This window comes from Sphingosinicella sp. CPCC 101087, from assembly GCF_004151485.1.
In the GTDB taxonomy this organism is placed as follows: domain Bacteria; phylum Pseudomonadota; class Alphaproteobacteria; order Sphingomonadales; family Sphingomonadaceae; genus Allosphingosinicella.
Genome location: NZ_SBFF01000006.1, coordinates 222,851 through 276,657 on the forward strand (window position 1 = coordinate 222,851; position 53,807 = coordinate 276,657).

At 67.0% G+C, this 53,807-nt stretch carries 63 protein-coding genes, 2 other RNA genes and 1 pseudogene (2 of these 66 running past the window's edge); 34 read left to right on the plus strand and 32 right to left on the minus strand.

Features of this window, described 5'->3' with window-relative positions:
• The 6 genes from EKM57_RS11370 to EKM57_RS11395 all read right to left on the minus strand — a co-directional run.
• A protein-coding gene (locus EKM57_RS11370) for a TonB-dependent receptor (protein WP_371414138.1) crosses the window boundary here: on the minus strand, nt 1-2,386 show its 5' portion. 476 nt of this gene lie to the left of the window's left edge; 2,386 of the gene's 2,862 nt are visible here — the first part of the coding sequence; it begins with the start codon at nt 2,384-2,386; its stop codon lies off the left edge, out of view.
• Nucleotides 2,387-2,719: 333 nt separating this feature from the next.
• On the minus strand, nt 2,720-4,273 hold the full coding sequence (locus tag EKM57_RS11375) for a carboxylesterase/lipase family protein (RefSeq protein ID WP_129792618.1): 1,554 nt from the start codon (nt 4,271-4,273) through the stop codon (nt 2,720-2,722).
• 1 nt (nt 4,274) lies between these two features.
• A complete protein-coding gene (locus EKM57_RS11380; protein ID WP_129792619.1) occupies nt 4,275-5,318 on the minus strand; it encodes a sugar kinase in 1,044 nt (347 codons plus the stop codon).
• Nucleotides 5,319-5,523: 205 nt separating this feature from the next.
• Nucleotides 5,524-6,288: a 2-dehydro-3-deoxy-D-gluconate 5-dehydrogenase KduD gene (gene kduD, locus EKM57_RS11385; protein WP_129792620.1), complete on the minus strand. Its 765-nt coding sequence runs from the start codon at nt 6,286-6,288 to the stop codon at nt 5,524-5,526.
• On the minus strand, nt 6,285-7,124 hold the full coding sequence (gene kduI / locus EKM57_RS11390; RefSeq protein WP_129792621.1) for a 5-dehydro-4-deoxy-D-glucuronate isomerase: 840 nt from the start codon (nt 7,122-7,124) through the stop codon (nt 6,285-6,287). The genes kduD and kduI overlap by 4 nt, the downstream gene beginning before the upstream one ends.
• 169 nt (nt 7,125-7,293) lie before the next feature.
• Nucleotides 7,294-8,361 (minus strand): LacI family DNA-binding transcriptional regulator, encoded by a 1,068-nt coding sequence (locus EKM57_RS11395; protein WP_129792622.1) that lies wholly within the window; start codon nt 8,359-8,361, stop codon nt 7,294-7,296.
• A 218-nt stretch (nt 8,362-8,579) separates the two neighbouring features.
• Between EKM57_RS11395 and EKM57_RS11400 the strand changes: the two genes are divergently transcribed.
• Entirely contained in the window at nt 8,580-9,422 is an 843-nt protein-coding gene (locus EKM57_RS11400) for a 2-keto-4-pentenoate hydratase (RefSeq protein ID WP_129792623.1), read from the plus strand.
• 42 nt (nt 9,423-9,464) lie between these two features.
• Here the strand turns inward: EKM57_RS11400 and EKM57_RS11405 are convergent, their stop codons facing one another.
• Nucleotides 9,465-10,034, minus strand: a complete 570-nt coding sequence (locus tag EKM57_RS11405; protein ID WP_129792624.1) for a PepSY domain-containing protein — start codon at nt 10,032-10,034, stop codon at nt 9,465-9,467.
• 101 nt (nt 10,035-10,135) lie between these two features.
• On the opposite strand from EKM57_RS11405, the gene EKM57_RS11410 reads away from it, so the two are divergent.
• Together EKM57_RS11410 and EKM57_RS11415 are read left to right on the plus strand one after the other, a co-directional pair.
• Nucleotides 10,136-11,440, plus strand: a complete 1,305-nt coding sequence (locus EKM57_RS11410) for an MFS transporter (protein ID WP_129792625.1) — start codon at nt 10,136-10,138, stop codon at nt 11,438-11,440.
• Nucleotides 11,441-11,568: 128 nt separating this feature from the next.
• Complete coding sequence (locus EKM57_RS11415; RefSeq protein ID WP_129792626.1) at nt 11,569-11,826, plus strand: hypothetical protein; 258 nt, start codon at nt 11,569-11,571, stop codon at nt 11,824-11,826.
• Between the two features lie 36 nt (nt 11,827-11,862).
• On the opposite strand, the gene EKM57_RS11420 is transcribed toward EKM57_RS11415, so the two are convergent.
• Nucleotides 11,863-13,068: a sensor histidine kinase gene (locus EKM57_RS11420; RefSeq protein ID WP_165357368.1), complete on the minus strand. Its 1,206-nt coding sequence runs from the start codon at nt 13,066-13,068 to the stop codon at nt 11,863-11,865.
• Nucleotides 13,069-13,603: 535 nt separating this feature from the next.
• Between EKM57_RS11420 and EKM57_RS21880 the strand changes: the two genes are divergently transcribed.
• The 6 genes from EKM57_RS21880 to EKM57_RS21890 all read left to right on the plus strand — a co-directional run bounded on the left by EKM57_RS21880 (nt 13,604) and on the right by EKM57_RS21890 (nt 15,212).
• Complete coding sequence (locus EKM57_RS21880; protein WP_165357371.1) at nt 13,604-13,765, plus strand: hypothetical protein; 162 nt, start codon at nt 13,604-13,606, stop codon at nt 13,763-13,765.
• Nucleotides 13,766-14,089: 324 nt separating this feature from the next.
• Nucleotides 14,090-14,296: a cold-shock protein gene (locus tag EKM57_RS11425; RefSeq protein WP_129792628.1), complete on the plus strand. Its 207-nt coding sequence runs from the start codon at nt 14,090-14,092 to the stop codon at nt 14,294-14,296.
• Nucleotides 14,297-14,299: 3 nt separating this feature from the next.
• Nucleotides 14,300-14,560 (plus strand): translation initiation factor IF-1, encoded by a 261-nt coding sequence (gene infA, locus EKM57_RS11430; protein WP_129792629.1) that lies wholly within the window; start codon nt 14,300-14,302, stop codon nt 14,558-14,560.
• Between the two features lie 56 nt (nt 14,561-14,616).
• On the plus strand, nt 14,617-14,757 hold the full coding sequence (locus tag EKM57_RS21885; protein ID WP_165357373.1) for a hypothetical protein: 141 nt from the start codon (nt 14,617-14,619) through the stop codon (nt 14,755-14,757).
• Between the two features lie 52 nt (nt 14,758-14,809).
• Complete coding sequence (locus EKM57_RS11435) at nt 14,810-15,019, plus strand: hypothetical protein (protein WP_129792630.1); 210 nt, start codon at nt 14,810-14,812, stop codon at nt 15,017-15,019.
• A gap of 16 nt (nt 15,020-15,035) precedes the next feature.
• The gene (locus EKM57_RS21890) at nt 15,036-15,212 is read left to right on the plus strand and encodes a hypothetical protein (RefSeq protein ID WP_165357375.1); all 177 of its coding nucleotides are present in this window, start codon (nt 15,036-15,038) and stop codon (nt 15,210-15,212) included.
• Between the two features lie 40 nt (nt 15,213-15,252).
• Here EKM57_RS21890 and EKM57_RS11440 read toward each other — a convergent pair whose 3' ends face one another.
• Entirely contained in the window at nt 15,253-16,533 is a 1,281-nt protein-coding gene (locus EKM57_RS11440) for a DUF763 domain-containing protein (RefSeq protein WP_129792631.1), read from the minus strand.
• Between the two features lie 101 nt (nt 16,534-16,634).
• Nucleotides 16,635-17,696: a phage shock protein operon transcriptional activator gene (gene pspF, locus EKM57_RS11445; protein ID WP_129792700.1), complete on the minus strand. Its 1,062-nt coding sequence runs from the start codon at nt 17,694-17,696 to the stop codon at nt 16,635-16,637.
• Nucleotides 17,697-17,888: 192 nt separating this feature from the next.
• Here pspF and EKM57_RS22250 point away from each other — a divergent pair, with 192 nt between their 5' ends.
• The 11 genes from EKM57_RS22250 to EKM57_RS11500 all read left to right on the plus strand — a co-directional run bounded on the left by EKM57_RS22250 (nt 17,889) and on the right by EKM57_RS11500 (nt 22,394).
• Nucleotides 17,889-18,080 (plus strand): hypothetical protein, encoded by a 192-nt coding sequence (locus tag EKM57_RS22250; RefSeq protein WP_129792632.1) that lies wholly within the window; start codon nt 17,889-17,891, stop codon nt 18,078-18,080.
• 118 nt (nt 18,081-18,198) lie between these two features.
• Nucleotides 18,199-18,897 carry a phage shock protein PspA gene (gene pspA / locus EKM57_RS11455; RefSeq protein WP_129792633.1) on the plus strand — a complete coding sequence of 233 codons (699 nt, stop codon included), beginning with the start codon at nt 18,199-18,201 and terminating at the stop codon, nt 18,895-18,897.
• Nucleotides 18,898-18,901: 4 nt separating this feature from the next.
• Nucleotides 18,902-19,246 carry an envelope stress response membrane protein PspB gene (gene pspB / locus EKM57_RS11460; protein ID WP_129792634.1) on the plus strand — a complete coding sequence of 115 codons (345 nt, stop codon included), beginning with the start codon at nt 18,902-18,904 and terminating at the stop codon, nt 19,244-19,246.
• Nucleotides 19,246-19,629: an envelope stress response membrane protein PspC gene (pspC, locus tag EKM57_RS11465; RefSeq protein WP_129792635.1), complete on the plus strand. Its 384-nt coding sequence runs from the start codon at nt 19,246-19,248 to the stop codon at nt 19,627-19,629. The genes pspB and pspC overlap by 1 nt, the downstream gene beginning before the upstream one ends.
• A gap of 28 nt (nt 19,630-19,657) precedes the next feature.
• Nucleotides 19,658-19,951 carry a hypothetical protein gene (locus EKM57_RS11470; RefSeq protein WP_129792636.1) on the plus strand — a complete coding sequence of 98 codons (294 nt, stop codon included), beginning with the start codon at nt 19,658-19,660 and terminating at the stop codon, nt 19,949-19,951.
• 21 nt (nt 19,952-19,972) lie between these two features.
• Entirely contained in the window at nt 19,973-20,326 is a 354-nt protein-coding gene (locus EKM57_RS11475; RefSeq protein WP_243450996.1) for a hypothetical protein, read from the plus strand.
• On the plus strand, nt 20,323-20,640 hold the full coding sequence (locus tag EKM57_RS11480; protein ID WP_129792637.1) for a hypothetical protein: 318 nt from the start codon (nt 20,323-20,325) through the stop codon (nt 20,638-20,640). The genes EKM57_RS11475 and EKM57_RS11480 overlap by 4 nt, the downstream gene beginning before the upstream one ends.
• Before the next feature lie 319 nt (nt 20,641-20,959).
• On the plus strand, nt 20,960-21,178 hold the full coding sequence (locus EKM57_RS11485; protein WP_129792701.1) for a hypothetical protein: 219 nt from the start codon (nt 20,960-20,962) through the stop codon (nt 21,176-21,178).
• A 7-nt stretch (nt 21,179-21,185) separates the two neighbouring features.
• A complete protein-coding gene (locus EKM57_RS11490; protein ID WP_129792638.1) occupies nt 21,186-21,398 on the plus strand; it encodes a hypothetical protein in 213 nt (70 codons plus the stop codon).
• Nucleotides 21,399-21,540: 142 nt separating this feature from the next.
• Nucleotides 21,541-21,954, plus strand: a complete 414-nt coding sequence (locus EKM57_RS11495; protein WP_129792639.1) for a SufE family protein — start codon at nt 21,541-21,543, stop codon at nt 21,952-21,954.
• Nucleotides 21,955-22,001: 47 nt separating this feature from the next.
• Entirely contained in the window at nt 22,002-22,394 is a 393-nt protein-coding gene (locus EKM57_RS11500; protein ID WP_243450997.1) for a PaaI family thioesterase, read from the plus strand.
• Nucleotides 22,395-22,532: 138 nt separating this feature from the next.
• Here EKM57_RS11500 and EKM57_RS11505 read toward each other — a convergent pair whose 3' ends face one another.
• The 8 genes from EKM57_RS11505 to EKM57_RS11540 all read right to left on the minus strand — a co-directional run bounded on the left by EKM57_RS11505 (nt 22,533) and on the right by EKM57_RS11540 (nt 29,512).
• Nucleotides 22,533-23,063, minus strand: a complete 531-nt coding sequence (locus tag EKM57_RS11505; RefSeq protein WP_129792641.1) for a J domain-containing protein — start codon at nt 23,061-23,063, stop codon at nt 22,533-22,535.
• A gap of 78 nt (nt 23,064-23,141) precedes the next feature.
• An RNA gene (gene rnpB, locus EKM57_RS11510) (RNase P RNA component class A) lies at nt 23,142-23,528 on the minus strand.
• A gap of 56 nt (nt 23,529-23,584) precedes the next feature.
• A complete protein-coding gene (locus EKM57_RS11515; protein ID WP_129792642.1) occupies nt 23,585-24,280 on the minus strand; it encodes an N-acetylmuramoyl-L-alanine amidase in 696 nt (231 codons plus the stop codon).
• 78 nt (nt 24,281-24,358) lie between these two features.
• Nucleotides 24,359-25,210 (minus strand): protein-glutamate O-methyltransferase CheR, encoded by an 852-nt coding sequence (locus EKM57_RS11520; RefSeq protein ID WP_243450998.1) that lies wholly within the window; start codon nt 25,208-25,210, stop codon nt 24,359-24,361.
• 5 nt (nt 25,211-25,215) lie between these two features.
• Nucleotides 25,216-26,301: a chemotaxis protein CheB gene (locus EKM57_RS11525; protein ID WP_243450999.1), complete on the minus strand. Its 1,086-nt coding sequence runs from the start codon at nt 26,299-26,301 to the stop codon at nt 25,216-25,218.
• Nucleotides 26,298-26,663: a response regulator gene (locus EKM57_RS11530; RefSeq protein ID WP_129792643.1), complete on the minus strand. Its 366-nt coding sequence runs from the start codon at nt 26,661-26,663 to the stop codon at nt 26,298-26,300. Before EKM57_RS11530 ends, EKM57_RS11525 begins: the two co-directional genes overlap by 4 nt.
• Before the next feature lie 67 nt (nt 26,664-26,730).
• Nucleotides 26,731-27,165, minus strand: coding sequence for a chemotaxis protein CheW (locus EKM57_RS11535; protein ID WP_129792644.1), 435 nt, complete (start codon nt 27,163-27,165; stop codon nt 26,731-26,733).
• The gene (locus tag EKM57_RS11540; RefSeq protein ID WP_129792645.1) at nt 27,158-29,512 is read right to left on the minus strand and encodes a chemotaxis protein CheA; all 2,355 of its coding nucleotides are present in this window, start codon (nt 29,510-29,512) and stop codon (nt 27,158-27,160) included. The genes EKM57_RS11535 and EKM57_RS11540 overlap by 8 nt, the downstream gene beginning before the upstream one ends.
• A 138-nt stretch (nt 29,513-29,650) precedes the next feature.
• Between EKM57_RS11540 and EKM57_RS11545 the strand changes: the two genes are divergently transcribed.
• From EKM57_RS11545 to EKM57_RS11565, 5 genes are read left to right on the plus strand one after another with little or no spacing between them, the layout of a single operon-like run.
• Nucleotides 29,651-30,292, plus strand: coding sequence for a TetR/AcrR family transcriptional regulator (locus EKM57_RS11545; RefSeq protein ID WP_129792646.1), 642 nt, complete (start codon nt 29,651-29,653; stop codon nt 30,290-30,292).
• Nucleotides 30,289-31,767: an efflux transporter outer membrane subunit gene (locus tag EKM57_RS11550; RefSeq protein WP_129792647.1), complete on the plus strand. Its 1,479-nt coding sequence runs from the start codon at nt 30,289-30,291 to the stop codon at nt 31,765-31,767. The genes EKM57_RS11545 and EKM57_RS11550 overlap by 4 nt, the downstream gene beginning before the upstream one ends.
• Complete coding sequence (locus EKM57_RS11555) at nt 31,764-32,723, plus strand: HlyD family secretion protein (protein WP_129792648.1); 960 nt, start codon at nt 31,764-31,766, stop codon at nt 32,721-32,723. The genes EKM57_RS11550 and EKM57_RS11555 overlap by 4 nt, the downstream gene beginning before the upstream one ends.
• Entirely contained in the window at nt 32,720-33,646 is a 927-nt protein-coding gene (locus EKM57_RS11560) for an ABC transporter ATP-binding protein (RefSeq protein ID WP_129792649.1), read from the plus strand. Before EKM57_RS11555 ends, EKM57_RS11560 begins: the two co-directional genes overlap by 4 nt.
• Nucleotides 33,643-34,776 (plus strand): ABC transporter permease, encoded by a 1,134-nt coding sequence (locus EKM57_RS11565; RefSeq protein ID WP_129792650.1) that lies wholly within the window; start codon nt 33,643-33,645, stop codon nt 34,774-34,776. Before EKM57_RS11560 ends, EKM57_RS11565 begins: the two co-directional genes overlap by 4 nt.
• A 77-nt stretch (nt 34,777-34,853) precedes the next feature.
• On the opposite strand, the gene EKM57_RS11570 is transcribed toward EKM57_RS11565, so the two are convergent.
• Nucleotides 34,854-35,489 (minus strand): histidine phosphotransferase family protein, encoded by a 636-nt coding sequence (locus EKM57_RS11570; protein ID WP_129792651.1) that lies wholly within the window; start codon nt 35,487-35,489, stop codon nt 34,854-34,856.
• Between the two features lie 253 nt (nt 35,490-35,742).
• Here EKM57_RS11570 and EKM57_RS11575 point away from each other — a divergent pair, with 253 nt between their 5' ends.
• From EKM57_RS11575 to mtgA, 3 genes and pseudogenes are all read left to right on the plus strand, one after another.
• Entirely contained in the window at nt 35,743-36,699 is a 957-nt protein-coding gene (locus EKM57_RS11575; protein WP_129792652.1) for an RluA family pseudouridine synthase, read from the plus strand.
• 60 nt (nt 36,700-36,759) lie between these two features.
• Nucleotides 36,760-37,665: an RNA polymerase sigma factor RpoH gene (gene rpoH, locus EKM57_RS11580; protein ID WP_129792653.1), complete on the plus strand. Its 906-nt coding sequence runs from the start codon at nt 36,760-36,762 to the stop codon at nt 37,663-37,665.
• Between the two features lie 133 nt (nt 37,666-37,798).
• A pseudogene (gene mtgA, locus EKM57_RS11585) lies at nt 37,799-38,503 on the plus strand (monofunctional biosynthetic peptidoglycan transglycosylase); the annotation flags it as partial.
• A gap of 357 nt (nt 38,504-38,860) precedes the next feature.
• On the opposite strand, the gene EKM57_RS11590 reads toward mtgA, so the two are convergent.
• The 6 genes from EKM57_RS11590 to EKM57_RS11615 form a co-directional block, all read right to left on the minus strand.
• Nucleotides 38,861-39,184 carry a YbaB/EbfC family nucleoid-associated protein gene (locus EKM57_RS11590; protein WP_129792654.1) on the minus strand — a complete coding sequence of 108 codons (324 nt, stop codon included), beginning with the start codon at nt 39,182-39,184 and terminating at the stop codon, nt 38,861-38,863.
• Nucleotides 39,185-40,774, minus strand: a complete 1,590-nt coding sequence (locus tag EKM57_RS11595; RefSeq protein WP_129792655.1) for a DNA polymerase III subunit gamma/tau — start codon at nt 40,772-40,774, stop codon at nt 39,185-39,187.
• A 108-nt stretch (nt 40,775-40,882) separates the two neighbouring features.
• Nucleotides 40,883-40,978: signal recognition particle sRNA small type (gene ffs / locus EKM57_RS11600), an RNA gene on the minus strand.
• A 92-nt stretch (nt 40,979-41,070) separates the two neighbouring features.
• Nucleotides 41,071-41,406 (minus strand): 2Fe-2S iron-sulfur cluster-binding protein, encoded by a 336-nt coding sequence (locus tag EKM57_RS11605; protein WP_129792656.1) that lies wholly within the window; start codon nt 41,404-41,406, stop codon nt 41,071-41,073.
• A complete protein-coding gene (locus EKM57_RS11610) occupies nt 41,403-42,560 on the minus strand; it encodes a cysteine desulfurase family protein (protein ID WP_256386887.1) in 1,158 nt (385 codons plus the stop codon). Before EKM57_RS11610 ends, EKM57_RS11605 begins: the two co-directional genes overlap by 4 nt.
• Nucleotides 42,524-43,588 (minus strand): cysteine desulfurase family protein, encoded by a 1,065-nt coding sequence (locus tag EKM57_RS11615; protein ID WP_129792658.1) that lies wholly within the window; start codon nt 43,586-43,588, stop codon nt 42,524-42,526. Before EKM57_RS11615 ends, EKM57_RS11610 begins: the two co-directional genes overlap by 37 nt.
• 109 nt (nt 43,589-43,697) lie before the next feature.
• Between EKM57_RS11615 and EKM57_RS11620 the strand changes: the two genes are divergently transcribed.
• Nucleotides 43,698-44,354 (plus strand): alpha/beta hydrolase, encoded by a 657-nt coding sequence (locus EKM57_RS11620; RefSeq protein ID WP_129792659.1) that lies wholly within the window; start codon nt 43,698-43,700, stop codon nt 44,352-44,354.
• Nucleotides 44,355-44,480: 126 nt separating this feature from the next.
• Here the strand turns inward: EKM57_RS11620 and EKM57_RS11625 are convergent, their stop codons facing one another.
• Complete coding sequence (locus tag EKM57_RS11625; RefSeq protein WP_165357333.1) at nt 44,481-44,666, minus strand: LPXTG cell wall anchor domain-containing protein; 186 nt, start codon at nt 44,664-44,666, stop codon at nt 44,481-44,483.
• Between the two features lie 50 nt (nt 44,667-44,716).
• On the opposite strand from EKM57_RS11625, the gene EKM57_RS11630 reads away from it, so the two are divergent.
• Entirely contained in the window at nt 44,717-44,965 is a 249-nt protein-coding gene (locus EKM57_RS11630) for a hypothetical protein (protein ID WP_129792661.1), read from the plus strand.
• On the opposite strand, the gene EKM57_RS11635 is transcribed toward EKM57_RS11630, so the two are convergent.
• Nucleotides 44,929-45,891: a threonine/serine dehydratase gene (locus EKM57_RS11635; RefSeq protein ID WP_129792662.1), complete on the minus strand. Its 963-nt coding sequence runs from the start codon at nt 45,889-45,891 to the stop codon at nt 44,929-44,931. The genes EKM57_RS11630 and EKM57_RS11635 overlap by 37 nt on opposite strands.
• Nucleotides 45,892-46,031: 140 nt before the next feature.
• Here EKM57_RS11635 and EKM57_RS11640 point away from each other — a divergent pair, with 140 nt between their 5' ends.
• The 4 genes from EKM57_RS11640 to EKM57_RS11655 all read left to right on the plus strand — a co-directional run bounded on the left by EKM57_RS11640 (nt 46,032) and on the right by EKM57_RS11655 (nt 49,888).
• Nucleotides 46,032-47,255, plus strand: coding sequence for a type III PLP-dependent enzyme (locus EKM57_RS11640; RefSeq protein WP_129792663.1), 1,224 nt, complete (start codon nt 46,032-46,034; stop codon nt 47,253-47,255).
• Nucleotides 47,256-47,354: 99 nt separating this feature from the next.
• Nucleotides 47,355-48,407, plus strand: coding sequence for a deoxyhypusine synthase (locus EKM57_RS11645; protein ID WP_129792664.1), 1,053 nt, complete (start codon nt 47,355-47,357; stop codon nt 48,405-48,407).
• 185 nt (nt 48,408-48,592) lie between these two features.
• A complete protein-coding gene (locus EKM57_RS11650; protein WP_129792665.1) occupies nt 48,593-49,039 on the plus strand; it encodes an MAPEG family protein in 447 nt (148 codons plus the stop codon).
• A 246-nt stretch (nt 49,040-49,285) separates the two neighbouring features.
• Complete coding sequence (locus EKM57_RS11655; protein WP_129792666.1) at nt 49,286-49,888, plus strand: L,D-transpeptidase family protein; 603 nt, start codon at nt 49,286-49,288, stop codon at nt 49,886-49,888.
• Nucleotides 49,889-49,930: 42 nt separating this feature from the next.
• Here the strand turns inward: EKM57_RS11655 and EKM57_RS11660 are convergent, their stop codons facing one another.
• The 5 genes in view from EKM57_RS11660 to EKM57_RS11680 are tightly spaced (at most 29 nt apart) and all read right to left on the minus strand, a layout consistent with a single transcriptional unit that may run on beyond the window.
• Nucleotides 49,931-50,764 (minus strand): trypsin-like peptidase domain-containing protein, encoded by an 834-nt coding sequence (locus EKM57_RS11660; RefSeq protein WP_243451001.1) that lies wholly within the window; start codon nt 50,762-50,764, stop codon nt 49,931-49,933.
• Complete coding sequence (locus tag EKM57_RS11665) at nt 50,761-51,963, minus strand: class I SAM-dependent RNA methyltransferase (RefSeq protein WP_129792667.1); 1,203 nt, start codon at nt 51,961-51,963, stop codon at nt 50,761-50,763. The genes EKM57_RS11660 and EKM57_RS11665 overlap by 4 nt, the downstream gene beginning before the upstream one ends.
• A complete protein-coding gene (locus tag EKM57_RS11670; RefSeq protein ID WP_243451002.1) occupies nt 51,960-53,330 on the minus strand; it encodes an NAD(P)H-hydrate dehydratase in 1,371 nt (456 codons plus the stop codon). The genes EKM57_RS11665 and EKM57_RS11670 overlap by 4 nt, the downstream gene beginning before the upstream one ends.
• Nucleotides 53,327-53,737 carry a hypothetical protein gene (locus EKM57_RS11675; protein ID WP_371414137.1) on the minus strand — a complete coding sequence of 137 codons (411 nt, stop codon included), beginning with the start codon at nt 53,735-53,737 and terminating at the stop codon, nt 53,327-53,329. Before EKM57_RS11675 ends, EKM57_RS11670 begins: the two co-directional genes overlap by 4 nt.
• Before the next feature lie 29 nt (nt 53,738-53,766).
• On the minus strand, nt 53,767-53,807 hold the 3' end of the coding sequence (locus tag EKM57_RS11680; protein ID WP_165357377.1) for an enoyl-CoA hydratase/isomerase family protein. Its footprint extends 688 nt past the window's final position; 41 of the gene's 729 nt are visible here — the last part of the coding sequence; its start codon lies beyond the right edge, outside the window — the gene reads right to left on this strand; it ends in the stop codon at nt 53,767-53,769.

Below are 53,807 nucleotides of genomic sequence, written 5' to 3' on the forward strand. Positions count from 1 at the left end.
GGGACAGTTCGAGGCCGTTGAGCGTCGCGCCCTCGCCATTGCCGATGGTCGAGATCTGCCAGATCGGAGCCGCCCGAAGCGCCGGGTCGAGCGCCGCCGGGGAGGACGGAACCAGAACCGACACCGGAAGTCCGGTCGAATTGAAGCTGTCGGTCCGGGTGACGCTGACCGGGAAGCTGGATATTTCCTTGCGGAACAGAGCGACCGAGAAGATCGATTCCGGCGCAAAATACCATTCGGCGGCAAGGTCGTAGGCGGTTGCCCTGAACGGCTCGAGCTGAGGATTGCCGAAGCTGACTCGCAGGTTGAATCCGTCGGCCGATCCCCCGGGAGTCAGATTGCCGAGCGTCGGCCGGGTCATCACCTCGGAAATCGCCGCACGGATAATGAGATTGCTGGTTGGATAGAGCGCCAGGTTGGCGGCTGGAAGCCAGTCGCTGTAGCTTCGATCGATCGTCACCGGCACACCGGCGTTGAGGCCGGTCGAGGTCTGCTCGGTATGGGCGTAGCGCATGCCCATGTTGAGCGCATATTCGAGCCCGCCAATATCGCCGCGCGCGTCGAACTGCAGATAACCCCCGGTCACCTCCTCCCGCACGCTGCGGGTGTTGCCCGCATCGATGCCGAGTGGCCGCTCGTAGAGGTTGGTGAAATCGGTCGTCGCATCGAGATTGGGAATGATCCAGCTGTTGCTGTTGCCGCTCGGCTGGCCGGCGTCGCCCATCTCGAACCTTTCGGCGAGGTCGGGCGTGACCGGGAAGCCGTAGACCGCACCCGGCCCGAACGTGCCGCTCGGCGAGCAGGTGATCGTGCCGAGCACGCGGTCCGGGCCGCCATTGCCGCACACCGCCGTATCGCGGGTGAAGGCTTCGATGTCGAAATCGAAGCGCCGCCAGACGGCGCCGGTCTTGATCTGAAAGCCTTCGACCACGTCCCATTCGGTCCGCAATTGCGCCGTGCGGAACTTGTTGACGACGCTCGACGGCCGGTCGCGGATCTCGGCGAGCTGGAAGTTGGCTGGATCCGTGGGATCGGTACCGAAGGCGAGCAACGGAAATCCGCGGTCCGTATAATCGTAGCGATAGCCCTGGGCGTCGCGATCATCGAAGATCATCGTCGTCTCCCGCGAGATGGTCGCGTCCGATTCGGACAGGCCGCCCAGCAGGGTGAAGCGGAACTTCTCACCCACATCCTGATCCCAGCTTCCGCCGATCTGCCAGAATTCGGTCTCCGAGGACCGGAGGTAATGCTCCATCCGCACCCACGCATCGTCGACAGTCGCGCTGACCATGTCGTTGGTCTCGGGATCGATCTCATAGTCGACGATGTCGATCGACCGCTCGTTGCTGCGGAACAGCACCTCGCCCCATTTCTCGCTGCGGTCTTCACGGAAGCGCGAATAGAGGCCGTCGATCGAGATGTTGGTCCGGTCGGTCGGCGCAAACTGGATGCTGGCCGTCATGCCCAGCCGCTCGCGATCGTGACCGACTTCGCCGTAGCGCGGAATGCGCGGGTGAAAGGCGAGCGCGGCCTCGTCGCATTGCGGACTCGAGACGTAGACGCCGCCGCTGTTGGGCGACGGCACGTCGGTCGGATTGCCTTCGGCGTCGGCGACGAAGAAGCAGGGCTGGCCGGCCACCGAGTCGAACCGAGCCTGGGCCCAACGCACCGTATTGTTGCCGAGCTCGAGCGTGTCGGTCTTCGAATAAGCCGCCGAGACGGAGGCACCGAACGTGCCGGCATCGTTGCGCCAGCCGATCAGGCCGGCGATTCGCGGCCCGACATTGTCGCTGAGATCGTTGTAGGAACCCTGCACGTTGAGCGCCGCGGTAAGGCCGGCCCGACCGCCCAGCGGATTGCCCGTGTTGAGGTCGACGACCGCACCGAGCGAGCCCTCGTCGAGCGAGGCCTCCGCGGTCTTGTGGACGACGATCGAGGTGAACAGCTCGGAAGCGAAGACGTTGAAGTCGAAGGCTCGGTCGCGGTTCGCCGAGGCGCCGTCGGTCGAGGTCGCCACCGTCTCGAGGCCGTTCAGCCGGACGCGCGTGAACTGGGCGCCGAGACCGCGCACCGTGATCGCCCGCCCCTCGCCGCCGTCGCGCTGGATCGAGATGCCAGGGATGCGCTGCAGCGATTCGGCGAGATTCTGGTCGGGGAACTGGGCAATGTCCTCGGCGACGATCGCATCGACCGAAGACACCGAGTCGCGCTTGACGTTGAGCGCCGCGTTGAGCGAGGCGCGAAATCCGGTGACGACGATCGCCTCCTCGCCGGCATCGGTCTCCACGGCGACGCCAGGCTGAGCCTCGGCAGTCTCCTCGGCGTCGGTCACCTGCGCCTGCAGGCCAGTGGTGGCGAAAGCCAGCGCGGAGGCCGCGCTGAGCATCCGGATCATGAGACGCCTGCCTGGCCTGGTTTCCTGGTTCGAAGCCATTTGCGATCCTTCCCGTCAGCGCGCTCGTGCGGCGCGACCTCTTTTTATGACACCGGTGTCTTGCCCGGATACGGAAAGAACCGACGGCGACGATCGCGCGGCGGATCGAGGATGGCAAAGGCGAGGAATGCCCCCTTTCGTCCCCTCTCCCTCGACGCTGCGTATGCCGCAGTCATTCCGTTCCGGCGTCCGTTGAAGTAACCGGTGTCATTGGACTTTGATCCGCAACTCGGCTCCTGTCAAGCATGCGCATGTCCGGCGGCGCCGAAAGACGCTCGCCGACTCTCAGGTACCCGGCTGCACATAAGGCACGCGCGCGAACAGCTCGCGCTCGGCACGGCGCGGATCGGCCTCGGCGCGCGGCTCTGCGTCAAAGATCATCGTTTTCCGCTCCGGCAGACGATAGGCCGGCCAATCCGGAAGTCCGTCATGGTTCGGGTCGCCCGAGCGGGCAAAGGCGATGAAGGCGTCCATCATCGTTGCGCTTACCGCCCGCGAAGCCGCACCGGTGCCGGCGATCGACCCCGGCGCGTCAAGCGTGCCGAAGACGAGCGGGATGTCGTGCGCGTGCGGCGCCCCTCGCCATGAATCGACCGGCGACGGATAGTCGAGCTGGTAGACGAAGGTAGGGGCCCCGGCCCGAGCGCGAGCATCCGCCTCCTCGACCTGGCCGCGCCAGCTCCTTCCTGCGGTCGTGGCGGCGAAGAAGATCTGCTCGGGCGTGAGGCTGGGGAACAACCGCCGATACTCGCGAACCACATATTCGGGCAGGATGTCGACCCGAAGCTCCGGAGCGATGCGTTCGGCGATATTGTCCCAGGAAAGGCCGGCCACCTTGGGATGATCGGGCGAGAAGAAGCCGCGGGTCTCGTCACGGGTGTTGCCGAGGATCATCGGAATATCGTGCGCCTGCGCTGGCGCGTCGGGCCAGAAGGGATGCCGCTGGAGCCAGTTCATGTCGAGTACCGGCCCGAAATAGACGTTGCCGCCCAGGATCGGGTCTTCCGCGGCGAGCGCCTCGATCAGCGCATCGGGAGGAAGCGCGAGCAAGGCCTCGATCGAAGCGGCGCCCAGCGCCGACATGAAGGCGCGGGCACGCTCGGTGGCATTGAGCGGACCGGAGGCGGTCACCTGCTGGCCGCTCATTGTCGCGACGCGGTGGAACAGGCCGCCGGCCGCCGGCATGCCCATCAAGGTGGTGATTTTGGCGCCGCCGCCCGACTGGCCGAACAGCATCACCTGATCGGGATCGCCGCCGAAGACCGCGATATTGTCCCGGATCCAGCGCAGAGCGAGGATCAGGTCGAGCTGCCCGACATTGCCACTGTCGGCGAAGCCCGGATCGATCCGGGCGAGGTAGAGATATCCGAAGGCGTTCAGTCGGTGGTTGACCGTCACCACCACGACATCGCCCCGCGCCGCAAGGTGCCGACCATCGTTCAGGGGATCGGCGACGCTGCCGGACGAATAGGCGCCGCCATGGAAATAGACCATGACCGGCCTCCGCCGGGCGCTGGAGGCCTCTGGCGTCCAGACGTTGAGGAACAGACAGTCCTCGCTCTGCGGCCTGTAGCGCTCGCCGCGCTGCGGCGCCGACGGGCCGAACCGCTCCGCGGAGACCGGCTCGCGTGAGGGCGAAGGCGGCGAAGGGGCGCGAAAACGTCTGGCGATCCCGTAGCGGATGCCCCGGAATGTGGCGAGCCCGCCCTCGCTCGTCCCGCGGATCCGGCCCAGGCTGGTCGTGACTTCCGGCGGAGCGGGCGCACGCGCGGCGCGGGGCGCCGCGGCGGCGCTCGCCGCCCCCGCAGCCGCGGCGAGGAATCGGCGGCGGGTCAGCATCTCAGCGGCGCACGTCCCGCTCGCCGGTCTGGAACGCCTCGATCGCCCCGGGCCCGAACAGGCTCACATCGCCGGGTAGGCTATGCTTGAGGCAAGCGAGCGCCAGACCCGAGCGTGCTGCCCAATCGAGGTCGCGGCCGAGCCGAAGCCCGTGGAGAACGCCGGCGGCGAAGGCATCGCCGGCGCCGATTCGGTCGACGATTCCGGTGACCTCCACCTCCTTGGTCTGAGCGACGCCGTCGCGCCCGTCGATCCGTGCGGAAATGCGGTGCGTCTCGGCGTCAACGACATGGCGTGCGGTCGAGGCGATCAGCTTCAGGCGTGGAAAGGCATCGAAGGCCGCCTCGGCGGCGGCACGGCGGCGCGCCTCGCCGTCGCCGCCGAACTTGGCGCCGAGCAGCAAGGAGATGTCGCGGTGATTCCCGAACATGATCTCGGCCTTCTCGACGAGAGGCGTGAGCACGATGCGTGGGTCGCCGCCCCGGCGCTGCCAGAGCTGGGGCCGGAAATTGCCGTCGAAGACGACCCGAATCCCGCGTGCGGCGGCGGCTTCGGCCGATGCGAGCGCCGCCGCCGCAGGCCCGTCGCCCAGCGCCGGCGTGATCCCCGACAGATGAAGGAGGTCGGCCCCGGCGAGCAGGACGTCCCAGTCATAATCGACCGGCCCGGAGGCGGCGAAGCTGCTGCCTTCGCGGTCGTAGACGATCTCCGAGGGCCGCAGCCCGGCCCCTAAAGAGACGAAATAGAGGCCCATGCGTCCGGGCGCGCTCGCCACGCCGGAAACGTCGACACCGTGCCGGCGCAGATGGCCGATCGCAGCCTCTCCGAGCAGATTGTCGGGCAGGCGGCTGACCATGGCTGCGCGATGACCGAGCCGGGCAAGCCCGACCGCGACATTCGCCTCCGCGCCGCCGACATGGACGTCGAGACGGCCGCTCTGCAGCAGCAGCTCGCGCCCCGGGGCCGTGAGTCGGAGCATCAACTCGCCGAAGCAGACGGCGCGGCCGCTGTCCTGGACTGGATCGGTGTTCAGCGCTTCCTCCATCGATGGCGTGCTTGCTCGGATTAGATGATCAGGTTGCCATCTCCCCCGGACATGGCGGCGAGCACCGGGGACAGACGCACCTGATCATTTCACCGATCTCGATACCCCTCAGCATGAGCGGAAGGAGAAGAACACCCCTCATCCTGCGTAGCAACCCGAGTTGCCTGGCCCTGCCAGAAGGGTGCGGGTCCCGTGTCGAAAGACGTCACCTTGCCAGCCACCCGCCGTCCACGGCGAGGATATGGCCATGAACATAGTCGGAAGCGGCGGAGGCGAGGAACACGGCCGCCCCCGCCAGGTCGTCCGGCCGACCCCAGCGCCCGGCCGGTATTCGCTCGACGATTTGCCGGTTGCGAACCTCGTCGGCCTGGAGCGCAGCGGTGTTTCGGGTGGCGATGTAGCCGGGCGCGATCGCATTGACGTTCACGCCTCGAGCCCCCCATTCGTTGGCAAGCAGCTTCGTCAGCCCGGCGACTCCGCTCTTGGATGCGGTGTAGCTCGGCACCCTGATGCCGCCCTGGAAGCTCAGCATCGAGGCGATGTTGATGATCTTGCCCTGTCCCTGCGCGATCATTTGCCGGCCGGCCGCCTGGCAGAGGAAGAAAAGCGATTTCAGGTTTGTGTCGATCACGGAATCCCAATCTTCCTCGCTGAAATCGACCGCGTCGGCGCGCCGGATGGTGCCGGCATTGTTCACGAGGATGTCGACCCGGCCGAATTCCGCCACGGTCCGCTCGACGATCTCGCCGACGGGCGCGATCGTGGAAAGGTCGGCGGAGATCGTCAGGGCGCGACGCCCGGCCTCGCGCACCAGCTCCACGGTCTCATCGGCCGGCGAGCGCCCGACCAGGGCCAGGTCGGCACCCGCCTGGGCCAAGGCGCGGGCAATGCCCTGGCCGATCCCGGCATTGGCGCCGGTGACCAACGCTATGCGACCGGTGAGATCGAACATCGTGGCCGGCCCGCTCATTGCAGTTGGCAGATGTCGAGGACGTTCATGTCCGTATAGTCCTGGTTCTCGCCCGCCATCGCCCAGATGAAGGCATAGGATTTGGTCCCTGCACCCATATGGACCGACCAGACCGGACTGATCACCGCTTCCTCATTGGCCATGACGATGTGCCGCATCGCCTCGCCTTCACCCATGAAATGGAACACCCGGTCGTTGTCGCCGTCCAGATCGAAATAGAAATAGATTTCCGACCGGCGCTCATGGATGTGCGGCGGCATCGTGTTCCAGACGCTGCCGGGCTTCAGCACCGTCAGCCCCATGACGAGCTGCGCGCTGTCGCACACGCCGGGGATGACGAGCTGAAAGATGGTCCGCTCGTTCGACTCCTCGAGGCTACCGCGCTCGAGCGCATTGGCTTCGCCGATGGAAATCTTGCGCGTCGTGAAAGCCTTATGGGCTGGGCAGGAGGCCAGATAGAAACGTGCGCCCGGCCCTTCGAACACGACCTCGGCCGCGCCCATCGTGACATACAGGCAGTCCTTCGATTCGAGCCCGAAGCTCTCGCCGTCGACATGCACCGTTCCCGGCGTCGAGCCGACATTGACGATCGCGAGCTCGCGCCGCTCCAGGAGTGGCCGGCCAGCCGCGGAAGCCGGCTCGGTCTGGTCGGGGAGCCGCACCGGCGCAGCGCCGACGACGACGCCGCCGATGACGAAGCGGTCGGCATGGGTGTAGTTCAGCACCACCTCGCCGTCGCGGAACAGATCCTGGATCAGATAGCGGTCGCGTAGCTCTTCGTTCGACACGCACTCCATCATGTCCGGATGGGTGGCGTAATATGTGCGTTCGAACATCGTCTCTCTCCTGCTCACGTCTCGATGGCAGCAATTTGGTAACCGGTGTCAGACCGGTCCGCAACCCTCCCCTCCTCGCGCCCTGTTCACCGCCCACCCGTGAAAGAGATTGACTGCCGAGGTACCAGCGGTGGCAGGAAGGACAAACTCCGGCCGTCGCCGCTGGGTTTCACGTCCGCGGCGGCGGCGCCACCGATCCTCGCCTGATCAGCATCGAGGCCAGCATCGACGGCTGATCGTCGGGCGCTTCGCCGTCAACCACGTCACCGACCAGCTTGCGAGCCGCCGATCTCGCCATCGACACGATCGGCCAACGCACGGTGGTGAGCGGGGGCCAGATATGGGCGGCAATCGGCGTGTCGTCGAATCCGATCACCGATAGGTCGTCGGGCACCGAAACGCCGCGCTCGCGGGCCGCATAGACGATTCCCGCAGCCATTTCGTCATTGCTGGCGAAGATGGCCGTTGGGCGCGGCGATAGGTCGAACAGGCGGTTGGCGGCGCTGACGCCGGTTTCGAATGTGTAATTGCCGGCCGCGATCAGGCTGCGCGGCAAGCCGATCCCCGCCGTGCTCAACGCATCCTCGAAACCGAGGCGGCGTTCGCGCGCCGACCGAAACCCATCGGGTCCCTCGATGAGGCCGATCAGCCGATGGCCCATCTGGATGAGGTAAGTGATCGCCTCGCGCACGGCCTCGCGATCGTTGGAAGCGACCATATGGGCGGCGTCGTCGAGCTGGACCGAGCCCATCCGCACGTAGCGGCAGCCGACCTCGTCGCACAACCGTGCCAGCGAATCGTCCTCCGAGATGGGCGGCAGCAGGACCACGCCGAACAAGCGCTGCCGCTCCAGAAAGGCCCGGACGTCGTCGAGCATCATCGAAGAATTGCGATCGACCGGGCGCACGACCATTTCGAAGTCCGTGCCCTGAAGGGCCTCGAGAATCCCTTGCTGGACGTTGAGCACCATCTGCGCGTTCGGATTGTCGTGAATCAGCCCGACCAGGAAATTGCGCCCGAGTGCCAGCGCCCGCGCCTGGGGATTGGGCACGTAGCCCAGCCGCCGGATCACCGCCTCGACCCGCTCGCGCGTCTCCTCGTTGAGCAGGGGCGAACGATTGATCACCCGGCTCACGGTCTTCTTTGAGACGCCGGCAAGGCGCGCGACATCGTTTATCGTCGGCTTGGCGGAGCGCTTGCTGCCGCCCCGGTCGCTGCTGCTGTCCTTCTCGGCCAACCTCCACCCTCCCGTGATCGCGGATAGAATGTTTTGCCCGCTTCCGCCATGCCGAAGGCGTGGAGTATCGCGCTCCGCTGCCTTGCGCTGATACCGGTTACCAAGAACTTGACCAGCCTGTGCAAGTCCGTTCCCGCCCGTGCCCCATAGGGCCCGGCTGCTAGAGGCTGATTGCGGCCGTCAATCGCGGAGCATTGCTCATGACACCGGTTTCCATTATGACGCGTGCGAAAAGGGCACGTGAGGGGATCAGGGTGAAATCGCTTACCGACGAAGCGGCGGATATCGCCGATCGCTTCCTGTCCGCCCGGCGCAGCGCCGTAGGCCTTGCCGACTATCCCGGCGCGCTCCCGTCGAGCCTGGACGAGGCCTATGCCGTCCAGGATGCCGCGATCGCCGCATGGTACCGGCCGGTGATCGGCTGGAAGGTGGGCCGTATCAATCCTCCCGATTCGGATCGGTTCGGAGTCGATCGCCTCGCGGGGCCGATTTTCCGGAGCGAACGGGCAGCTGCTGACGGCACCAGCCCGGAAATGCCGGTCTTTGGCCGCGGCTTCGCTGCGGGCGAGGCCGAGTTCCTGTTGCGCATCGGCACGGCACCGTCGCCCGATCAGCGCGACTTCTCCCTAGAAGAAGCCGCGGCCCTGATTGATGCCGTGCATGTCGGAATCGAGGTCGCAAGTTCGCCGCTAGCGGCGATCAATGACCTCGGACCCACCGCCGTGATTTCAGATTTCGGCAATAATAACGGCATCCTGGTCGGGCACGCGATACCGAACTGGCGCAGCAGCGACTTCGAGAACTGGATCGTGACCACCCTGATCGACGGGCGCGAGGTCGGCACCGGCCGTGCCGCCGATTTTCCCGACGGCGCGATCGGCGCCGCCCGCTTCCTGTTCGAGACTCTCGCTCGCCGCGGCATTGCACTTCGGCCGGGCCAGTGGATTTCGTCAGGCGCGGTCACCGGTGTGCACGAGGCCCGGCCCGGCCAGCGCGTCGAGGCGGCGTTCGGCGGGGGCTTTCAGGTCAGCTGCACTTTGGTGGCCGCCCGGGCCGAATAGCGATCGAGGCGCTTTCCCGCGCATCCAAGGAGAGGAGCGCGATCAGTGCTCCCATTCCTCCTCGAGCACGGCGGCCTGACGCCCGTCCCAGCGTACCTCGACTTTGCGCCCCTGCGGATCGCCGCCCGCCTCGGCATAAAGCTCATAGATGGTGAGACCGTCGGCCTGGACACTTTCGATCACGCGTGTGGGGGTGAATGTTTGATCTCCCCGCCGGGCCGCCACTCGAACAGGTTCGGGAGCGGACGCGAACGCGATGTCGCGTTGGGCCTCGACCACTCGCCAGGTACGGCCTTCCTCCATGATGTCGAACTCGATCTCCGAGCCATCCGGCATCGTCCCGCCAATGTCGTAATAGTTCCGCCCGTCGCGAGTCTCCCTCTCCGCTTCGGTGGCGGTAAACCCCGGATGGGCCGTGCTGGCAGCGTTCATCACCTGAGCCGGGACGGCCTCGAGCGGCACGGCGCTCTTGCCCGACGTGACCACCTGGTTGCCGGCGGAAGCTTGTGGGGCGGACTGCCCGGCTGCCGCTTCGTCTGCAGGCACGCTCGCCGGTCCGCAGGCGATCAGTCCGAGCACCGCCAATAACGTCACACCCAAGCCTCTGCGCATCCTGCTGCTCCCCTTTACCGACAATCCTCGCATTGTAATTGACACCGGTTTCCCATACAAGTCGTGAACCGCCCGCAGAGGCGATGAGGGAGGAGATGAGGATGGCTTCCAGCACCGGCGAAGGGGCAGGCATCGACGAAGGCGCGGCCCCCGGCAGGTTCAGCGTCGGGCGAGTGCGCTGGGGTATCTGCGCTCTTCTCTTCTTCGCGACGACCATCAATTATATCGACCGGCAGATGATCAGCGTCCTCAAACCGACGCTGCAGGCCGAATATGGCTGGAACGAATCCACCTACGCCAACATCGTTTTCGCCTTCCAGGCCGCTTATGCGATGGGCTATTTCGCCTTCGGTCACCTGATCGACCGCCTGGGCGCACGCTTCGGCTACTCGCTCGCAGCGGCGATCTGGGGCCTCGCCGCCATGGCTCATGCCGGCGCCCGCGGCGCCGTCGACTTCATGATTGTCCGCTTCGCGCTTGGCCTCGGCGAGTCGGGGAACTTTCCGGCCGGCGTCAAGGCGGTGTCGGAATGGTTCCCAGCCCGGGAAAGGGCGCTTGCGATCGGGATCTTCAACGCCGGCGCCAATATCGGGGCCATTCTCACCCCTCTGATCGCACCCATTCTGGTGATGGCGTTCGGCTGGCGCGTCGCCTTCCTGTTCACCGGCGGGATCGTCTTCATCTGGCTCCGCTTCTGGTGGACCCTTTACCGTCGCCCCCGCGAGAAGAAGAGCCTGTCCGCCAGCGAGCTCGCCTGGATCGAAAGCGATCCGCCCGATTCCCCGGGCAAGGTGCCGTGGCTGTCGCTGCTGCGCCACCGCCAGACCTGGGCCTATGCGGTCGGCAAGTTCATGATCGACCCGATTTGGTGGTTCTTCCTGTTCTGGCTCCCCGATTTCTTCGCCCGCGAGCACGGGCTCAACCTGATGACATTCGGCCCTCCCCTGGTGGCCATCTACATCATCTCCGATCTCGGCAGCGTCGGCGGCGGATGGCTGTCCTCGGCCCTGATGAAGCGAGGCTGGAGCGCCAATGGGGCGCGCAAACTCGCAATGCTCGTTTGCGCCTTGTGCGTGCCGCCGGTCATGCTCGCCCCTGGGATTGCCAGCCTGTGGGGCGCCGTGCTGCTGATCGGCCTTGCTACGGCCGCCCACCAGGGCTTCTCGGCCAATCTCTACACCCTCCCGTCGGACCTGTTCCCGCGCAAGGCCGTAGGCGCCATCATCGGCATCGGCGGCACGATCGGAGCGATCGGCGGGATGTTCATGGCGAAGTTCACAGGCTGGGTGCTCGATGCCACCGGGAGCTACATGCCGATGTTCGTCGTGGCCGGATCGACCTATCTGCTGGCCCTGCTGATCATCCATCTGCTCGTGCCGCGGATGGAGCCGGCGAAGGTGGAGTAAAATGCGGGGCGGCACCCACGGGCATCCGCGCCCTTGCGGGAATGAGTTCTTAACTCGACGGGGAATAGACCGCAGGAAGGACGGACCGTCGGCAAGCGACGGTGCCGGGACAAGCGAGTCGAACCGCCGTGGCGAAATCGATCAACGACCTTTCGAAACTGGTTTCGGCCGGCCGTGCCCGCAAGGGTGTGCCGGCCACCCGCTCCGAGGTCCTCGCCGCCCTATTGCGCAAGCGCGCGGCGGCCTGGCGCAGCGGGCTTTCCGATCTCGAGGCGCGGCTCAGGAATCAGATTCTCTGGTCGCTGCCGGTCGAGCGGCCGGAAGACTCGAGGACGGCGAACGAAGCCGATGATGTGAAGGGCTCGGGTGCGACCCCCGGGGACTAGTCTCCAGCTTCCCCACCTTACGCCTTCGATGCGGCTTCAGTCTCGATCGGCACGCGGCCCGAGCCTTGCCGCAAGCGGCAGGACGACTCGAAAGACGGCGCCCCCGTCGCGGCGTATTCCGGCAGTGATCCGGCCGCCATGCGCCTCGACGACCGTCCGGCAGATCGCCAGCCCGACCCCCATCCCATCGGCCTTGGTGGACGTGAAAGTCTCGAACAGGGTTGGAAGCCGCTCGCGCGGAATGCCCGGGCCGTCATCCTCCACTCTTATCTCCGCAAAGCCGTCGATCGCAGCCGTGGCGACCACGATCCGCCCCGGTCCGCCGGCGAAGGCCTCGGCGGAATTCCTGATCAAATTGTGCACGACATGGTGGAACTGGACCGGGTCGACCGACAATATCAGCCGATCGACGAGCCTGAGTTCGAGCGCAACCCCTTCCCTCGCCGCCAACGCCACCGCGGCGGCGTCCTCGATCAGGCGTTTCGAATCGACCGGCTGGCGAACGGCCGGACTGCCTTCGGCGAGCCGGCGCAGGCTCCGAATCACGCCCCCGGCGCGAAGTGCGCTCTCCTCGATCGCGTCGAGGCCACGCGCCAGCACTTCCTTGCGGGCCGGCTCGGCATCCAGAGCATGGCGGGACCCCGCGACATAATTGCTGATCGCCGCCAGAGGCTGATTGAGCTCGTGGGCCAACGTCGCCGCCATCGTGCCCATCGCACTCTTGCGTGCCATCTGGATGAGCTCGGCCTGAAGCGCCTTGACCCGTTCCTGCGCCGCCCGCGCTTCGGTGACGTCCTGCTTGATGCCGAAGATCCTGACTGGACGGCCGCCCTCCTGCTCGACGTCGGCGGTAAGGCGCAGCCAGCGGTCGTTCCCGCGCGCCGTACGAATGCGGATGTCGAGGCTGAAGCTCCCGCCGCCGGCGATCGCCTCGGCGCGCAGGCGCTCCATCTCTTCCCGCGACTCGTCATGGTACATCTGGAGTATGTCGGATCGGCGCACAGGCGAGCCGCGCGGCAGCTCGAACAGGTCGTAGACGCCGTCGGTCCAGGTCAGCTTCCCGGTCACGAGATCGCATTCCCACACGCCCAATCGGGCCAGCATGGAGGATCGTTCGTACATCTTGCGATAGTGGGCGATCGTCGCCGCCTGTTCGCGAACGATGAGCGAGTCGGCGGCGGCCGGAACCTCGTCCGTGCCGGGCCGCAGAGCTTGCTCGTCCTCGTCCAACCGCGCCGACACGGCTCCCCCTTTGGGCGGCTGCAGCATCATGTATTCGGCGCCGCGCGCTGCCGCCGTCGCGCCCCATGAGCTGAAGCGAAAGACCCCGGCGCGGCGGACCGCCCCGGGGCCAGTGGAAGACCTGCGCCGCTTACACTGCGGCGAACGCGTTCTTTTCCTCATCGACTCCGCACCGATCGTCGCGGCAGGATCACCGGACGGAGCTCGAGCCAGGAAGGACGGCGCACGCTCCGATGCGCATTGCCCCGACCTTCCGCAGCTGGCACATGTCGTCTACTCGTCGGCCGCGGAACCGGCATCACCCAAATAGGGTAGAACAAGGCCGATTGCCGGTGCCGCCAAGCGCTTCGGAAATCGCTTCCGCCTCGCTCCGGCGGCGGGCGATGCCCGGCTACCGCGCAGGTTGAAACACGACTGTCGCGCAATCGACACAATTGAAACAACTGAGACCGGATTGGGACCAAGATCCGGATGCATGGGCCGCAAGGGAAGCTTATGGATCGCCACCGTCGGGAGATCTCGACAGGAGGCTGACATGAAGCTCTGGAAGATGCTGAAGAACCCGATCGCCTTGGTGGTCCAGGGATTTGCCGTGGGCGGCTTCCTGTTCATCGTCGCGAATCCGGTCGCGCCGCTTGATCGTCAGCCCACGCCCCAGCAAGCTGGTGAGTCGATCCTTTCGACGCTTGAGGCCTGAGCGCGGTTGATCCGCGGCGACGGACCCGCGACTTGCGTCCGCCCTGTCGGGGCGGCACTTCGACCTGCGCGAGCAAGGATCGGACGGACCATGGCGTGGGCCAATAGGTCATCGAAGAATATTCGGGCACGCGTCGAGCAGCGGGCATGAAAGCCGCCCTTCGTTGCAAATCGACGCCAACTCCCCTATATCGGTTCGGCTGACGTCGCTTGCGTCGGAATTTGGCGCCTCCCCTGGCGGGATGCTCATCCTTTTCCTTCCATGCTTCTTCGCTCCCGCGCACCATTTGCGCGCGGATTCGTTTTTTCGTGGAGGAGGGCTCTTATGCCTGTCGGAACCGTCAAATTCTTCAACACTGATCGCGGCTACGGCTTCATCTCCAACGATGAGGCGGGTGCCGACGCTTTCGTCCATATCAGCGCTGTCCAGGCTTCCGGCCTGGCTTCGCTCGACCAGGACCAGCGCGTCCGCTACGAGCTCGAGACCGACGCGCGGGGCAAGAGTTCGGCCGTCAATCTCGAGGTCCTTTAAGTCTTGGCGAAGGAGGACCTGCTCACCATCGAGGGCCAGATCGACGAGATCTATCCCGATGGCCGCTTCGGCGTCATGCTCGACAACCAGCATAGGATCATCGCTTACACTGCCGGGAAGATGCGGCGTTTTCGCATCCGCTCGGTCGTCGGCGATCGGGTCCATGTCGAGATGACGCCATACGACCTCAGCAAAGGTCGCATCGTCTTTCGCGAGCGCACCCCCGGGCAAGGCCCAGGACCGCGGCGCGGCTTTCGACGTTGAGAACCCAGCTGCAAACCATCGAACCATCATGGCGGCACGAGCCGCCCGAGGACTGAATGACTACCGAAAACCTGGCCGGCAAGCGGCCCAAACTGACCCTGCCCTTCGGCAGGAGCGTGAGTGAGCGGCACATGCCGCGCTCTTCGACCCTTACCGGCAGCGAATTGCGCCGGATCGTCACCGACCTGATCGGTTGAACCAAGCGGGCGGCGCCCATGGCGCCGCCCTTCTCAATGCCGGAGACCTGCCATGTCCAGAACGAACCTGAAGCCCTACCTTATCGCCAAGGACGAGGAAGGCCGGGTACGCCTGACCGTTCGCGAGACCCGCTACAATTCGCAAAACTATCCGCTCATCACCGAGACCCTCGTCGAAGAGGTATTCGCAAACCCCACCGCCGCGCGCGCCTTCGCCCGGACGCAATTCGGGGCCGAGGCGGGTCAGTTCGCTTCGAAATGAGTCCGGAACTCCGGCAATGAAGCCGTTCGAACGCCATAGACAGCCCTGGACCTCTCAGGAGATCCAGAAGCTTCACCTGCTCGCCCGCAAGGGCATGGGGATGAAGGCGATCGCCAAGGCGCTGACTCGCAGCGAGGAATCGGTCAGTGCGAGGGCGAAAATCGACGGCGTCAGGATCGCCAAGCTTCGCTAGAGCCTTCCCTCGCTTGGGCCGAGGGCACGCATGTATCCGCCTAGCCGGCCGAGCCCGCAGCGGCCTCGTCTGCCGGCCCCGGCTCCCACCCGAACACCGACCGCCCGCCATATTCCTGAGACCGCCGTCGCTCCTCGGCGACGAAAGCGGAGAAAGACGGACCCGCGGTGTCGTCGCGCTCGAGCCGCCGCGCCTGCGCGTCCAGGCGCCTGATAGCGCCCAGCTTCTCCTCACTCCCGAGCTTCGCCTTTTCGACCGCGGACTTGAGCACCGCGATGGTTCGATCGAACGCTCGGGTCGGCACCGGGTACGGGTGCCGGTCCTTCCCGCCATGAGCGAGCGAGAATCGTGCCGGATCGGCGAAGCGGCACGGGGCGCCGTGGATGACTTCGGCGACCATGGCGAGCGAACGCACCGTGCGTGCGCCGACGCCCGGCACCATCAGCAGCTCGGGAAAATCCTTCGGGCCGGCTTCGGCGGCAGCCGCGAGCGTGCCGTGGAGGCGCCGGAGAATCACGTCATCGGGCCGCAGCTCGTGACGATCGGGCAGCACCAGGTCGGGCAACATGGGCTCGACAGCCGCTCGATCGTCGATTCCGCGCGGCGAAGCCGGCCAGGCAAGCATGACCGCCTCGCGCGCAAGCTTGTCCGGTCCGAGGTCCTCCAGCAGGTCGAGCTGAGCGCGGCGCGACGCCGCGGCGCGCCGGTCGGCGAGGTTGACGATTTGCCCTTCGTTGCGCCCTTCGATCGCGGCGTGCGGCGCGTCGACGAAACTGGTCAGGCCTTCCGACAGCCAGTGGTAACGTCGCGCGCGTCGGCTCTCTCCATTCATGCCCTGCTGCACGACCGTCCATTTGCCGTCATCGGCGACGATGAAGCCGTGGAGGTAGAGTCCGAACCCGTCCTGCACCGCCGCGCTGTCGACCTTGGCGACCAGCCGGCTCGCATTGGCGAGGCCAGCACCGTCGAAGCCAGCCCGCTCCCCGGCCTGCACCAATTCCTGCGGCGTTCGGCGCGAATGACTTCCCCGCCCGCCGCAGACCTGAAGGCCGAGCTCGCCGGCCAGCGGATTGAGGCCGCGCTTCAGGGCGCCGATGACGCTTGTGGTGATTCCCGACGAATGCCAGTCCATCCCCATCACGGCGCCGAACGACTGGAACCAGAAGGGATGGGCAAGCCGCCGCAGCAGCTCGTCCCGGCCATAATGGTGGACGATTGCCTCGGCCATCACCGTCCCGAGTCGCGTCATCCGCTGCCCCAGCCAGGCTGGAACCCGGCCGCCGTGGAGGGGCAGGTCGGCACTTCCGGAACGCTTGGACATCCGCGACACCTTAAGGAACAATTGCCGAACAGGCTAGCAGAGACGATGGCCTTTGCCCAATCGGAATCCGGGCGTCCGGACGCGCCATCAGCGCGGGAGACTCAGCCTCCCTGCAGCTGGTGCCGCCGCATCGCATGCCGCAGCTGATCGTAGCTGAGGCTCAGCGCCGCTGCCGCCGCGCGCTGATTCCAGCGGCATTTCTCCAGCGCGGCCGAGAGGATCGCTTTCTCATACTCGGCCACCGCCAGACGGAAATCGCAGCAAGCGTGCGGATCGTGGGCCGCTGAAGCCGCCACACCGCCATTCGCCGGGCCGGAAACATTCTCGTTGGCGGCCGCGGCCAGGGCCGTTTCGGGCTCGCTGGCCGAAGACTTGGCATAGGCTGGAGCCCAGGGCGACTCGAACGGATCGAAAGTGATATCCTCGATCGGCCCCTCCTGACCGTCCCAGCGATAGACCGCGCGCTCGATCACATTCTTCAATTCACGCACATTGCCGGGCCAAGCGTATCCGAGCAGCTTCGCCATCGCCTCGTCACTGAACTCCGGCCAGCTCTCCCAACCCAGCTCCAACGCCATCCGCCGGCCAAAAAAATCGGCGAGCACCGGAATGTCGCTGTGTCGATGCCTCAAGGGCGGCAGGGTCACGACCTCGAAGCTCAGCCGGTCAAGCAGGTCGGCGCGGAACCGGCCCTGATCGACCAGGCGCGGTAGGTGCTCGTTCGTCGCCGCTACGATGCGCACGTCCACCCGGACCGGTCGACTCGATCCGATGCGGGTCACGTCACCATATTCGATCGCCCGCAGCAGCCGGTCCTGCGCCGGGCTCGACAAGGTCGCCAGCTCGTCGAGGAACAAGGTTCCGCCATTCGCTTCTTCGAATCGGCCGGGCCGCGCCTTGGTCGCGCCGGTGAAGGCGCCCGCCTCATGGCCGAACAATTCGGCTTCGATCAGAGTCTCGGGCAAGGCTGCGCAATTCATGATAATGAGGGGACCGTCCCAGCGCGAGGAGAGGTGGTGGAGTCGTTCGGCGATCAGTTCCTTGCCGGTGCCGCGCTCGCCGATCACCAGCACCGGCCGGTCGAGCGGCGCCGCCCGGCTCGCTCGTTCGACGGCGTCGAGAAAGGACGACGACTGGCCGACCAGCTGGACGTGATGCTCCATGTTCATGCCTCGCGCGCCGGTAGGTTCGACCGGCGATCCGACCACTTATTGGGATATTTCACCACCTCTTGGCAAGCTCTAAATGGCTTTTCCACCTTCCGAGAGGCTGGTTTTCGGCAGTTTTCCGCGGTTCCTGTGACTTGGCACGCCCCCTGCTTAGTTTCCCACGTCACCGCCGATGGTCGGTGGGACGTGAACGCAAACCAGGTTGAGGAGACCGGATATGTTCAGCACCGAAGTCTTTCTCGCGTCGCCACGGCCGCAGTCGGCGCGCTCGTCCTTTCGACCCTCTCGGTCGCAGCCGCGGTCGGTCCGGCCCAGTCGGCCGGCTCCCCTGCTGCAGCCTACGCCATGATCGACAACGGCACCCGTACGCATGGCTGAGCCGGACCCCTTCCGGGTGGTGGTCGGGCCCGGGGAGCTCATCCGGATGAGCTCCTCGCGCAAGTCTGGCCCTTCCCGTCCGGCACGGCCTTATGTTTCAACCAAGGAGTTCTTTCCCATGGGCATCTTTTCGCGGACGCGCGATATCATTGCCGCCAACGTCACCGACCTGCTCGACAAGGCCGAAGATCCGGCCAAGATGATCCGGATGATCATCCTCGAAATGGAGGAAACCCTGGTGGAGGTTCGCGCCTCCGCCGCCCGTACCATCGCGGATCAGAAGGAGATGCGCCGGCAGATCACCAAGCTGGACCGGCTCCAGGAAAGCTGGGTCGAAAAGGCCGAGCTCGCTCTGTCCAAGGGTCGCGAGGACCTCGCCAAGGCGGCCCTGTTCGAAAAGCAGAAGGCGGCCGACATGGCCGACCAGCTCAAGGCGGAGATCGAGGTCCTCGATGACGCGTTGCGCGCCTCTGAGACCGACATCGCCAAGCTGCAGACCAAGCTGCGCGAAGCCCGCGCGCGCCAGAATGCGATCGTGACGCGGATGGAGAGTGCCCAGAACCGCGCCCGCCTGCGCGAGCTCTATTCAGGTCCCAAGGTGGACGAGGCCTTCTCACGCTTCGACGTGCTCGAGCGCCACGCCGATCTCGCCGAGGGCCATGCCGACGCGATGAGCTTGGGCGGCCCGCCCAAGACGCTCGACGAGGAGATCGCCGAGCTCAGGAACTCGGAGAAGGTCGATGCTGAGCTGGAGGCGCTGAAGGCGTCGCTCGCCAAGCGCACCAACGGCGGCGAGGCCGCGAGCAAGGAAGGCTGATCAGATGGAGGATATCCTCGTCCCGATCTTCGTCGTCGGAATGCTCTTCATCGGGTTACCGTGGATCGTGTTCCACTACATCACGCGATGGAAGACGGCGGCGACCCTCACGACCGAGGATGAGAATCTCCTCGATGAACTGCACGACCTCGCCCGTCGACTCGACGAGCGGATGAACACGATCGAACGCATCATCCAGGCCGAGAATCCGAACTGGCGCTCGGTCGCGTTCGATCCGGTCGACACCGCGCTCGAGGATCGCAGCAACCGCATCCTGGAAGCCGGCCGCCTCGAAGCCGACCGGCTCGGATCCGGCCGCATGTCCAATCGCCCGCACAGGAGGAATTGATGACCGGCGCGCGAACCCGCTTCTATCTCGACAAGCAGAACGCCAAATGGTCGGGCGTCTGCGCCGGAATCGCCGATTATACCGGCATGGACGTCACCCTGGTGCGCATCGGCATGGTCCTGCTCACCATCTTGGGCGGATTTCCCTGGACGTTGATCGCCTACTGGATCGTCGCCGCAATGGCTCCGAGGAAACCGCTCGAGCTTTACGAACAGGATCCGGCCCAGCAGAAGTTCTGGCAGGGCGTTCGCGCCAATCCGCGCCGCACCGCCCGTGACGTCCGCTCGCGCTTCCGCGACATCGACCGCCGCCTCGCCGACGTCGAGGCCTACGTCACCAGCTCCAACGGCCGCCTCGCACGGGAAATCGAGGAGCTGCGCTGATCGCGCTGAAAAAGAGGGGAAGGAACAGATGGGTTTCGGAGGTCCGTTTTTCGTCATCGCGATCGTGCTGATCGCCACCGCGGGCTGGGTGATCACCACCTGGCTCAGGATCAAGCATGGCTATCCGCTGACCGACGATTGGGGGAATACGGTCCATCCGGTTCCCGGACCCGACGCGACCCGTCAGACGGAGCTGCTCGCGAGCGAGAACCAGAAGCTGCGCGGCCAGGTCGGCCGGCTGGAGGAGAGGATCGCCGTTCTCGAGCGCATCGCCACCGATCCGGCGGAGCGCACCGCGCGTGAGATCGACAAGCTGCGCTAGGCAATTGAAGGAGTATTGCCGATGTCTTGGGGAGGTCCCGAATTCGTTCTGGCGATCATCGCGATCAGCACGCTCGGCTGGCTGGGGAGCAGCTGGATACGGGCTCGGCACGGTTACCCGCTCGAGAATGAGTGGAGCGGGATGACGTTCAAGGACGACGTCGCCGCCGGAGCGCGCGAGGTCAAGCGGCTCGCCGTGGAGAATGGCGAGATGAAGGCGCAGATCGGCCGGCTTGAGGAGAGAATACGGGTGCTGGAGCGGATCGCCACCGACAAGGGCTCGGCGCTCGCAGCCGAGATTGACGGCCTTCCCGATCTCTCGTCCCGCCCGCTCGAACGTTTGAATCGCCAGTCGGAAGGGAGCCTGCAGCCATGAACTTTCCATTCGAAACATTCGCCCCGGTCTTCGCCCTCGTCGGGATCGCCGCGGTGGCCGGCTGGGTGTTCGTCACCTGGCTCAGGATCAAGCATGGCTATCCGCTCGACGGCGTCTGGGGCCAGGCGGTCTATCCGAAGAAGATGGACGAGGAGGCGATCGAGCGGATCAAGCTGCTCTCCACCGAAAATGCTCAGCTTCGCGCCGAGCTCGGATCGGTGAAGGACCGACTCGCCAATGTCGAGCGGATCGTCACGGACGACACGCACAGAATCACCCAGGAGATCGAGGCGCTGCGTTCGCCCAGTCACTAAGGAGTCGCGCAATGTCGCCGTTGCCTTCAAGCTGTTCGCGCTATTCATGGCCCTGGGCGTCCCTTGCCTGTTCGTGAAGGCCTGATCGCTCATGAACCTTGGATCGACCGCTGCGAGCCGCGCATGGGGACACGATGATGACGGGGAGAAAGCGGCAATATGCGGCTCCCAGGAGCCGCTCGAGCAGCGGGTACGGTGCTGGAGCGCATCGTCACCGAAAAGGAAATCACCGGCCGATGAGATCGAGAAGCTGCTCGACCGACCCTCGCCCCGCCCCGTTCAGAAAAGGAGCTTCTGAGTGATCGACAATCCGTTCGAAATGGTAGTCCTGATCGTCCTGATCATGGCGATCGCCGGGGTCATGCGCGCCAAATATAAGAGCCATCGCACTGCTGATTCGCAGATCGAGTCGGCCGAGACCGGCCAGCTGCGCGAGGAGGTACGCAAGCTGAAGGACCGGGTCGCCGTGCTCGAGCGGATCGCCACCGACAAGAACCACCTGCTCGAGCAGGAATTCGAGCGGCTGCGGGACAGTTGAGTCAGCAATGTCGAACCCGTTCGTCCTGCTCGTCCTGTTTGGCACCGCAACGATCGCCATCGCGATTGCCACGGCGGCGGCATTTCGGATCTGGCGCGATTGGCTCGATCTCAAGCGGGCCGGGATGCGCCGGGATCCACCGGGCAGCGCGGGTTGCGAGATCACGGACCTGCGTCAGCGCATCCGCCGCCTTGAATCGATTGCCGACGGCGAGGTCTGAGTGGGACCATGCTTGTGCCGCATCCTCGCACTGGCTGAATGAGCACTTCAAATGGCGATGCCCCAACCCGAGAGAACGGCGCGCGTGGCAATTGCTAGTCGGAGGAGGTGACGCGGCGGCCCGGCGACACTAAGTCGCAGCCATGGCCTTCCAATCGCTACGCGACGTCTATTCCGATTACGAGCTGCTCGAAGCGGACGACCGCTACCGGCTGCTGATCGATCTCGGCCGGCAGCTCGAGCCGATGCCCGACCCCCTCAAGACCGACGCCACCCTCGTACGCGGCTGCTCGGCCGCCGTGTGGGTCTATCCGATACCCGCCGAGGACGGGCGGCTCCATTTCCTCGCCGACAGCAATGCGGCGATCACCAAGGGAATCGTTGCCCTGGTGCTGCTCGCGGTGCAGGATCGTACGCCCGAGGAGATTTTGGCGACGGACATCGAGGGCGAGCTCGCCCGATTCGATCTGGGCCATCAATTGAGCTCGAACCGCGCCCAGGGAATTCCCAACATGATCGCCCTGGTTCGCGAGACGGCGCGCCGGCTTGCCGAATGAGCGGGGATGATCCGCGCGACGACCAACGCTTCGATCCGGAACGATTTATGAGCTATGTGCGTCAGGTCGGCCACGGCGGCGCGCTCGGCATCGCTTATCGCGATCATGGCGACGACTGGGCGGAGCTCGCGCTTCCCTACGACGAGCGCCTCGTCGGAATGCCGGCCAGCGGGATCATCGCTTCTGGCCCGATCATCAGTCTGATGGACATGGCCACCAGCCTCGCGATCTGGGTCAGGATCGGCCGTTTCCGGCACCAGGCGACTCTCGACCTTCGCGTCGATTATCTGCGGCCGGCGATCCCCGGTCGCACGCTGGTCGGCCGCGGCGAATGCTACGGTCTTACCCGAAGCGTCGGCTTCGTCCGCGGCACGGCCCATGACGGCGACCCGGCCAGCCCGGTCGCCCATGTCGGCGGCACTTTCATGTTCACGGACTGACGCCCTGGTCCTCCCACCACTTCGCGGCAGGCCCCTCCCCCGAACCGGAGATGGCAGCGGAGATGCCTATCATTGCCTCCCCCTTCGGTGGAGAAGGAGGGACGTGCACGGCGCAGCTGGGCCGGAGGGCAAGGGGCGTTAAGCCGCGCTCCGCCTTTCTTCCGCCTTGCGCAGCACCTCATAGGCAGCCTGGATCGCCTGGAAGCGCGCGAGCGCCTCGGCATCGTCGGGCTTGAGGTCCGGATGGTGCGCCTTGGCGAGCCGCCGATAGGCGACGCGTATATCCTCGAATCCGGCGTCGGCGTCGAGTTCCAGAACGTCCAGGGCACGCATCTCGTCTCGGCTGCGGCTGCCGTCGCCCGGCCCGCCCCAGCCGTAATGGCCGGCCTGGCGATAGCCGTCGGCGCCGCGCCTTTCCTCGGCTTCGCGCGCGGCGGCATCCTCGGCGGTCAACCCTTCGAAATAGTTCCAGCCACGGTTGTACTCGGCGGCGTGCCGCTCGCAGAAATACCAGCGCTCCCGGCTGTTCGGGGATTTGGGCGCAGGCCGGTCCCCCGGCTCGTCGCAGCCGTGGCGGTCGCAGGTCCGCACCGGCTCGGCCTCGCGAGTCGATCCGTAGCCTCGCCAGCGGGGAAAGCCCCAGTCGTTCGATCGCGTCGCTTTAGCCATAGATATGCTCACCCTACTCGGCTCCCGCGGCAAATTCACGGGGCGATCGGAAAATTTTCCGCCTCACGCGCGGGAAAGAAGGCCAGAGGGTCTGTAAGCCGGGTTCTGTCCTCCGCCGCTGCCGAAACAGAGACGAAGGGACGGCCATTCCTCTAGGAAGCGGATCGCTCCGCTCCTCCAGCAACCAACCCGGGCGACGAGGCTGGAACGAAGCCCAAATGCCGCCCCTATTCGGTCTTGCTCCCGGTGGGGTTTACCGTGCCGGCTTCGTTGCCGAAGCCGCGGTGCGCTCTTACCGCACCCTTTCGCCCTTACCGGCCCAAGCCTAAGCGAAGGCAGGCGGTCTGCTTTCTGTGGCACTTTCCCTGGGGTCGCCCCCGCCGGGCGTTACCCGGCACCGTCGTTCCAAGGAGCCCGGACTTTCCTCGCCTCGCTTGCGCGAGCCGCGGCCGTCCGACCCTCTGGCTTGCTTTAGATAGTACCGATTGCGACGGCGGCCAACCCGTTCCAGCACCCATCCTTCAGAGGATGTGCCCGCGCTCGCGGTCGAGAAGGAGTTGGAGCAGTATGGCGCGGCATTCGCCATCTGTCTCGCCGTCGACCAGCTCGGGACGGAAGCGCCGCTGAAAGGCGGTGACCGCCGCCTCGGCCTCCCGAACGTCATAACCATAACGCTCCAGCGCCAGCAGGAAGCCGCCGTCGGTCCAATGCGGATCGACCAGATCGCGGGCCGGCCGCGCCACCGCCAGGCCGTGGCGAGCGAGCAGGCCCCAATCGAACAACTCGCCGGGATCCTGCTTTCGCGCAGGCGCCACATCGGAATGGCCGACCACATTGGCGCGCGGCACCTGGTGGCGGCGCACGATCCCGGCCAGCAACGGCAGCAGCGAATCCATCTGCGGACGTGTGAACGGACGGTATCCGAGTTCGTGGCCGGGATTGACGATCTCGATCCCGACGCTGGCCCCGTTCACATCGTGCATGCCCCTCCAGTAGGAACGGCCGGCATGCCAGGCACGCTTGTCCTCCGGCACCATGCGCAGCACCTGGCCGTCTTCGGCGATGAGGTAGTGGCACGATACCCTCGCCTCCGGATCGCGCAGCCGGTCGATCGCCGAGGCGGCATCCGACATTCCGGTATAATGAAGGACGACGATCGAAACCGGTTGGTCGCGCTCGTCGAAATTGGGCGACGGACAGTCGATGATATCGTCCATGCACCTTTACCGCGCGAAAGCCGAAGAAGGTCAATCCCTCGCAACCGCTCCAGAGCGGGGAGAGATCGTTGCCAGGCGCTAGGCCACGCGCACGGCCTGCGCGCCGCCGGCCGACACGGGGATGTACAGGCCGCGATTCTCCGGGTCGGAGACGAACCGGTCGGTCTGGCCGATCACCGTCTCGCCGGCGCCGAGCATCAGACTGCCGTCCGGCGCGATCGCCTGAGCGAGACGGGTGAAGGCGAGCCGGCGCATCTCCGTGGTGAAATAGAGGAGGACGTTGCGGCACAGCACGATGTCGAACCGGCCGGGACGCGGTGGCGGGTCGCTGATGCTCGCCTGCTCGAACCGGACCGCCTGGCGCAGGGCCGGCGCGACTTTCCATTCACGACCGCCCACTTCCTCGAAATAGCGGATCATCTGCATCACGGGCAGCCCCCGCTGTACCTCGAACTGGGAATAGACGCCGCCGCGGGCCCGTTCGATCGCCCGGCGCGACAGGTCGCTTCCGACGATCTCGATCTTCCAGCCCTGCCAACGCGTCTTCTCGTCGAGGAAGTTCATCGCCAGCGAGTAGACCTCCTGCCCCGTCGAGCAGCCTGCGCACCAGATGGCCAGCCGCCGCTCGCGTGAGCGGGCGAGCTCCAGGCGCCGGATCGGCCCTCCGAACAGCAGGTCGAACGGCAGCTTGTCGCGGAAGAAATAGGTCTCGTTGTTGAGCAACGCTTCAATCACCGCCTCGGTCAGAGCGGGATCGCGACCAGAGACCAGCCGGGCGACGAGCTGGTCGATACTGTCGAATTCGCGCTCTCGCATGATCGACGTGAGCGCGCTGTCGATCCTCCAGCGCCGGCTGAAGGTGATCTGCTGACCGGTCCGCGCCTCGAGCAGGCTGGACAGGATGCGCTGGGAGGATTGGCTGATGTCCACGCGCGTCAGGCCCTCGATCGCTCGGCGATACGGCGCGCGAGATCGCCCGGCGGAAGGACGGCGCAGGCTAGCCCCTCTTCGGCGACCACACGCGGCATCCCCCAGACGGCGGAGCTGAGCTGGTCCTGGGCCAGCATTGCGCCGCCCTTCTCGATGAGCCGGCGGCTTCCGATCAGGCCGTCACGGCCCATCCCGCTCAGCATCACGCCGACCCCTGTGCCGCCATAGGCTTCGGCAACCGAGGCGAGCATGGGGTCGACCGACGGCAGGCAGCCCGACGGCGCGGCCTTGCGATCGAGACGCACCCGCACTTCGTTGCGCTGGCGGACAATGCACAGATGGGCGTCCCCGGGCGCGACATGGACCATGTCGTCGACGAGGGGGCGGCCTTCGATAGCCACGCAAGCGGGCCGGCCCGAGGCGGTCTCGAGCTGGCGCGCGAAGAAGGACATGAAGACGGCCGGAAGGTGCTGGGTGATTAAAATAGGCACGCCGATCCGGGCCGGGAGCGCGCGCAGGAACTCGACCGAGGCATGAAGGCCGCCGGTCGAGGCGCCGAGCGCGACGCAGCCGATCGGAAGGTCAGGCATGGCGCGCAACCGCACCGGGGCGAAACCTGCCGCCGGCGGCGATTGCTGCCGGCTGGCGCGGCCGATTCGGCGCAGTTTGTCGGCAAGAACCTGGGAGAAGCGGCCGGCGAAGAAGCCGGTGCCGGGCTTGGGAAGGGTGTCGGCGGCGCCCTCCGCAAGTGCCCGTACGGCAACCTCCGCTCCATCTTCGGCCATCGTCGACACGATCAGCACCTGCGCGCCGTTGCCGGCTCGAATGATGTCCGGAAGGGCGTCCAGCCCGTTTGCCCCGGGCATCTCTACGTCGAGCAGCACGATGTCGACGCAGACCGTCCGGAGCGCGTCGATCGCCTCGCCGGCATTGCCGGCGAGCGCCACCACCTCGAAGTCGGGATCGGCCTCGACCATACGCGACAGCACGGCCCGCGCGACGGTCGAATCGTCGACGATCATCAGGCGGATCGGCGGCGAGCCGTCCCCTTCCGGGCGTCGCCGCCGAACGGGGACGACGGGGGCGTTCACGCGACGCCGACGATCTGCAGCTTGCTCTGAAGGGTCTCGCGATCGAACGGCTTCATCACATATTCGTCCGCACCGGCGGCGATCGCCGCGCGGATGTGCGCAATATCGTTCTCGGTCGTGCAGAACACCACCTTGGGCTGCTCGCTGCGCTCGGAGCCGCGCAGCGCCCGCAAGAACTCCATCCCGCTCATCACCGGCATGTTCCAGTCGAGCAGGATCACGTCGGGCATGCTGGCATCGCACCGGTCGAGCGCCTCGCGCCCGTCCTCCGCTTCCTCAACCGAGAAATTAAGGGTCTCGAGGATGTGCCGGGCAACCTTGCGGATCACCTTGCTATCATCGACGACAAGACAGCTTCTCATGTTTCAAGCTCCGTTGGCCGCGCCGCGCGCACGATGAGATCCTAATCCGAAAGAGGTAATCACAAGCTTAAGCGGCCTGCGCGGCCGGTCCGGCGATGATGAGATGCGGATCGACCAGCAGGAGCAGGTCGTCCTCGGCCTCGACCATGCCGATCGCGATGCGGTCCCATCCCGGGCCGACCGGAGCCCGGATCGGCACCGGGGGCCGCGCCGTCTCGACCACGTCCTCGACGGAATCGACCAGCAGCGCATAAGTGTGCCCGCCCGACGGCACGACGATCGCCTCGAGTAGCCCTTCGGCCGGCGAGCGGCCGAGTTCGAGCGCGGCGAGCCCGTCGATCACCGTCAGCACCCGGCTGCGCAGCGCCGACAGACCGGCGACGTGAACGGCCGCCCGCGGCGTCGGCGTGATTCCGTCCAGCTCGACCACGCCCTCCACTTCCGACGCCGGCAAGGCGACTCGCCGGCCGGCGAGGCGGATGATCAGAAGAAGATCAGGCATCGGTTTTCCCTGCCTTGCTGGCGCCGCGGCTCAGAGCGTCGACGAGGGCGGCCCGATCGTATCGATAGATGCTATTGTCGTTCTCGCCGGAAAGTTCCGGCCGCGAGCGGATGCGGAGCACCTCGGCGGCGGAGACTCCGGCTTCCGCTTCGTTGTCGTCGCTGGCGATCAGAATGTCGGCAGCGACCCCCGCCCCTGCGGCGACGACCCGGTAGCCGAGGCTCTCGATCAACGGCCGCAGCATGTGATCCATCCACGGATCGCCGCTCGGAAGTGCACAGACCGGCGGCGTTTCGCCTCCTCCGTCCGCGAGGCTGTCGGCGTAGGCGGCAAACAGCCAATAGGGATCGATCAGCTCGACCTGATCCTCGTCGATCAGCGCGACTCCGGCCACTTCGCCGGGCGAAGGCGCCGGCTTGAGGTCCAGCGCCAGCGAGCGGATGTCGACGACGTCCCCGAACCCGTAGGCGATTTCCGTCACGCCGTCGGTAAGCCTGAGGATGCGCAGCTTGCCTTCGGATGGTGGAGCGGCGCAGCCGGCGAGCGGCAGGAGATGGCCGCCGACCGAAACGCGCAGCTTGCCGGCGCTGAACCTTATCGTCTCGCTCGCCACGTCCTCGATCCGTTCGACGACCGGCACGGGTACCGCGCGCAGTGCGCCGTCGAGGCTACGGAACAGCAAGAGCGCCGTCTCGTCCGCTCCTTTCTGCGCGTCCGCCGTCGCGGCCAGGCGGCTCTCGGTCTCCTGCTCCCCGAAGCGGAAGCCCGCCTGGTTCGCCATTCCCGAGGGATCGAGCAGCAGGATCGGGCGGCCATCGTCGGCCAGGGTCGTTCCGGCATATAGCCCGGCGGCCATGACCGCCGGAGCCGCCGGCTTCACCACCAGCTCCTCATGATCGTGAACTGCATCGACGGCGAGCGCGTAGACGTCGCCGCCGGCGGGCTTGAGCATGACGATCTTCTTGTCCGAGTCCGCGGCAAGTGCCTCGACCTCGAGCAGGTCGGCAAGGGCGACGAGCGGCACCCGTCTCCCCCGCACTGTGGCGACGGTGGATTGGCCGATCCGATCGAGCTGGGTGGTGCGACCGGCGCGCAATATCTCCTCGATCGCGGAGCGCGGAATGGCGAAGATTTGGCCGCCGGCGCTGACCGTGAGCGCGGGGATGATGGTCAGCGTGAGCGGCACGCGGATACACAGCCGGACCCCCTCGCCGCGGCGCGAGTCGATGTCGACCAGGCCGCCGATCCGCTCGATATTGGCGCGAACCACGTCCATTCCGACTCCGCGTCCGGAAATGGCCGTGACCTCGCCGGCGGTCGAGAGGCCTGGCGCGAAGACCAGGCCGAGTTTCTGCTGCTGGGACAGTTTCTCCGCTTTGTCGGGAGCGATGATACCGGCGGAAAGCGCCTTGCGGACGAGCGCGTCGCCGTCGATGCCGCGGCCGTCGTCGACGACCTCTATGAGGATCTGGTTGCCTGCCTGGCGGGCGGATACGCGCAGATATCCGCTCGGCTCCTTCCCCGCCTTCGCACGCTGGTCCGCCGGCTCGATCCCATGGTCGATGGAATTGCGGATGATGTGGGTGAGCGGATCGCGGATCATCTCGATCATCTCGCGATCGAGCTCGACGTCGCCGCCGTCCACCTGCAGCCGGACCTGCTTGCCGAGCTCGGCCGACAGGTCGCGGACCATCCGCGGAAGTGCCGTGAACAGGCTGTCGATCCGCTGCATGCGGGTGCGGGTGATCGCGTCGCGAATTTCGCCGATGCACCCTGACAGGCGCTCGAACGCCGCCTCGACGGCCAGGTCGCGCTGCGTGTCTCGCAGCCGGCGTGCCAGCTCGTTACGCGCCAGCACCGCGTCGGATACTCCGCTCATCATCCGGTCGAGCAGGTCGACCGAGAGCCGGATGCTGCGCATGCCCTTCTTGATCTCGCTGGCGGGACCGGGCGGTTCGGCCTCGAGCGCCGGTGCCGCGGCCCGTCCGCTCAACGCGACGATCAGTTGCTCGTCATCCTCGCTTCCCAGCGCCTCTCCCGTCTCCAGCGCATGTACCAGCTCGCCGATCCGATCGATCACCGCGAGCACGGCACTCACCAGCGCCGCGTCGGCGATCCGTCGGCCGGACCGCACATCGGCAAGCACGTCCTCGGCGGCATGGCTGAGCTGCTGCAGGCGCGGGAGGTCGAAGAAGCCGCAATTGCCTTTCACCGTGTGGACGAAGCGAAAGATCTCGTCGAGCCGCGCCCGATCGCCGGGCTCCGTCTCCCATGCCACGATCGCCCCGGAAAGGGCCTGCAGCATGTCGCGCGTTTCCGCGAGGAAGTCGTTGATCAGCTCGTCCATGGCTCCGTCCGCTCTGCGCCGGCCCGTTATGCCGAGCCGCGGTAAACAAGCCGTTTACCGCCGCCGATCGAATGGCTCTGGACAAAGCCGTGGCGCAGAATTAATAACTGACCGGTCATTTATTTACAGGCAACGGATTTGACCGGCTCGACCGCTCCCAAATGGCGCAGACGCAAGGAAGCGCGCCCCGGCGACATCACCGCCGCGGCCCTCCAGGTCTTTGCGGAGAAGGGCTTCGCCACCGCGCGCATGGAGGAGATCGCCCGGCGCGCCGGCGTGTCCAAGGGCACGCTCTACCTCTATTTCGAGACGAAGGAGGACGTCTTCCGGGCCGTCGTGCAGGAAGCCGTGGTTCCCAATATCGAGGCGCTGCGCGGCGGCGTTCTTGCCCTGGACCTGCCTTTTGCCGACATCGTCCGACTTTTCCTTCCCAGGTTCGCCCAGATCGCGACGGACCTTCCGGTCGGCGCCGTGGCGAAGATGGTCATCGGCGAGTCGCGCAACTTCCCAGAGCTGGCGAAGGTCTGGCACGACCATGTCGTTTCACATGCGATCGCCATGCTCACCGCCCTCATCGAACGAGGCCAGCAGCGGGGCGAGGTTCGCTCGGGCGATCCGCGCCTTCACGCATTCTCGTTGATGGGCCCGATGATGCTCGGCGTGATCTGGCGCGAGACCCTGATGCCCGTGGGCGGCGCCCCCGTGGACCTCGCCGAGCTCGCCCGCCAACATTGCGAGACCGTGCTAAACGGCCTCGTGGTCGACGGCGGCAAGCCATGATCCGCCCGACCTTCGCCCTGACCGGCTGCACCGCCTTGCTGGCGGCCTGCACCACCGTCGGCCCCGACTACAGCGAGCCGGACCTGCCTCTGCCGGCGCGGTTCCACAATGCGGCCCCGGCGCCGGCGCAGGCGGACCTTGCCGCCTGGTGGAGGAAGTTCAACGATCCGATGCTCGACAGGCTGGCCGAGCGGGCGCTTGCCGGCAATTTCGACGTCCAGGCGGCGGCCGCCCGGATTCGCGAGGCACGCGCCCGCGAAGCCGTCGCCGGCGCGGCGGGACTGCCGCGGATGGACGCGAATGCCTCCGCCGCACACACGCGGATCAGCGAGAACGCCGTGTCTCCCGGAGACATAGGCGGCGGCACCGGCGGCCAGCCGGGCGGCCCGGCGATCGGCCTGCCCGGCACCGCTTTCGAGACGTACCGGCTCGGCTTCGACGCCTCTTGGGAGATCGACCTGTTCGGCGGGACCCGGCGCGCGGTGGAAGCCGCCCGCTCCCGCACCGGCGCCGCCATATGGGACGGGCGCGACCTTCAAGTGTCGACCGCGGCCGAGGTCGCCGACTCTTACCTGGCCCTTCGCGCGGTCCAGCAGCGCATCGCCATTGCCGAGGCCGATCTCGCCGCGCAGCAGCGGCAGGCGCAGCTGGTTCGCGCGCGCGCCGAGGGAGGTCTGATCGACGGGCTCGACCTTCGACAACAGCAGGCAGAGGTCGCCCGGGCCGCCGCGCGCATGCCCCCGCTCCGGGCGCAGGAGCGCGAGCTGATCCATGCCCTGGGAATCCTGACCGGGGCGGAACCCGGCGCGCTCTATGCCGAGCTCTCCTCACCCGCGGCCGTTCCGGCCTTGACGCCCGCCATTCCCGTCGGGCTGCCGTCGGATCTGCTCAGGCGCCGCCCCGACATACGCGAGGCCGAGCGCCAGCTGGCGGCCGCGACGGCCGACATTGGCGTCGCCGTCGCCGAACTCTACCCCCGGATTAGCCTGACCGCCGCGCCGGCTCTGGTCAGCCGTTCGCTCGCGAGCTTGCTCGAATGGGGCAGCCGCAACCTGAACGCGAGCGCCGGCCTCGCCTGGCCCCTGTTCGACGGCGGCCGAACCCGCGCCAACGTTCGAGTCGCCGACGCGCGCCAGGAACAGGCGCTGCTCGCCTATCGCGGCGTCGTGCTTCGCGCGCTCGGCGACGTCGAGAATGCGCTCAGCCGGTCGGCCGAGGGCCGGCGGCAGCTGGAACGGCTGGAAGAGGCGGGGCGCGCGGCGGCGGCGGCCGAGACGCTGGCGCAAGCGCGCTACCGCGGCGGCCTCGTCACCCTTTCAGACGTCCTCATTGCCCGAGGGCGCCGGCTCGACGTGGAGGAACAATTGATCGAGTCTCGCAGCAAGCTCGCCCGCGACACGGTCGCCCTCTACAAGGCCCTCGGCGGCGGCTGGACCGAAGCCGAGGGTGCTTCGGCAGCGGGAGACCGTCCGTGAAACGCGTCCCGATCGTCGTCGCCGCTCTCGCGCTGGTGGTGCTCGCCCTGGTGGCGACACGCATCTGGGGCGCGTCCGCCGATCAGCCCTATCTCTCGGGCTACGTAGAGGGCGAGACACTCTTCATGTCCGCGCCCGTGGCGGGAACCATCTCCACCATCGCGGTCCTGCAGGGGCGCCGCGTTCAGCCCGGCCAGCCGCTCTTCACGATCGACCCGGCGGCGCTCTCGGCGCAGGGCGAGCAGGCCGAGGCGCAGATCGCGCAGGCCCGCACCGGGGTCGCCGCTGCCGAGGCGACGGCCGACCAGGCCGAAGCGGAGGCCGCCGCCGCCGCGGCCCAGGCCGTCCGTGCGCGACAGGATCTGGACCGCTTCCTCGCCGTAGGCCGCGCCGATCCCGACGCCGTCGCCGGACGCGAAGTCGACGAAGCGCGGGCCGCGCTGCGTGAGGCGAATGCCCGCCTTGTGGCGGCGCGGGAAACGGCCGCCTCCCGACGCGCGCAGGTTGCCGCAGCCCGCGCGCAGGCCGCGGAAGCGCAAGGCGGCGCGCGCGAGGTCCAAATCCGCGTCGACCAGCTCGCGCCGGTGGCCCCCACCCCGGCCCGAGTAGAGCAGGTCTTCTTCCAGAATGGCGAGTGGGTGGCGGCGAACCAGCCGATCGTGAGCCTGCTCCCCGACGATCGGGTGAAGGTCCGCTTCTTCGTGCCCCAAGAGCAAGTCGCGCATTATCGGGTCGGACGCGTGGTCCAATTCTCCTGCGACGGCTGCCCGGCCGGGCTCGGCGCACGGATCAGCTATGTGAGCCCGCAGCCCGAATTCACGCCCCCGGTCATCTTCAGCCGCGAGACGCGCGACCGCCTCGTCTTCCTGGTCGAGGCCCTGCCCGCTCGTCCTGGCAGGCTGACCCCGGGCCTGCCGGTGGACGTCCATCCGCTCGGCGGCGGAGGCGAAGAATGACGCTGGCCATCGACGTCAGCGGCCTCGACAAGAGCTTCGGCGACAAGCACGTCGTCAAGGACGTCGCCATACAGGTCGAGCAGGGCCATATTTGCGGCTTCCTCGGTCCCAACGGCTCGGGCAAGACCACCACCTTGCGGATGCTTTGCGGTCTGCTGACGCCGGATTCGGGCAGCGGTGAGGTGCTCGGCCTCGATTTTCCGAGTCGTGCCGAGGAGATCAAGCGGCGCACCGGCTACATGACCCAGCGCTTCTCCTTGTACGAGGATCTCACGATCGAGGAGAACCTCACCTTCGTCGCGCGCGTCTACAGCCTGGACCGGGCCCGCGATCGGGTGGACGAATCGCTGGAAAAGCTCGGGCTTCAGCATCGCCGCCGACAGCTGGCGGGCCAGCTGTCGGGCGGCTGGAAGCAGCGGCTTGCGCTCGCCGCCAGCATTCTGCACGAACCGCGGCTCCTGCTGCTGGACGAGCCGACCGCCGGCGTCGACCCGCAGGCCCGCCGCGATTTCTGGCACGAGATTCACGGGCTCGCGGACGCAGGCATGACCGTGCTCGTCTCCACCCATTATATGGACGAGGCGGAGCGCTGCCACGAGATCGCGTACATCTTCAACGGCGAGCTCATCGCCCGGGGAACGGCGGAAGAGGTGATCGCCGAATCCGGACTGGTCACCTATGAAGCGGTGGGACCCCGCGCCGACCGCCTCGCCTCCGAGCTTGCCGGTGCGAGAGGGGTCGCGATGGTCGCGCCGTTCGGCCAGGCCCTGCATGTCAGCGGCACCGACCGAAAGGCGCTGGAGTCGGCCATCGCTCCCCACCGTCGCGAGCCCTATCGCTGGGCCGAGGTGCCGCCGACGCTCGAGGACGTGTTCATCCGGCTCATGGGCCGCGCCCAGGCCGAGCGGACCGCGGCGGCATGAACGGCTTCTCCGCGTCGCGGGTGATGGCGGTGCTCGGCAAGGAGTTCACTCAACTCCTGCGCGATCGGCTGACCTACGCCATGATCCTGGCCATCCCGATCGTCCAACTGCTGCTGTTCGGCTATGCGATCAACAGCGATCCCCGCCACCTGCCGACCGCCGTCCTTGTCCAGGATCAGGGGACCTTCTCCCGGTCGATCGTCGGCGCGCTGCAGCGCAGCGACTATTTCGATATCGTTCGGGACGCCCGCAGCCCGGCCGAGCTTCGAAGGCTGATGGAGCATGGCGAGATCCAGTTCGCGGTCACGATTCCCGGCGACTTCACTCGCCGGCTCGTCCGCCGCGACGGCGCGCAGATCCTGGTCGAAGCAGACGCTTCGGATCCGGCCGCAACGGGAGGCGCGGTGGCGGCGCTGGCAGCGCTCCCCGCTCATGCGCTCATGCACGATCTCAAGGGCGCAGTCGCACCGTCCCAAGGCACCGCTGCGCCGTTCGAAGTGGTCGTGCACCGCCGCTACAATCCGGAAAGCATCACCGCCTACAATATCGTGCCCGGCCTGCTCGCCATCGTCCTGTCGATGACGCTGGTCATGATGACGGCGCTCGGCGTGACCCGAGAGGTGGAGCGCGGCACGATGGAGACTTTGCTGTCGACTCCGGTGCGGCCGCTGGAAGTGATGGTCGGCAAGCTCACGCCTTATGTGCTGGTCGGACTCATCCAGGCCGGCGTCATCATCGGCATGGCGGGCCTCCTGTTCGACGTGCCCATGGAGGGGGGCTGGCTGGCGCTCGGACTCGGTCTCTTCCTGTTCATTGTCGGCAGCCTCTCGCTCGGCTTCCTGATCTCGACCGTCGCGCGAAATCAGTTGCAGGCGATGCAGATGGCCTTCTTCTACATGCTGCCGTCGATCCTGCTGTCCGGGTTCCTCTTCCCTTTCTCCGGCATGCCGGAATGGGCCCGAGCGATCGGCACGGCGATCCCGGTGACGCACATGCTCCGCGTCGTGCGAGGCTCGATGCTCAAGGGCCTGGATGTGGCGGAGAGCCTGCCCAGCCTGGCGGCGCTCGGCATCTTCGTCATCGTCATCGCGTCCGTCGCCATGGCGCGGTATCGGACGACCTTGGACTGAGACAGTTCAACTTCCGCTGAAGCCGAGCTTGCCGCGAAGCCTTGCTGGGCACCAGATCGATCGAAGAAGGGCTTTGATCAGGCCGGCAGGCTCGCTCCGATCAGCAGCATTCCTTCCTGCCCGTCGGCGACCTGAACCTGGCCTCCGCCTTCCTCGACCAGGCAGTGGACCAGCCAGGCCGCGGCGGCGCGCGGAGCGACCTCGTCCTCTCCGGTATCGCCGACCAGCACGTTCCTGAGTTCGGGATCGAGCACGATCCGGCTGCCTTCGGCGCGAACGACGATGTCCAGGCCGTGCGTGTGCTTCTCGGCGCCCACGTCGAGGCGGCCGCCGCGGACCAGTGCATCGCCGGCGATGAGGACAATGTTCAGGAGCACCTTCAGCGCCGCCTTGCTGATCACCGGCTCGTCGACCATCCAGCCGAGCTGGATCCGGCCGTCGGCGCCGAACAGCCCTTCGATCGCGGCGCGCGCCTCGCGGCTGTCGACCTCGTCCGCGAACCCGCCGGCAGCGCCGAAGGCCAGGCGGAAAAATTTGAGCTTGTTCGCCGAGGCGCGCGCGCTCTCGCCCAGCAGGTCTAGGCAGCGCGCCCGCATCTCGGGATCATGTTCGTCCGCGAGCAGCTCGATGCCGTTGTTGAGCGCACCTACCGGCGAGAGCAAGTCGTGGCACAGGCGCGAACAGAGCAGGCTCGCAAACTCGTGGGATTTCATTGCGGTGCGGCGCCCCTGTCGGTCCAATGTGGCTTTTTTCCCCTATTGGCCCCTGCGACTCCAGGTTGCAAGGGGCGCAGCCCCGCGGCCCTGCCGAAGCCCGGCCGCAAAACTCGCCTGAAAGGCGGAAAGGATGCAGGCTTTTCACGGCCTCGAACCGTAGGATTAGTTGTCCGGTCGGCCCTTGGAACCGGCCGTCGCCGCTCCCGTCCGAACCTTGAAATCGTTACGGCCGGCACCATATCGGCTTAGGATGTCCGGGGGGTGTTCAATCATTCAAGCAACCATCGCCTCGGACGCTGTCGGATGGCGCCTGGACCGGGCGCTGGCGGCGGCGATCCCCACTCTCTCGCGCGAGCGGCTGAAGGCCCTCATCGCGAGCGGAGAGGTGCGCGGGCCGGAAGGCTCGGCAGTGCGCGATCCGGCAGTCAAGGCCGTGGCCGGCGCCACCTACCAGGTGAAGCTTCCCGCGCCGATTCCGGCCCACAACGTGGCGCAGGACATCGCGCTCGACATCCTGTTCGAGGACGATCACCTGCTCGTCGTCGACAAGCCGGCCGGGATGGTCGTGCACCCGGCCGCAGGGAATGCTGACGGGACCCTGGTGAACGCCCTGCTGCATCATTGCGCCGGGCGGCTGTCGGGGATCGGCGGCGTGGCACGGCCGGGGATCGTCCACCGGATCGACAAGGACACTTCCGGTCTGCTGGTCGTTGCGAAAACCGACGTGGCCCATGAGGGTCTGGCGGCCCAGTTCGCCCGCCACGACGTCCACCGCCTCTATCTGGCGATCGTCGGCGGAATTCCGGTGCCGCCGGCGGGAACGGTGGATGCGCCGCTGGCGCGCTCTTCCGCCAACCGCAAGAAGATGGCGGTGGTGGAACCGGGCCGCGGCAAGCGGGCGGTTACGCATTATCGGATGATTCGGCCGCTCGAGGAAGCCGCATTCGTCGAATGCCGGCTCGAGACCGGACGGACCCACCAGGTGCGGGTCCACATGGCCTCGATCGGCCACCCATTGGTGGGCGATCCGGTCTATGGCCGGAGCCGTCCGGCGCATCGGGAGACATTGCGAAGCCTGGGTTTTCACCGCCAGGCGCTGCATGCGGCGGAGCTTGGCTTCGTTCATCCGGTTTCGAAAGAAAACTTGTCCTTCAAAAGTTCCCTTCCGTCTGATATTCAGGAACTGTTCGGGAACCTCACCGTATAGAAAGGCTGCGCTTGCGAGGAAAAAGCCGAGCGGCGCACAGGGAGAATGTGAGAAGTCATCATGGCTAGCGGCAGAAACGTTCCGGCGACCATTCCGGCCACCGGCGGAGAGGCGGGGCTCAACCGCTATCTCGCCGAGATCAAGAAATTCCCGATCCTGACGCCGGAAGAGGAATATATGCTCGCCAAGCGCTGGACCGAGCACCAGGACACCGAAGCTGCGGCCAAGCTGGTGAACAGCCACCTGCGTCTCGTCGCCAAGATCGCGATGGGCTATCGCGGCTACGGCCTGCCCCTCTCGGAACTGATATCCGAGGGCAATATCGGTCTCATGCAGGGCGTGAAGAAGTTCGAGCCCGAGCGCGGCTTCCGGCTCGCCACCTATGCGATGTGGTGGATCCGCGCCTCCATTCAGGAATTCATCCTGCGCAGCTGGAGCCTCGTGAAGATGGGCACCACTGCGGCGCAGAAAAAATTGTTCTTCAATCTCAGGCGGATGAAGAACAGGATCGAGGCCTTCGAGGAAGGCGACCTCAAGCCGGAGGACGTCAAGCAGATCGCGACCGATCTCGGCGTCTCGGAAGAGGATGTCGTGTCGATGAACCGGCGCATGGCGATGGGTGGCGACACCTCGCTGAACGTGCCGCTGCGCGACGACAGCGAAGGCACTTGGCAGGATTTCCTCGTCGATACCGAGCCGCTTCAGGACGAACGGGTCGCGGATGCCGAGGAATCGCAGGTGCGGCACGAACTGCTCGTCGAGGCGATGCAGGCCCTGAACGACCGTGAGCGGCACATCCTGACCGAGCGGCGCCTGCGCGACGACCCGAAGACGCTGGAAGAGCTTTCGCAGGTCTACGACGTCAGCCGCGAGCGCATCCGCCAGATCGAGGTCCGCGCCTTCGAGAAACTCCAGAAAGCGCTGATGAACCTCGCCGGCGAGCGCAGACTCCTCCCGGCAGCCTGACAGGCCGCGCCGTTTACCTGCGTCATGCCGGCTTAGGCTGGCATCCAAGCCGCTGTTGAGCCCGTCTCCGGCGCCGCTTGGAGCCCAGCCTGGCTGGGGTGACGTAGGGATGCGGCCCGGCTAATCGCGGCTGATGGCCCGTCAATTCCGCAAGAAGCGCCCGTTCCTCCGCCGCCTGATCGGGTGGGTCGTCAAGCTCATCCTCCTGTTCCTCGTCGTCAGCGTGCTTTGGGTTCTGCTCTACCGGTTCGTGAACCCGCCGATCACCTTCACCCAAATCGGGGATCTCGTCGCCCGCAACGGTGCGCGCAGCCACTGGATGGCGATCGAGGAGATCGACCGCGACATGGTTCGGGCAGTGATCGCCGGCGAGGACAGCAAGTTCTGTACCCACGACGGATTCGACCGCCAGGCGATCGAGGAAGCGATGCGCCGAAACGCGCGCCGCGACGGCGTCGTCCGGGGCGGATCGACGATCAGCCAGCAGACCGCAAAGAACGCCTTCCTGTGGCAAGGCGGCGGCTATTTCCGCAAGGGGCTGGAGGCCTGGTTCACCCTTCTCATCGAGACGCTGTGGGACAAGAGGCGGATCATGGAGGTCTATCTCAACGTCGCCGAGACCGGAATCGGCACCTACGGCGTCAATGCCGGGGCCCTGCGCTACTTCGGCCACGATGCATCCAGCCTCACGGCGAACGAGGCGGCCCGGATCGCCGCCGTCTTCCCCCTTCCGAAGCGCCGCGAAGCGATCGCCCCGACCGGCTTCACGCGCCGCTACGGCAACATGATCGCGGCGCGGATGAGCGTCGTGCGCCGCGACGGCCTCGATGCGTGCGTGTACGAAGGCGCGCCCGCCCCGGCAACGGCGGACCCGGCCGAACCGCGCCGCTCCACGCCGAAGCAGCCGGCATCCCGTCCTGAAGCGCGTCCCGCACCGGTGCCGGAGCCCGACGCGCTGCCGGGCGAGGAATATGAGGAGCCAGAACAAGCGCCGGATCCGGTGGAACTGGCTCCTCCTCTTCCTCCGCTGGACGCGATCGACGGGATGTGATCCCGGACCGGACTTCCGTAGCAGGCAATTCCGGAGGCGGCGGGGAATGCGGGTCGAAAATTGAGAACCCTAACGCGCGCTTAGCGCATCGTCCTGGGATCGCGTGGCGTCGAATGAACTTCCGTTGCCGATTGACCCGACCCGTCAGAACGGCAGCTTCATCCCCGGCGGAAGCTGGAGGCCGCCGGTGGCGTCGCGCATCGCCTCCTGCGCGGCCACGTCGGCTTTGGCACGGGCGTCGTTGATCGCCGCGGCGACGAGGTCCTCCACCATCTGCTTCTCGGACGGGGCGAGCAGGCTCTCGTCGATGTCGACCGCGACGATGCGGCCTTTGGCCGAGGCGCGGATCCGCACCATGCCGCCGCCGGAGACGCCCTCGACCTCGACCTTGTCGAGTTCCTCCTGCGCCTTCATCAGCTTGGCCTGGGCCTCCTGGGCCATCTTCATGATGTCGTCGAGATTGGGCATTCAGGCGTTCCTTCGTTCGTCGATCGTATAGCCGGCGAGCTCGGCGTCGGGAAAAGCCTCGAACGCCGCCTTGATGAGCGGCGAATCGAGCACTTGCTGGCGCAGGCGCTCGCTCTCGGCCTTTTCCTGCTCGAGCAGCGAGGGCTCGCAAGCCTCGTCCGCGACCCGCACCTGCCAAACGTCCCCGCTAATGGATTTGAGCGCCGCCGCAAGGTCCCGCGCAAAGTCGCCGGCCATCGGCTTCAACGGTTTGACCGTCAATTCGGGCGGCGCGTAGCGGATCAGCCCGACATAATCGTGGAGCTGCTGGGCGAGATGCGCCTTGCCGCCGCGTGCCAGCGCTTCGACGAGTTCGGGAAAACTCGCCGGAGCCTGCAGCAGGGGACCTTGGCTTTCGGGCTTCGGCGGCTCAGACGGCCGCGGCGGGGCCGCCTCGCCGCTTGCCAGTCGCTCGATCAGCGCGCCCGGATCGGGGAGTTCGGAAGCATGGATCAGGCGCAGCAGCGCCATCTCGGCGGCTTCGAGCGGCGACGGCGCGACATGGATTTCCGACAGGCCCTTGAGCAGCAACTGCCACAGGCGATGGACCGAGGCGTAGCTAAGGCGGCTCGCCCAGTCGGCATAAGCTTCGCGCTCCTCGGCCGACTGCGCCGGATCCTGCGCGCCGCCCACCTTGGCACGGGTAATTCCGTGCACCGCCTCCAGCAGGCCGCGGATCACCGCCGAAGGTTCGACGCCGAGGTCATATTGGTCCCTGAGCGCCGCGAGCGCCCCTTGCGCGTCGCCGGCGAGCAGCAGGCCGAGCAGCCGGCGGATCGCGCCGCGGTCCGACAGGCCGAGCATGGCGCGCACCTGATCGGCGGTGACCGCGCCGGCGCCATGGGCGATCGCCTGGTCGAGAATGGAGAGTCCGTCCCGCGCCGAGCCTTCGGCGGCACGGGCGATCAGGGCGAGGGCCTCCGGCTCGACATCGACGCCTTCGGCCCTGGCAACCTCGGCGAAATGGGCGGCCAGCCGCTCGGCCGGGATCCGCCTGAGGTCGAAGCGCTGGCAGCGCGAGAGCACCGTCACCGGCACCTTGTTCACCTCGGTCGTGGCGAACAGAAACTTCACATGTGCGGGGGGTTCCTCGAGCGTCTTCAGAAGCGCGTTGAACGCGTTCTTCGACAGCATATGAACCTCGTCGACGATATAGACCTTGTAGCGCGCTGAGACGGCGGCGTAGCGCACAGCCTCGATGATCTCGCGCACGTCGTCGACGCCGGTATGGGAGGCGGCGTCCATCTCGACCACGTCGATATGGCGCCCTTCCGCGATCGCCCGGCACGGCTCGCACACGCCGCACGGCTCGATCGTCGGGCCGCCCTTCCCGTCCGGGCCGATGCAGTTCAGCGCCTTGGCGATCAGCCGTGCGGTCGAGGTCTTGCCGACGCCGCGCACCCCGGTGAGCAGGAAGGCATGGGCCAGCCGGTCGCGCCGGATCGCATTGGCGAGGGTCTGCACCATCGCCTCCTGCCCGACCAGCTGGTCGAAGCTCTGCGGCCGGTACTTGCGGGCGAGGACCCGGTAAGGCTGGGGAGATTCGGACATCGAGATCAACCTAGGGCAGCATCATCGGTCATGCCAGCACAGGCTGGCAGACGGCGTTCGAAGTCGAGATTGGGCCTGGGTCGGCGCCTTCAGCATGCCGGAACTGTCGGGTGGGAGCCGGAACGACCCGACACGTGAACTCGTTACGGCTGCTTCCTTCCGGACCTGACCGGGTTGGCGAGAGCGCCGTCCGCCCGACTCCCGAGGCGCATATGGCGGCCGAACGCCGAGGTTGCAAGCTGCCAGGAAGGTGCTCTTCCACTGCAGGCCGGAGCAGCGACCCTCAAACCTTGGTATCAGCGGCCCTGCATGTTGTGAAAGCCGCTCGGGATCCGCACCGTCAGGCTCTCCATCTGCTCGCTCAACCAGATCTGGCAAGCCAGGCGCGAATGACGGGTCACATGCGCGGCGAGGTCGAGCATGTCCTCTTCCTCCTCGCTGGCGCGCGGGAGCTTCGCAAAATCCTCGGCGTCGACGATGACGTGACAGGTCGAGCAGGCCATCTGGCCCTCGCATGTGCCCTCCAGCGGCTGGCCGGCATTCTGGGCAACGTCGAGCAGTCGTTCGCCGGCCGGCGCATCGACCTCCTGCACGCCGGCGCCATCCGCCGAGACGAAGCGGACCCGGGTCATGCGGCGCGGCTCGATTGGCGGTCCGCCGCCGCGGCGATGAGGCCGAGCGCTTCGGCGAGATCGGCCTCGGTCGTGTAGCGGCCGAAGCCCAGCCGGATGCTCGATCGCGCCTCCGGTGCGGACAGGCCGAGCGCCGCGAGGACATGGCTCGGGCGGCCCGACCCGCTTGCGCAGGCGGACCCGGCGGAGAAGGCGGCCTGGCGCACGTCCGAAATCAGGCGAGCGGAATCCAGGCCGTCGCGGCGGATGTTGAGATTGCCGTGATAGCGCCGAGCGGCCGAACCGTTCAGCGTCCAATCGGCGGTGAGGTTCCGGGCGATTTCCCAAAGCCGCTCGACATGCTGGCGGTCGGCTTCGAAGCGATCGGTCAGCAGGCGCGCCGCCTCTCCGAAGCCGACGCACAGCGCCGGCGAGAGCGTTCCCGACCTCATGCCGCCCTCCTGACCACCGCCGTGGAGCAAGGGATCGATGTCGACGCCGTCACGAATCCACAGGGCCCCTATCCCTTTTGGGCCATATATCTTGTGGGCGGAGAAGGCGGCCATGTCGCAAGCCTCGAGCGGGAGGTTGACCCGGCCGAGGCCCTGGACGGCGTCGCAGAAGAACAAGGCGCCGCGCCCGCGCGCCATTTCGCCGATCTCCACAACCGGCTGGACGACTCCGATCTCGTTGTTGACGAGCATCGCCGCCACCAGTCCGGTGCGCGCGTCGATCCGGTCCGCCGCCAGGTCGAGGTCGACCAGCCCGTCGCTGCCGACGGGAAGGATGTCCACCTCATATCCCTGTCCGCCGAGCCACTCGACCGTGTCGAGCACGCAGGCATGCTCGGTGGCAATGGTGACGATCCGCCTTTTGCCTTCCGGCAGGCGCGCGGCGGCGCCCTTCAGGCTCCAATTGGCGGCTTCGGTGGCGCCGGAGGTGAAGTACAGCTTTCCCGGGGCCTTGCGTAAGGCGGTCAGGACCCGCTCGCGGGCAATTTCGATCGCCGCCGCCGCCTCGCGTCCCATCCGGTGAGGGCTGTGGGGATTGCCGAACTTTTCGTCGATCCACGGCCGCATCGCCGCCGTAACTTCCGGGGCGACCGGGGTGGTCGCCTGATAGTCGAGGTAGATCGGAGTCACGCCGCCCGGCGCCGCTCGGCGAGCTTGCGCCACTCCCTCATCAGCGACTCCACGTCGCTCTCGCAGGTCCCGGGTCCGAAGCTCACGCGGATGACTTCGCGCGCTTCCTCTTCCCTCATGCCCATCGCGAGGAGCACGTGGCTGGTCTTGAGGCTGCCCGAAGAGCAGGCGCTGCCGGCCGACACGGCGATCCCGGCGAGGTCGAGCTGCATCATCTGCGCCGCCGCCGGAACGCCGGGCAGGCGGTAGGCGGCAATGGTGGCGATGCGCGGGGCCGCACCGGCGATCACCTCGCCACCCGTCGCGACGATCGACTCATCGAGTTGCGCACGCAGCCGCCTTGCTACCTCATACCAGCCATGATCGGCCTCGATCGCGGCGGCGAAGCCCAGGATCAGCGGGACCGACGCCGTTCCGGGCCGATAGCCGCCCTCCTGCCCCCCCACCGCCTCCAGCGATGCCGGGTCGCGGATCAGCAAGGCACCGATTCCCGGCGGACCGCCGAGCTTGTGCGCGGCGACCGTGATGAAGTCCGCCTCCGGCAGGGGCAGCTTGGCGGCGCTTTGCGCGCAGTCGACGAGCAGGAGCCCGCCCGCGGCCTTCACCCGCGCCATGACCTCGGGAATCGGATGGATGACGCCGGTTTCGTTGTTGACCGACTGGACCGCCACCAGGGGGCGTTCGGCCCCGGCGAGCGCCACGTCGAGATCCTCGAGATCCAGGGTGCCGTCCGCTCGCGCCGCGATACGACGAGCGTCGGGAACGGTACGCAGCACGGCAGGATGCTCGACCGCGGAAACGATGCGCGCTCCCGCCTTGGCTCGCCGAAGGACGAGTTCCAGCCCCTCGGTGGCGCCCGAAGTGAAGACCAGGGACGAGGCCCAATCGAGCGCGGCACCGATTCGGGCTCGGGCATCCTCCATCGCCGCGCGGACGGCGCGTCCCTCCGCATGGGCCGAGGAGGGGTTCGCCCAGGCGGCGCACCCCTTCGCGATCGCTTCCGCCGCCTGCGGCAGGATCGGCGTCGTGGAGGCATGATCGAGATAGATTCGGTCGGACAAGAGGGCCCGGTCCTTTCAATTGCAGAAAAGCGGCGCTTCCTTATATAGGGCGCCTCCGCGTGCGGTTCAGCCGCACGATTTCCTTTGTCGGCATCCAAGCACAGGTGCAATGCCCGAAGTCATATTTCCTGGGCCCGAGGGCCGTCTCGAAGGACGATTCAGCCCCGGTCCGCGTCCGCGCGCGCCGGTCGCCCTGATCCTCCATCCCCACCCGCAGGGCGGGGGTACGATGAACAACGCCATCGTGCTGGCGCTCTACAAGACGTTCGTCCGGCGCGGCTTCGCGACCCTGCGGTTCAACTTCCGCGGCGTCGGCAAGAGCCAGGGCGTGTTCGACAACGGCATCGGCGAGCTTTCCGATGCGGCCTCGGCGCTCGACTGGGTGCAGCAGGTCCATCCCGAGGCGGAGACGACCTGGATCGCCGGCTTCAGCTTCGGCGCCTGGATCGGCATGCAGCTGCTGATGCGGCGCCCGGAGGCGCGCGGCTTCATCTCGATCGCGCCGCCGGCGAACATGTACGATTTCTCCTTCCTCGCCCCCTGCCCCGCCTCCGGGGTCATCATCCAGGGCGAAGCGGACGAGGTGGTGACTCCGATCGCGGTCCAGAAGCTCGTCGACAAGCTCCGGACCCAGCGCCACATCACGATCGAGCACAAGACGGTCCCGGGCGCGAACCACTTCTTCGTCAACGAAATGGACGAGCTGATGAAGGCGGTGGACGATTATCTCGACTTCCGGCTCGATCCGAGCTGCCCGATCCGGTGATCCTGTCCGGCGACAGGATCACCTTGCACGCTGAAGCTCCGCCCGCATCCGATCGAGGATCGGCTTCTCCGCGGAGGCGGCCCTGGGCCCTTCGACGATGCTCGCCGCTGGAACCGTAGAAGCGTCTCACAGCGTCCAGACCAGCACGTTGCCGACCATCACCGCGGCCGCAGCCAGCATGAGCAGGCCCTTGCGCCGTTCCCGCCCTCGCCAGACGAGGTAAAGGCCACCCCCCGCAAGCAGGAAGGCGGCCAGCATCAGGATCGAGAGCATGGTCGCGGCGGGTCCGGTCATCGGGACCGCTGATGCCACGCGGCCCGCTCTTCACCAAGGCTTAAGCAGGGCTCCGTAGCCAGCCACGCATGCAGGATGGAGCGGAGCAGATCGGCGAATCGCTCGACTCGGTCGAGCGCTCGGTCCTGCCCCACCTGCCGCATCTGCTCGACGGGCTTATCGACAGCGCCGCGCTGGCCCGCGCCGGAGCGGACGCGGACATGCATGCCACCGAGCTCCGCTACGCCGCGTTCCGGCTCGATGCGCTTACCGCGCTCCTCGACGCCGTCGCACCTGCGGCTCAGGACGTCGGGGCAGCGCGGAGGATCTCGGCGTAGAGGGCGGGATCCACATTCCCGCCCGACACGACGACCACGCTTCCGTCCGGCACCTCCCCCGCTTTCCCCGACAGCAGGGCCGCCAACGCCACCGCCCCGCCCGGTTCGGCGACGATCCGCAGCTTCGCGAAAGCGAAGGCCATCGCCACTTCGATGTCGGCCTCGCCGACCGCCACTCCGCGCGCGCCGGCTTCCATGAGCGCGCCGAAGGTGAAAGGCGAAACCCGCTTGGTCTGGAGGGCATCGCAGCGCGTGGGCGGCGCCGGCTCCTCGACCGGCACGATCCGGCCGGCCGCGAGCGACCGGGCCATGTCGTCCCATCCTTCCGGCTCGACGATCTTCACCGAGGTCTCCGGCAGCGCCAGCGCGATCCCCGCCGCCAGACCGCCACCGCCGCAAGGGACGAGCAGCCGCTCCGGCGCGTGGCCAAGCTGTGCCTCGATCTCGACGCCGACGCTGCCCTGCCCTTCGATGACGTCGACATCGTCGAAGGACGGCACCAGCGTCGCTCCGCGCTCCGCGGCGAGCCGTGCCCCGATCTCCTCCCGGCTCTCGGTCGCACGGTCATAGAAGATGATCTCGGCGCCCGCCGCCCGGGTCGCCTCGACCTTCACCTTCGGCGCGTCCGAGGGCATGACGATGGCGGCGGCGATGCCCAGGCGCCGCGCCGCGAGCGCCACGCCCTGCGCGTGATTGCCCGACGAGAAAGCGACGACGCCGCGCGCCCGCTCGGCCTCGCCGAGCTGGGTCAGCCGGTTGGTCGCGCCACGCAATTTGAAGCTTCCCCCCTGCTGAAGGCATTCGGCCTTGACCCAATATCGCCGCCCTCCATGGTCCAGCGGCAGAAGCGGAGTCCTGGTGACCTGACCCGCGAGGCGATCCGCCGCGCCACGGACACCGCTCGGCGTTGGCTTTCTCTCTGTCATTCAAATCCCTGAAAATCTGTGGAAATACGCAGGTCTTTACATGGGAGCACCGCGCCCATATATCGCGCGTCCGCAGCCCCATGGGGACTTCCAACCGCAAGGCTGCTCTTTCGTCAACTGCCCGTTGGAGGTCCCTTGAGTTGCACAAGCATCATCGCGCGCTGGGGCTAGCTACCGCCCCGACCGGCCCCGTCTCCGGGGCCGAGATCGCCAAGCGTCGTCCGGTCCAGCCGGTCACGCTGATTCGTCCGCACGCCGCCCGGCGCGCCGCCCGATTCTTCGTCGAGAAGTTTCCGGGCCGCTCGCTCTATGCCGTGAAGGCCAACCCGTCGCCGGACCTGCTCCGGGTTTTGTGGGAAGCGGGCGTCACTTACTATGACGTCGCCTCGATCGCCGAGGTGCGCCTGGCCGCCGAGACGCTGCCGGAAGCGACCTTGTGCTTCATGCACCCGGTGAAAGCCGAAGAGGCGATCGAGGAAGCCTATTTCCGCCATGGCGTCCGCACCTTCTCGCTCGACACGATCGAGGAGCTGGAGAAGATCGTCCGCGCGACACGGGGCGCGACGGACCTCAGCCTGCTCGTGCGCATCCGGGTGTCCTCGGAACATGCCAAGCTGAGCCTCGCTTCCAAGTTCGGAGCGGAGCCGCACGAAGTGAAGGACCTGCTCTTCGCCGCCCGCCAGGCGGCGGACGCGCTCGGTATCTGCTTCCACGTCGGCAGCCAGGCGATGACTCCCGCGGCCTATTCCGAGGCCATGGAGCGCGTACGCGCGGCGATCGTCGAGGCGGCGGTCACCGTCGACATCGTCGACGTCGGCGGAGGCTTTCCGTCCGTCTATCCCGGCATGGAGCCGCCGCCGCTCGAGGCCTATTTCGACGTGATCCACAACGCCTTCGAAAGCTTGCCCATCTCCTATTCGGCGGAGCTGTGGTGCGAGCCGGGCCGGGCATTGTGTGCGGAATATGCGAGCCTGCTCGTCCGGGTCGAGAAGAGGCGGGGCGATCAGCTCTACATCAATGACGGCGCTTATGGCGCGCTGTTCGACGCCGCCCATATCGGCTGGCGCTTTCCGGTCGAGCTGGTTCGCGCGGACGATTCCGACGCTCGGCCCATGGCGTTCAGCTTCTACGGGCCCACCTGCGACGACCTCGACCATATGGCCGGGCCGTTCATACTGCCGGCCGACGTGGGTCCGGGCGATTATGTCGAGATCGGCATGCTCGGGGCTTATGGTTGCGCGATGCGTACCGGCTTCAACGGCTTCGGCTCCGACCTCAAGATCGAGGTCGAGGACGAGCCGATGGCGACGCTGTACGGCGCAGACGAGGAACGGCCCGCGGCGTCGAACGTCGTTACGCTGTAACCGCACAGTTTCATCGTCATTCCAGCGCGGGCTGGAATTCATGCCGATTCGGCCTGGACCCCTGCTCGCGCAGGGGTGACGCCTTATATGGAGACCGAAATGAACGACCTCCCCGTCAACGACACGCGCAAGGCAGAGCTGCTGGCGAAGCCCGTCGAGCATATCGACATCAAGAGCTTCGACGCTCGTCCGATCGTCGAGGCGATGCGCAAGATGAGCTTCACCTCGCGCGACCTCGGCCGCGCGACCGAAATCTACAATCAGATGCTGGCCGATCCGGACTGCTCGATCATCCTGGTGATCGCCGGATCGACCTCGGCCGGCGGCTGCATGGACGTCTATGCCGACCTGCTGAAGCACAACATGGTCGACGCCGTCGTCGCCACCGGCGCGACGATCGTCGACATGGATTTCTTCGAGGCGCTCGGGCACAAACATTATCAGGCGCTCGAGATCCCCGACGACGACACGTTGCGGTCGCTCTACATCGATCGGATCTACGACACCTATATCGACGAGGAAAAGCTCCAGGAAACCGATCACACGATCGCGGCGATCGCCGACAGCCTGGAGGCCAGGCCTTATTCGTCGCGCGCCTTCATCCGCGAGATGGGCCGCTGGCTGATGACGAATGGCAAGAAGGAGAACAGCCTGGTCAAGCTCGCCTTCGAGCATGACGTGCCGATCTTCTGCCCCGCCTTCACCGACAGCTCGGCCGGCTTCGGACTGGTCAAGCACCAGGTCGAGCGGATGAAGGAAGGCAAGCCTTACCTCACGATGGACAGCATCGCCGACTTCCGCGAGCTCACCGACATCAAGATCAAGGCGGGCACGACCGGCCTGCTCATGATCGGCGGCGGCGTTCCCAAGAACTTCACCCAGGACACGGTCGTCTGCGCGGAGATCCTCGGCCACGAGGATGTCGAGGTGCACAAATATGCGGTCCAGATCACCGTCGCCGACGTGCGCGACGGCGCCTGCTCCTCGTCGACGCTTCAGGAAGCGGCGAGCTGGGGCAAGGTCTCCACCGCGCTCGAGCAGATGGTCTTCGCCGAAGCGACGAGCGTGCTGCCGCTGCTCACCTCCGACGCCTATCACCGCGGCCACTGGAAGAACCGCGCCAAGCGCGCCTTCGGCAAGCTGTTCGACTGATCCGGCTCCGCCCAGCTTTGCTGGGGTCGGACACCGGTGAAGCGGTGATCCTCCGAAGGACCCGTCGTTTCGGGGCGACTATCGCTTCCGGAATGCGTGGCGCCCTCCTTTCGCCTTGCGAGGAAGAAGGCTTTACCCCTTCGGGATTCTGAAGCACGTTCCCGCTCAGCAGGGGAGCCGTCGTCATGCCTTATCCGCCCGTGGTCGCGCCGGTCGTGGCGCTCGTTGCCTGGTCGCTGGTGGTGATGGCCTGGATGTACGCGCTTCGCTTCCCGGCGATGCGGCGCAAGGGCATCTCGCTCAAGGGCAGGGTCGGCAGCAAGACCGGCGCACTCGACGGAGTCGTCGAGGACCACGTCCAGTGGAAGGCGCACAATTACAACCATCTGATGGAGCAGCCGACGCTGTTCTATGCGATTTGCTTCGCCCTGGTCGTGCTCGGCGGGGGCAGCACATGGATCAACGTCGCCCTGGCCTGGGGCTATGTCGCCTTCCGGGTCGCGCACAGCCTCGTCCAGGCGACGGTCAACGTCGTCCTGTGGCGCTTCTACCTGTTCCTCGGGGGTTCCTTCTGCCTGCTCGGCCTCACCGTGCACGCCGCCATACAAGTGCTCGACGCGGGTATCTGGTAGCCACGGGCGGTAGCGCGAAGGCTGACGCGCGCAGAAGGGTGCCGGCAGCGGCGACCTGATGCGTCGGCGAGCGATTCTGCAACAATCGAAACAACAAAGGCTTGCGCGCGGCACAGCGCCGCAATGAGTCACGACTAGAACGCGCACCGGCGGCCAATTCCGGCCCGAGGAATGCGCGGTACTGGCGGCGAAAACTTCTTCGCCGAACGTGCCTGCGCGTCCAATTCAAGAGGAAAGAGACCAGAGATGATCCGAGTGTTTCGTCGTTGTCTTTTGGCAACGACTGCGTCCATACTGTTGACCTTGTCGCCAGTTCATGCGGCGCAGGCGGAAGACGCCAGCGAAATCATCACCGAGGCGGCAGGCCTTCGCCCGGGTGACTATCTGTGGCAGCCCGAACGCGCCCAGTCCGGCGAGGTTGAAATCGTCGTCAGCGTGCCGCTGCAGCGCGCCTATGTCTATCGCGGCGGCGTCCTGATCGGAGTCACCACCGTCTCCACGGGCCGGCGGGGCCATGACACGCCGGTCGGGACGTTCGCCATCCTGCAGAAGAGACGCGAACATTATTCCAACCTCTACAACAACGCCCCCATGCCCTTCATGCAGCGGCTGACCTGGGACGGAGTCGCGCTTCATGCCGGGCAGATACCGGGCCATCCTGCCTCGCACGGCTGCATCCGCCTGCCGCTGGCTTTCGCCCGGCACCTGTTCGCGGCAACGCAGCTGGGCGGATCGGTCCACGTCACGGACATCGCACCGTCCTCGCCCGAGATCGCGCTCGCCATGGTGCGCCCGGACGGCGCCTATACCGGGATGGGCGGGCCGGAAGAGCCGCTGGCCGACAATTGACCGCAGGGCCGCGGCCGGCGCGCTGACGGCATCTGCCGGCCGTCAGCGAAGCCGCGCCTGCCGGACGATCGCCTCCATCACCTGTCGGGCGTCGTTCGAAGGTACGGCGAGGCCGATCCCGACATTGCCCCCGCCGTTCGGGCTGAGGATGGCCGTGTTGATGCCGATCACCTCGCCGCGCATATTGATCAGCGGCCCGCCCGAATTGCCCGGATTGATCGGTGCATCGGTCTGCACGTAGCTCGGCCCGCCGCCGCGCCGCCCCTGGCCCAGCGCGCTCACGATCCCCGCCGTCACCGTCTGGCCGATCTCGAAAGGATTGCCGATGGCGACGACATAGTCGCCCACCTTCAGCTGGTTGGAGTCGCCGAGCGCCAGCTGGCTGAGGCCGCCGGCGCGGATCTGCAACACGGCGATGTCGCTCGCCGGGTGGCTGCCGATCAGCCGGGCGGGAAGGCGCCGGTCGCCCACCGTCACCTCGATCGCCTGCGCGTTCTGGATGACGTGGTGATTCGTCAGCACCAGACCGAGCTCGGCGTCCACGATGAAGCCCGATCCGGCGGACAGCCGCGGCGCGAAGGCTTCTTCGGGGACTCCGAAAAAATGCTGGAAATAAGGATCGCGCAGCAGTGGGTTCTGCTCGAACGGCGAAGGCTGCATCACCGCGATGTTCACCACCGCGGGCGCCACCCGCCCGACGAGCGGCGCGAGCGACAGCCGCCCGAGCGGCACCGCGTCGACGGGAGCACCGGCCGGCAGCTCGGCGGTCCTCGCCTCCCCCATCCGGCCGTCGATCCACCAGAAGGCCGCACCGCCGATCATCCCGGACGCCAGCAGCAGCAGTGCGAGCACGATGAAGCGTATCTGCAGCATCATTCCGGCTCTCCCGTCTTGAAGCAGGCGGCCAGCTCGACGTGGGTGGACCAGCGGAACTGGCCCACCGGCGTGATCCATTGCAGCCGATAACCCCCGGCGACGAGCTTGGCTGCATCGCGCGCAAAGGTCGCCGGGTTGCAGGAAACGTAAGCAATGGTCGGCACGCCGCACCCGGCGAGCGCGGCGACCTGTTCGGCGGCCCCCGCGCGCGGAGGATCGAGTACCACCGCCTCGAAACGGCCCAGCGCCTTCTCGTCATAGGGCCGACGGAACAGGTCGCGATGGTCGACGAGCAGCGGGCGCTGCACACGCCCCGCCGCGGCCTTGAGCGCGAGCGCAGCGTCGCGCGAGCCTTCGGCCGCCAAAATCCGGCCGTCCAGCGCCAGGGCGAACGTGCCCAGCCCGGCGAACAGGTCGGCGACGATCCTGGCCGATCCCACTGCCTCGCGCACCGCGCCCACCAGCGCCGCCTCCCCTTCCGCGGTAGCCTGGAGGAAGGCGCCAGGAGGAAAGGCAACCGGAACATCGCCAAGCGTGACCGTGGCCGGCTCCGGCTCCCAGCGAGTCTGTACGCCATAGCCGTCGTCGACCGACAATCGGGCCAGGCCGTGCACTCGTGCGAATTCGGTGACCGCTTCGGCCGCTTCCAGCCCTTCGGGCGCGATCCCGAAGAGCAGCATGTCGGCGCCCTGGTCGCACCAGGCGAGGCGGACCTCGCATCGGCCGCGGGGCGGTATCAGCATAGCGAGCAGGCCCCGCAGCGGCGCCACCAAAGCGAAGAGCTCCGGGCGAAGGATGTGGCATTCGCGCATGTCGACGATGCGGTGGCTCGCTTCGGCATTGAAGCCGAGCAGGACCTGCCCGCCGCGCCGCTCGGCATGAAGCGAGGCGCGTCGCCGCGTTCGGGGCGGCGAGAGATGCGCCGGCCGCACGTCAGGCAGTGCGACGTCCTGCGCTGTCAGCGCCGAGGTAATCCGGTCGACCAGGAAGGTGGCATAAGCCTCGTCATCGACATGCTGCAGCTGGCACCCGCCGCATTCCGGGAAGTGGCGGCAGGGTGGAACGGCCCGGTGGACCCCCGGCTCGAGGGTGCCGTCGTCGGCAACCACGTCCCCCGGCGCGGCCAGCGGCACGAACCGGCCGCCCTGCGTCACGCCGTCGCCGCGCGCAGCGAGGCGGACGATAACTTCCTCGCTCACAGGCAGTCCGCGACGGCGGCCGGCAGCTCGGCAATCAGGTCGTCGGCGATGAGTGCGGGGCCTGCCAGAGTGGCGGCGCGTCCCTGCAGCCACACCCCCGCGCAGGCGGCTTCGAACGCCCCCAGGCCCGACGCCCGCATCGCCGCGACGATCCCGGTCAGCACGTCGCCGGTGCCGGCGCTGGCGAGCCAGTGCGGCATTGGCGGGGCGATCGCCGCCCGGCCGTCGGGCGCGGCGACCACCGTGTCCGCGCCCTTGAACAGGATCACGGCGCCGGACCGGTCCGAAGCAGCCCGGGCCCGGTCGACCTTGCTTCCGCCTTGCTCCCCGAACAAGCGGGCGAACTCGCCGGCGTGGGGGGTGAGAATAGGTGTGCCGGGAAGGTTCGGCAGCCCCGCTTGGGCAAGCAGATTGAGGCCGTCGGCATCGATCACGAGGGGGACGGCGGAGGCGAGCGCCGTCTCGAGCGCCATTTGCCCGGCCGGTCCCGTGCCGAGCCCTGGTCCGATCGCCAGCGCGCCGATGCGCTCGTCATGCGCGAACGGCACGCCCGGAGTCTGGACCACCGCGCTGGGGACGCCGTGAACGACCTCCGATGCAAACAGGCGCACATAGCCAGCACCCGTCCGCGCCGCGGCACAAGCGGCAAGCGCCGTGGCACCAGGCATCTCGCCACCCAGCAGGGCGACATAGCCGCGGCTATATTTGTGATCGTCGGGTCCCGGCGTGCGAAGCCGCGGCGCGGCGATCTCGTGCAGCCGGCTCGCCGCCGTGACGCCGATGTCGGCGATGACGATGCGGCCCATATGCCGCGCGGCCGGTTGCAGGCGGTGCGAGGGCTTCAGGGTCTGGAAGGTGATCGTCAGGTCGCATACCGGCACCGGCGACAGCACCGACCCGTCGTCGGTCGCGACGCCGCTCGGCAGGTCGATCGCAACCCTGATCTCCGCCCCGGCCGAAAGCGTCAGCAGCCGCTCCACTATCGTGCCGTCGATCGGCCGCGCGAGGCCGGTGCCGAACAAGGCGTCGACGACCAAAGGGGCGCCCGCCGCCTCACCGATCGGCTCGACCGGGCCGGTCCAGCGCGCACGCGCCGCGCGCGCCGCTTCGCTCCTCGGCTCGGCCGTCGCAGCCACCCTGACATGCATGCCGCGCTCCCGCAGGACGCGGGCGATCACATAGCCGTCACCGCCGTTGTTGCCCGGCCCGCAAAGGACGAGCGCCGGAAGCGGCCCGGCATAGCTCCAGATCGCATCGGCGGCGGCGGTCCCCGCTCGCTCCATCAGCGTTTCGACCGTCGTTCCCGACGCGATCGCGGCGGCTTCGGCGGCCCGCATCTCCTCGGCGGTGAGAATGATACGGGTCACTGGGCGGCTATGGTCGCCGGAAGCCGAAAACGGTCGCCGCCGATCGCGACCTCGATGCGGCCGCCGTCGATGATCGTCACTTGGGCCGGCTCGGCCCCGTCGGCGGCAACGACGCCTCGCCCGTCTTCGGTGATGAGCAGGCGCCGAAACCCGCCGTCCGGCTTATGCAGCGTCAGGGTCGGGCCGTCCTCGCCGCTGTCGCGCTCCGCCGTGCAAAATCGCTCGAACTGGCGCGCATTGCCGATTCGGCATTCGATCCTCGGGTCGAGCCGCGCACGCTCCGACGCGATCTCGCCCAGTCGATCGGGCCGATCGCAGCCGGTGACCAGCAGCGCGGCCAGGGCCGCTCCGAACGAGGCCGCAATGGACGCATGGCGCCCTATGCCGATGCCGCGATTTTCCTTCACGCTCGAGCTCCCCATTTTCCCTCCAGCTATCATTTTCGGCGCAGCGCTTCGAGCCGCCGCGCCAGCTCGT

Excerpts from the sequence above, each read along its gene's own strand:
- EKM57_RS11515 (WP_129792642.1), bottom strand. The coding sequence starts at position 24,280 with ATGGACGATATCATCGACTGTCCGTCGCCCAATTTCGACGAGCGCGAC.
- EKM57_RS11400 (WP_129792623.1), top strand. The coding sequence starts at position 8,580 with ATGACGCGTGCGAAAAGGGCACGTGAGGGGATCAGGGTGAAATCGCTT.
- EKM57_RS11630 (WP_129792661.1), top strand. The coding sequence starts at position 44,717 with ATGCAGGATGGAGCGGAGCAGATCGGCGAATCGCTCGACTCGGTCGAG.
- EKM57_RS11440 (WP_129792631.1), bottom strand. The coding sequence starts at position 16,533 with ATGTCCAAGCGTTCCGGAAGTGCCGACCTGCCCCTCCACGGCGGCCGG.
- EKM57_RS11535 (WP_129792644.1), bottom strand. The coding sequence starts at position 27,165 with ATGCCTGATCTTCTTCTGATCATCCGCCTCGCCGGCCGGCGAGTCGCC.
- EKM57_RS11485 (WP_129792701.1), top strand. The coding sequence starts at position 20,960 with ATGGTAGTCCTGATCGTCCTGATCATGGCGATCGCCGGGGTCATGCGC.
- kduD (WP_129792620.1), bottom strand. The coding sequence starts at position 6,288 with ATGAGCGGGCCGGCCACGATGTTCGATCTCACCGGTCGCATAGCGTTG.
- kduI (WP_129792621.1), bottom strand. The coding sequence starts at position 7,124 with ATGTTCGAACGCACATATTACGCCACCCATCCGGACATGATGGAGTGC.
- EKM57_RS21880 (WP_165357371.1), top strand. The coding sequence starts at position 13,604 with ATGAAGCTCTGGAAGATGCTGAAGAACCCGATCGCCTTGGTGGTCCAG.
- EKM57_RS11565 (WP_129792650.1), top strand. The coding sequence starts at position 33,643 with ATGAACGGCTTCTCCGCGTCGCGGGTGATGGCGGTGCTCGGCAAGGAG.
- EKM57_RS11505 (WP_129792641.1), bottom strand. The coding sequence starts at position 23,063 with ATGGCTAAAGCGACGCGATCGAACGACTGGGGCTTTCCCCGCTGGCGA.
- pspB (WP_129792634.1), top strand. The coding sequence starts at position 18,902 with ATGGAGGATATCCTCGTCCCGATCTTCGTCGTCGGAATGCTCTTCATC.
- EKM57_RS11605 (WP_129792656.1), bottom strand. The coding sequence starts at position 41,406 with ATGACCCGGGTCCGCTTCGTCTCGGCGGATGGCGCCGGCGTGCAGGAG.
- EKM57_RS21885 (WP_165357373.1), top strand. The coding sequence starts at position 14,617 with ATGACTACCGAAAACCTGGCCGGCAAGCGGCCCAAACTGACCCTGCCC.
- EKM57_RS11575 (WP_129792652.1), top strand. The coding sequence starts at position 35,743 with ATGTCCGGGGGGTGTTCAATCATTCAAGCAACCATCGCCTCGGACGCT.
- pspF (WP_129792700.1), bottom strand. The coding sequence starts at position 17,696 with ATGGAGCATCACGTCCAGCTGGTCGGCCAGTCGTCGTCCTTTCTCGAC.
- EKM57_RS11635 (WP_129792662.1), bottom strand. The coding sequence starts at position 45,891 with ATGACAGAGAGAAAGCCAACGCCGAGCGGTGTCCGTGGCGCGGCGGAT.
- EKM57_RS11480 (WP_129792637.1), top strand. The coding sequence starts at position 20,323 with ATGAACTTTCCATTCGAAACATTCGCCCCGGTCTTCGCCCTCGTCGGG.
- EKM57_RS11650 (WP_129792665.1), top strand. The coding sequence starts at position 48,593 with ATGCCTTATCCGCCCGTGGTCGCGCCGGTCGTGGCGCTCGTTGCCTGG.
- EKM57_RS11560 (WP_129792649.1), top strand. The coding sequence starts at position 32,720 with ATGACGCTGGCCATCGACGTCAGCGGCCTCGACAAGAGCTTCGGCGAC.
- EKM57_RS11550 (WP_129792647.1), top strand. The coding sequence starts at position 30,289 with ATGATCCGCCCGACCTTCGCCCTGACCGGCTGCACCGCCTTGCTGGCG.
- EKM57_RS11595 (WP_129792655.1), bottom strand. The coding sequence starts at position 40,774 with ATGTCCGAATCTCCCCAGCCTTACCGGGTCCTCGCCCGCAAGTACCGG.
- EKM57_RS11410 (WP_129792625.1), top strand. The coding sequence starts at position 10,136 with ATGGCTTCCAGCACCGGCGAAGGGGCAGGCATCGACGAAGGCGCGGCC.
- EKM57_RS11570 (WP_129792651.1), bottom strand. The coding sequence starts at position 35,489 with ATGAAATCCCACGAGTTTGCGAGCCTGCTCTGTTCGCGCCTGTGCCAC.
- EKM57_RS11500 (WP_243450997.1), top strand. The coding sequence starts at position 22,002 with ATGAGCTATGTGCGTCAGGTCGGCCACGGCGGCGCGCTCGGCATCGCT.
- EKM57_RS11490 (WP_129792638.1), top strand. The coding sequence starts at position 21,186 with ATGTCGAACCCGTTCGTCCTGCTCGTCCTGTTTGGCACCGCAACGATC.
- EKM57_RS21890 (WP_165357375.1), top strand. The coding sequence starts at position 15,036 with ATGAAGCCGTTCGAACGCCATAGACAGCCCTGGACCTCTCAGGAGATC.
- EKM57_RS11475 (WP_243450996.1), top strand. The coding sequence starts at position 19,973 with ATGTCTTGGGGAGGTCCCGAATTCGTTCTGGCGATCATCGCGATCAGC.
- EKM57_RS11380 (WP_129792619.1), bottom strand. The coding sequence starts at position 5,318 with ATGGAGGAAGCGCTGAACACCGATCCAGTCCAGGACAGCGGCCGCGCC.
- EKM57_RS11645 (WP_129792664.1), top strand. The coding sequence starts at position 47,355 with ATGAACGACCTCCCCGTCAACGACACGCGCAAGGCAGAGCTGCTGGCG.
- EKM57_RS11405 (WP_129792624.1), bottom strand. The coding sequence starts at position 10,034 with ATGCGCAGAGGCTTGGGTGTGACGTTATTGGCGGTGCTCGGACTGATC.
- EKM57_RS11540 (WP_129792645.1), bottom strand. The coding sequence starts at position 29,512 with ATGGACGAGCTGATCAACGACTTCCTCGCGGAAACGCGCGACATGCTG.
- pspA (WP_129792633.1), top strand. The coding sequence starts at position 18,199 with ATGGGCATCTTTTCGCGGACGCGCGATATCATTGCCGCCAACGTCACC.
- EKM57_RS11470 (WP_129792636.1), top strand. The coding sequence starts at position 19,658 with ATGGGTTTCGGAGGTCCGTTTTTCGTCATCGCGATCGTGCTGATCGCC.
- EKM57_RS11655 (WP_129792666.1), top strand. The coding sequence starts at position 49,286 with ATGATCCGAGTGTTTCGTCGTTGTCTTTTGGCAACGACTGCGTCCATA.
- EKM57_RS11375 (WP_129792618.1), bottom strand. The coding sequence starts at position 4,273 with ATGCTGACCCGCCGCCGATTCCTCGCCGCGGCTGCGGGGGCGGCGAGC.
- pspC (WP_129792635.1), top strand. The coding sequence starts at position 19,246 with ATGACCGGCGCGCGAACCCGCTTCTATCTCGACAAGCAGAACGCCAAA.
- rpoH (WP_129792653.1), top strand. The coding sequence starts at position 36,760 with ATGGCTAGCGGCAGAAACGTTCCGGCGACCATTCCGGCCACCGGCGGA.
- EKM57_RS11660 (WP_243451001.1), bottom strand. The coding sequence starts at position 50,764 with ATGATGCTGCAGATACGCTTCATCGTGCTCGCACTGCTGCTGCTGGCG.
- EKM57_RS11435 (WP_129792630.1), top strand. The coding sequence starts at position 14,810 with ATGTCCAGAACGAACCTGAAGCCCTACCTTATCGCCAAGGACGAGGAA.
- EKM57_RS11425 (WP_129792628.1), top strand. The coding sequence starts at position 14,090 with ATGCCTGTCGGAACCGTCAAATTCTTCAACACTGATCGCGGCTACGGC.
- EKM57_RS11495 (WP_129792639.1), top strand. The coding sequence starts at position 21,541 with ATGGCCTTCCAATCGCTACGCGACGTCTATTCCGATTACGAGCTGCTC.
- EKM57_RS11590 (WP_129792654.1), bottom strand. The coding sequence starts at position 39,184 with ATGCCCAATCTCGACGACATCATGAAGATGGCCCAGGAGGCCCAGGCC.
- EKM57_RS11620 (WP_129792659.1), top strand. The coding sequence starts at position 43,698 with ATGCCCGAAGTCATATTTCCTGGGCCCGAGGGCCGTCTCGAAGGACGA.
- EKM57_RS11530 (WP_129792643.1), bottom strand. The coding sequence starts at position 26,663 with ATGAGAAGCTGTCTTGTCGTCGATGATAGCAAGGTGATCCGCAAGGTT.